41 protein-coding genes (2 of these 41 running past the window's edge) are annotated in these 57671 nt (G+C 56.1%); 28 read left to right on the forward strand and 13 right to left on the reverse strand.

Features of this window, described 5'->3' with window-relative positions:
• The 11 genes from ACN0VD_RS03915 to ACN0VD_RS03965 all read left to right on the forward strand — a co-directional run.
• Positions 1-443: the 3' portion of a hypothetical protein gene (locus ACN0VD_RS03915; RefSeq protein ID WP_417591818.1), read on the forward strand. Its footprint begins 187 nt before the window's first position; the window shows 443 of its 630 coding nt (coding positions 188-630); its start codon lies off the left edge, out of view; it ends in the stop codon at positions 441-443.
• On the forward strand, positions 440-1111 hold the full coding sequence (locus ACN0VD_RS03920; protein ID WP_417591820.1) for a nitroreductase: 672 nt from the start codon (positions 440-442) through the stop codon (positions 1109-1111). Before ACN0VD_RS03915 ends, ACN0VD_RS03920 begins: the two co-directional genes overlap by 4 nt.
• Positions 1112-1323: 212 nt before the next feature.
• Positions 1324-4443, forward strand: a complete 3120-nt coding sequence (locus tag ACN0VD_RS03925; RefSeq protein WP_417591822.1) for a CHAT domain-containing protein — start codon at positions 1324-1326, stop codon at positions 4441-4443.
• Positions 4443-6497, forward strand: coding sequence for a CHASE2 domain-containing protein (locus ACN0VD_RS03930; protein ID WP_417591824.1), 2055 nt, complete (start codon positions 4443-4445; stop codon positions 6495-6497). The genes ACN0VD_RS03925 and ACN0VD_RS03930 overlap by 1 nt, the downstream gene beginning before the upstream one ends.
• Positions 6484-7284, forward strand: a complete 801-nt coding sequence (locus ACN0VD_RS03935; protein ID WP_417591826.1) for a hypothetical protein — start codon at positions 6484-6486, stop codon at positions 7282-7284. Before ACN0VD_RS03930 ends, ACN0VD_RS03935 begins: the two co-directional genes overlap by 14 nt.
• A 137-nt stretch (positions 7285-7421) precedes the next feature.
• Positions 7422-9179 carry a ShlB/FhaC/HecB family hemolysin secretion/activation protein gene (locus ACN0VD_RS03940; RefSeq protein WP_417591828.1) on the forward strand — a complete coding sequence of 586 codons (1758 nt, stop codon included), beginning with the start codon at positions 7422-7424 and terminating at the stop codon, positions 9177-9179.
• A 46-nt stretch (positions 9180-9225) separates the two neighbouring features.
• Positions 9226-18147: a beta strand repeat-containing protein gene (locus ACN0VD_RS03945; protein WP_417591830.1), complete on the forward strand. Its 8922-nt coding sequence runs from the start codon at positions 9226-9228 to the stop codon at positions 18145-18147.
• A 58-nt stretch (positions 18148-18205) separates the two neighbouring features.
• Positions 18206-19657 (forward strand): cysteine--tRNA ligase, encoded by a 1452-nt coding sequence (gene cysS, locus ACN0VD_RS03950; protein ID WP_417591976.1) that lies wholly within the window; start codon positions 18206-18208, stop codon positions 19655-19657.
• A gap of 111 nt (positions 19658-19768) precedes the next feature.
• Positions 19769-20719, forward strand: coding sequence for a D-2-hydroxyacid dehydrogenase (locus ACN0VD_RS03955; protein WP_417591832.1), 951 nt, complete (start codon positions 19769-19771; stop codon positions 20717-20719).
• 145 nt (positions 20720-20864) lie between these two features.
• Complete coding sequence (locus ACN0VD_RS03960) at positions 20865-22511, forward strand: acetolactate synthase large subunit (protein ID WP_417591834.1); 1647 nt, start codon at positions 20865-20867, stop codon at positions 22509-22511.
• A gap of 11 nt (positions 22512-22522) precedes the next feature.
• Positions 22523-23962 carry an aldehyde dehydrogenase family protein gene (locus ACN0VD_RS03965; protein WP_417591836.1) on the forward strand — a complete coding sequence of 480 codons (1440 nt, stop codon included), beginning with the start codon at positions 22523-22525 and terminating at the stop codon, positions 23960-23962.
• Here ACN0VD_RS03965 and ACN0VD_RS03970 read toward each other — a convergent pair.
• Positions 23959-24657, reverse strand: coding sequence for a cyclic nucleotide-binding domain-containing protein (locus tag ACN0VD_RS03970; RefSeq protein WP_417591838.1), 699 nt, complete (start codon positions 24655-24657; stop codon positions 23959-23961). The two genes, ACN0VD_RS03965 and ACN0VD_RS03970, sit on opposite strands and share 4 nt — an antisense overlap.
• A gap of 381 nt (positions 24658-25038) precedes the next feature.
• On the opposite strand from ACN0VD_RS03970, the gene ACN0VD_RS03975 reads away from it, so the two are divergent.
• From ACN0VD_RS03975 to ACN0VD_RS03990, 4 genes are read left to right on the forward strand one after another with little or no spacing between them, the layout of a single operon-like run.
• Positions 25039-26418, forward strand: coding sequence for a multiheme c-type cytochrome (locus ACN0VD_RS03975; protein WP_417591840.1), 1380 nt, complete (start codon positions 25039-25041; stop codon positions 26416-26418).
• An 11-nt stretch (positions 26419-26429) separates the two neighbouring features.
• Positions 26430-28466 carry a heme-binding protein gene (locus ACN0VD_RS03980; RefSeq protein WP_417591842.1) on the forward strand — a complete coding sequence of 679 codons (2037 nt, stop codon included), beginning with the start codon at positions 26430-26432 and terminating at the stop codon, positions 28464-28466.
• A 5-nt stretch (positions 28467-28471) separates the two neighbouring features.
• A complete protein-coding gene (locus ACN0VD_RS03985; protein ID WP_417591844.1) occupies positions 28472-30577 on the forward strand; it encodes a hypothetical protein in 2106 nt (701 codons plus the stop codon).
• Positions 30577-34740 carry a hypothetical protein gene (locus ACN0VD_RS03990; protein WP_417591846.1) on the forward strand — a complete coding sequence of 1388 codons (4164 nt, stop codon included), beginning with the start codon at positions 30577-30579 and terminating at the stop codon, positions 34738-34740. The genes ACN0VD_RS03985 and ACN0VD_RS03990 overlap by 1 nt, the downstream gene beginning before the upstream one ends.
• A 127-nt stretch (positions 34741-34867) precedes the next feature.
• Here ACN0VD_RS03990 and ACN0VD_RS03995 read toward each other — a convergent pair whose 3' ends face one another.
• Positions 34868-35272, reverse strand: coding sequence for a glycine zipper 2TM domain-containing protein (locus tag ACN0VD_RS03995; RefSeq protein ID WP_417591848.1), 405 nt, complete (start codon positions 35270-35272; stop codon positions 34868-34870).
• Positions 35273-35504: 232 nt separating this feature from the next.
• Between ACN0VD_RS03995 and ACN0VD_RS04000 the strand changes: the two genes are divergently transcribed.
• Positions 35505-36293 carry an SDR family NAD(P)-dependent oxidoreductase gene (locus ACN0VD_RS04000; RefSeq protein ID WP_417591850.1) on the forward strand — a complete coding sequence of 263 codons (789 nt, stop codon included), beginning with the start codon at positions 35505-35507 and terminating at the stop codon, positions 36291-36293.
• 39 nt (positions 36294-36332) lie between these two features.
• Here ACN0VD_RS04000 and ACN0VD_RS04005 read toward each other — a convergent pair whose 3' ends face one another.
• Positions 36333-36551, reverse strand: a complete 219-nt coding sequence (locus tag ACN0VD_RS04005; RefSeq protein WP_417591852.1) for a hypothetical protein — start codon at positions 36549-36551, stop codon at positions 36333-36335.
• A gap of 239 nt (positions 36552-36790) precedes the next feature.
• Between ACN0VD_RS04005 and ACN0VD_RS04010 the strand changes: the two genes are divergently transcribed.
• Both ACN0VD_RS04010 and ACN0VD_RS04015 read left to right on the forward strand, forming a co-directional pair.
• The gene (locus ACN0VD_RS04010) at positions 36791-36913 is read left to right on the forward strand and encodes a hypothetical protein (protein ID WP_417591854.1); all 123 of its coding nucleotides are present in this window, start codon (positions 36791-36793) and stop codon (positions 36911-36913) included.
• Positions 36914-36937: 24 nt separating this feature from the next.
• Positions 36938-37060, forward strand: a complete 123-nt coding sequence (locus tag ACN0VD_RS04015; protein WP_417591856.1) for a hypothetical protein — start codon at positions 36938-36940, stop codon at positions 37058-37060.
• A gap of 15 nt (positions 37061-37075) precedes the next feature.
• Here ACN0VD_RS04015 and ACN0VD_RS04020 read toward each other — a convergent pair whose 3' ends face one another.
• Positions 37076-37639, reverse strand: a complete 564-nt coding sequence (locus ACN0VD_RS04020; protein WP_417591858.1) for a hypothetical protein — start codon at positions 37637-37639, stop codon at positions 37076-37078.
• A gap of 167 nt (positions 37640-37806) precedes the next feature.
• On the opposite strand from ACN0VD_RS04020, the gene ACN0VD_RS04025 reads away from it, so the two are divergent.
• Positions 37807-38277, forward strand: a complete 471-nt coding sequence (locus tag ACN0VD_RS04025) for a thermonuclease family protein (protein ID WP_417591860.1) — start codon at positions 37807-37809, stop codon at positions 38275-38277.
• Here the strand turns inward: ACN0VD_RS04025 and ACN0VD_RS04030 are convergent.
• Positions 38274-38630 carry a hypothetical protein gene (locus ACN0VD_RS04030; RefSeq protein ID WP_417591862.1) on the reverse strand — a complete coding sequence of 119 codons (357 nt, stop codon included), beginning with the start codon at positions 38628-38630 and terminating at the stop codon, positions 38274-38276. The genes ACN0VD_RS04025 and ACN0VD_RS04030 overlap by 4 nt on opposite strands.
• Before the next feature lie 223 nt (positions 38631-38853).
• Here ACN0VD_RS04030 and ACN0VD_RS04035 point away from each other — a divergent pair, with 223 nt between their 5' ends.
• Positions 38854-39216: a hypothetical protein gene (locus ACN0VD_RS04035; protein WP_417591864.1), complete on the forward strand. Its 363-nt coding sequence runs from the start codon at positions 38854-38856 to the stop codon at positions 39214-39216.
• A 188-nt stretch (positions 39217-39404) separates the two neighbouring features.
• On the opposite strand, the gene ACN0VD_RS04040 is transcribed toward ACN0VD_RS04035, so the two are convergent.
• Positions 39405-39884: a DUF1294 domain-containing protein gene (locus ACN0VD_RS04040; protein ID WP_417591866.1), complete on the reverse strand. Its 480-nt coding sequence runs from the start codon at positions 39882-39884 to the stop codon at positions 39405-39407.
• A 209-nt stretch (positions 39885-40093) separates the two neighbouring features.
• Complete coding sequence (locus ACN0VD_RS04045; RefSeq protein ID WP_417591868.1) at positions 40094-40453, reverse strand: glycine zipper 2TM domain-containing protein; 360 nt, start codon at positions 40451-40453, stop codon at positions 40094-40096.
• A 183-nt stretch (positions 40454-40636) separates the two neighbouring features.
• Between ACN0VD_RS04045 and ACN0VD_RS04050 the strand changes: the two genes are divergently transcribed.
• Positions 40637-40975 carry a hypothetical protein gene (locus ACN0VD_RS04050; RefSeq protein ID WP_417591870.1) on the forward strand — a complete coding sequence of 113 codons (339 nt, stop codon included), beginning with the start codon at positions 40637-40639 and terminating at the stop codon, positions 40973-40975.
• Positions 40976-41300: 325 nt separating this feature from the next.
• Here the strand turns inward: ACN0VD_RS04050 and ACN0VD_RS04055 are convergent, their stop codons facing one another.
• On the reverse strand, positions 41301-41561 hold the full coding sequence (locus tag ACN0VD_RS04055) for a DUF2442 domain-containing protein (protein ID WP_417591872.1): 261 nt from the start codon (positions 41559-41561) through the stop codon (positions 41301-41303).
• Positions 41562-41686: 125 nt separating this feature from the next.
• Here ACN0VD_RS04055 and ACN0VD_RS04060 point away from each other — a divergent pair, with 125 nt between their 5' ends.
• Complete coding sequence (locus ACN0VD_RS04060) at positions 41687-42280, forward strand: BglII/BstYI family type II restriction endonuclease (RefSeq protein WP_417591874.1); 594 nt, start codon at positions 41687-41689, stop codon at positions 42278-42280.
• A 2-nt stretch (positions 42281-42282) separates the two neighbouring features.
• On the opposite strand, the gene ACN0VD_RS04065 is transcribed toward ACN0VD_RS04060, so the two are convergent.
• The 3 genes from ACN0VD_RS04065 to ACN0VD_RS04075 form a co-directional block, all read right to left on the reverse strand.
• The gene (locus ACN0VD_RS04065) at positions 42283-42945 is read right to left on the reverse strand and encodes an MT-A70 family methyltransferase (protein ID WP_417591978.1); all 663 of its coding nucleotides are present in this window, start codon (positions 42943-42945) and stop codon (positions 42283-42285) included.
• Positions 42946-43000: 55 nt separating this feature from the next.
• Positions 43001-44050: a ribonucleotide-diphosphate reductase subunit beta gene (locus tag ACN0VD_RS04070; RefSeq protein WP_417591876.1), complete on the reverse strand. Its 1050-nt coding sequence runs from the start codon at positions 44048-44050 to the stop codon at positions 43001-43003.
• Between the two features lie 321 nt (positions 44051-44371).
• Positions 44372-46447, reverse strand: coding sequence for a ribonucleoside-diphosphate reductase subunit alpha (locus tag ACN0VD_RS04075; protein WP_417591878.1), 2076 nt, complete (start codon positions 46445-46447; stop codon positions 44372-44374).
• Positions 46448-47021: 574 nt separating this feature from the next.
• Here ACN0VD_RS04075 and ACN0VD_RS04080 point away from each other — a divergent pair.
• The gene (locus tag ACN0VD_RS04080; RefSeq protein ID WP_417591880.1) at positions 47022-47798 is read left to right on the forward strand and encodes an SDR family oxidoreductase; all 777 of its coding nucleotides are present in this window, start codon (positions 47022-47024) and stop codon (positions 47796-47798) included.
• A gap of 65 nt (positions 47799-47863) precedes the next feature.
• On the opposite strand, the gene ACN0VD_RS04085 is transcribed toward ACN0VD_RS04080, so the two are convergent.
• Positions 47864-48751: a DMT family transporter gene (locus tag ACN0VD_RS04085; RefSeq protein ID WP_417591882.1), complete on the reverse strand. Its 888-nt coding sequence runs from the start codon at positions 48749-48751 to the stop codon at positions 47864-47866.
• A 288-nt stretch (positions 48752-49039) separates the two neighbouring features.
• On the opposite strand from ACN0VD_RS04085, the gene ACN0VD_RS04090 reads away from it, so the two are divergent.
• A complete protein-coding gene (locus ACN0VD_RS04090) occupies positions 49040-50563 on the forward strand; it encodes a fumarate hydratase (protein ID WP_417591884.1) in 1524 nt (507 codons plus the stop codon).
• 93 nt (positions 50564-50656) lie between these two features.
• Here ACN0VD_RS04090 and ACN0VD_RS04095 read toward each other — a convergent pair whose 3' ends face one another.
• Positions 50657-52864: an EAL domain-containing protein gene (locus ACN0VD_RS04095; protein ID WP_417591886.1), complete on the reverse strand. Its 2208-nt coding sequence runs from the start codon at positions 52862-52864 to the stop codon at positions 50657-50659.
• A gap of 186 nt (positions 52865-53050) precedes the next feature.
• Between ACN0VD_RS04095 and ACN0VD_RS04100 the strand changes: the two genes are divergently transcribed.
• The 4 genes from ACN0VD_RS04100 to recQ form a co-directional block, all read left to right on the forward strand.
• Positions 53051-53320 carry a hypothetical protein gene (locus ACN0VD_RS04100; protein WP_417591888.1) on the forward strand — a complete coding sequence of 90 codons (270 nt, stop codon included), beginning with the start codon at positions 53051-53053 and terminating at the stop codon, positions 53318-53320.
• 138 nt (positions 53321-53458) lie between these two features.
• Positions 53459-55600, forward strand: coding sequence for a TonB-dependent receptor plug domain-containing protein (locus ACN0VD_RS04105; protein ID WP_417591890.1), 2142 nt, complete (start codon positions 53459-53461; stop codon positions 55598-55600).
• Between the two features lie 54 nt (positions 55601-55654).
• Positions 55655-57463: an ABCB family ABC transporter ATP-binding protein/permease gene (locus ACN0VD_RS04110; RefSeq protein ID WP_417591892.1), complete on the forward strand. Its 1809-nt coding sequence runs from the start codon at positions 55655-55657 to the stop codon at positions 57461-57463.
• Between the two features lie 97 nt (positions 57464-57560).
• A protein-coding gene (gene recQ, locus ACN0VD_RS04115) for a DNA helicase RecQ (protein ID WP_417591894.1) crosses the window boundary here: on the forward strand, positions 57561-57671 show its beginning. The gene runs 1680 nt beyond the window's last position; the window shows 111 of its 1791 coding nt (coding positions 1-111); its start codon is at positions 57561-57563; its stop codon lies off the right edge, out of view.

Below are 57671 nucleotides of genomic sequence, written 5' to 3' on the forward strand. Positions count from 1 at the left end.
TAAAATCTAGGCTTAACGAATGGTCCGAAAATCGGAACGTATTCGACCTTGCGCGACTTACCGTAGCGCAACCCTATATTGCAAAACTTACTGATCGAGCGCCATTGAATAGCGAGAGACTTATGGTCTCACTGATCGACCTCGGACTCCGATTGGAAGCCCTTTTGTTTACCGCCGGACTCGCCATAGGCTCTGAAAAAGAAACTTCAGACACTTCTCTTGATGACATTGCCAACTGCATTACCGAGTTAGATCAATCGATCGAGCTAGTTGATATAATTGTGACTGGAGAATTACCCATCATGACTGATGAAGAGTTATCTTCTTTTGAAAATTTCGAAACAAGTTCCAACCATCTTGATGTAGAACGAGTGCCACCAAAAGAATCTTCGAATACATCGCCAACAACAACCGTTCAACATTCATCTGGAGATCACGAATGAACGTAACCGAAGCCGTAACTTCGCGCCGCTCCATCCGCCAGTTTCTCGACAAACCGGTCGACAAGTCCATTCTCGAACGCGTTCTTGAAACAGCCCAGCGCGCCCCTTCCGGTGGCAATACCCAGCCGTGGAACGCGGTTGTCGTTGGTGGAGATGCGCTCAAGGATATCACCGCCAAGATCAAGGCCAAGGCCGCGACTGCGCCGATGGGCGAAAATACCGAATATGCAATCTATCCCAGGGAGCTGGATGGCCGCTATGAAGAGCAGCGCCGGGCAGTCGGCAAGGACATGTTCCAAGCCGTCGGTCTGGAGCGAGGCGACAAGGCCGGCCGTATCGCGCAAATGGCAAAAAACTGGGACAGCTTCGGCGCGCCGGTGCAATTGTTCACCTATACCAAAAAATATATGGGGCCACCGCAATGGTCCGACATGGGCATGTGGCTACAAACCGTGATGCTGTTGTTGCGCGAAGCGGGGCTCGACAGTTGCCCACAGGAAATCTGGGCGATGTACGGCACCTATATGCGGGAATTGCTCGGCATTGATGACGATCATATCTTCTTTTGCGGTATGGCGATTGGTTACAGGGATCCCGACGCTGCGATCAACAATTTTGATGTGCCCCGCGTGCCGATCAGGGACGCAATAGAGTTTCGCGGTTTTTAACCAGCAAACCTTTTGATTATTCAGAAAAATCCTGCAAAATGTCCCACAATGTGACGTCAATCACCTAATATGATTTTATAATCGATAAATTGCAATCGGGGACTCGGATTCAACGGCTATCTGTTGTAGAAGCATGAATATTCCGGGTCGCAATCATTGTTGTTCCAGTCTGAGGGGACCGGGCAACACATAATATTGTGGGGGAATCTATCGTGCGCCGCTTGAGGATTGGCACTATCACATTGGCATTGGCGCTGGCGTCAAGCCCGGCTGTAGCATTCGCTCAAGGCACTCCGGTCTCATTACGCGACAGTTTTCCAATCGGAAACAGCCAGGGCATATTATGCCAGGTGCAGGATCGCAGCATCGAGAACAAGGCGAAAGCCGATATGTTCGACCGCAGCTGGGCGGTCGTGTGTCGCGATTCCGCGAGACCGGTGGGTTTTATCTATTCGTCCCGGTCTTCGGAACAGGATTTGCTCAATCGGATCACACCCCATCGCAGCGAACCGATAACATGCACCGCTAATGCGGCCCAGGCGACGCTCGAAGGCTTTCGGCATACCGAATGCAAACTCTCGGCGGAACCGGTTGCCTATTCACAATTTAGTGGCCGACAAAATGACGTTTCCTATATCGCGGAAGGCCTTGCTGCCTATGACAGTGCGACGCTGCTGGCGCTCAAGTCGGTAGTGCATGACTCGATTGTCGAGGGCAAAATCGACGTCGCCTCGACGTCGGTCGAGGATCCATTTGCCTTTGCCCGGGTTCAGGCAGCAACACTCAAACCCGACCAGGCACTGGCAGAGGGCTACAGGCGAAATCTCAGCGGCGATTACGCGGAAGCCGCTGCCTTTTTTGAAACATTGCAACAACGCACATCCGGTATGGATGGCGAGAATATAAACCCCGAGGAATATCTGATTAACCGGGCCTTGCAAAAGTCCAATCTGGGTGAATTTGCCGAAGCCGATAATCTGTTTGAACAAGCCACGGAACTGAATGGGGCCGACCCGGTAACCGAGCGTCTGCGACGAAATTTCGAAGCCATGCATCTGCTCAATCAGGGCCGGTTTGACGATGCGGTGGCGCGGATAAACGTTCCGCTCAAGACATCGCTGGTAGAGCAGATCGCGCTAACGGATCGTCTCGAAATATCCGATCCGATTTCCAGTCGGATTAACGGCAGCGCAAGAAGTCGCAGTCTACTCAGTTTTGTCGACGAAACAAAATTGAGCAATCGTGAACGCGCCGAAATAATCGATGCCCAGGCATTGCAACTGTTGGGCACCGCCCAGCGAATCAATGGGGACCGCGAGACCGCACGAAATTCGCTGACGTCCGCCTATAATCGCGCCGTCACCGTTCGCGACGGCCGGGTCACTTCAATCACGCGTCTGAGGGTTCAAATTCTCTCCGAGCTGGCTCTTCTGGCAGAAGCGGAGGGTGATTTGAATGGTGCACAACAATTGCTCCGCGACGGGCTGGAATTATTGAACATTCAATATCCCGAAACGCGGGCCCTCAATGGTGCCAAAGCGCGACTTGCATCTTTTCTGCTGCGACACGGGCAAGAGACCGAGGCACGCCGATTATATGACGAAGTCATTGATAATTCGCTCGGCAAACGCAGCGCCATTACCGGCATGGCCAACCAGCTCTCCCCCTATTTCAGACTTCTTGCAGACGATGAAACTGCAACCGAACAATTTTTCAAAGCCTCTCAGATACTGGTCCGCCCGGGTGTTGCCGAAACCCAGGCCATCCTGTCACGGGAACTGAGCGGGGGCACAGATGATGCCGCGCGCCTGTTCCGACAGTCGATCAATCTGGCGCGCAACATCGAAAGATTGCGAATCCGTTTTTCGGCATTGAACAAGGCCGAGCAATCGCCGTCGGTCCGCCGACAAAGCAATGATCTCGCATCCGAAATCGAAGCGCTGGAAAGAAGCCAGCAGCTTACGCAGGTCAAACTTGCTGAATTCCCTCAATACCGTGCGGTTGCTGGCCGTTTTCTCGGTCTCGACAAGTTGCGTGCCACCTTGCAGCCTGACGAGACCTACATGCGGATGACGATCGTCAGCGACGACATTTTCATGTTTTACGCGGACCAAACCGAGGCAAAAACATACCGGATAGCGCTGAACGAGCGTGAACTCGACCAAATGGTCGACACAATTCGCGCGTCGATATCCACCTACGAAAATGGTCAATATGTCACCTATCCTTTCGATATCGAAACGGCCCGCTCGCTATATGCCGATCTTTTCGGACCGGTTTCCGACGACCTTGCGAGCAAGAAGCATCTGATATTCGAACCGGACGGAGCCATGCTGCGGTTGCCGATAAACCTGCTGGTTGCAGATGATGCTTCGGTTACGCAATATCTTGCGAAAATAGAGGCTCCCGATAGCGACCCTTTCGATTTTTCGGGCGTAAAATGGCTTGGCCGCGATATCGATATCAGCACGGCGGTATCGGCACGTTCATTCGCTGACGCCCGTCAGGCCCCCCAATCGAATGCCTCCCGGCAATATTTGGGAATGGGCAAGAACCTACCGATATTGGCAAGCACAAAAGTGGCCAGAATCCGCGGCAACTCCGAGGATATAAACGCCAATTGCGAATGGCCACTTAGCCAGTGGAACAGTCCGATATCGGATCGCGAACTGCTGGAAGCACAGTCTCTGGTTGGTGCAGGCATTTCCGATGTCCTTACCGGAGCCGCCTTTACCGATACCGCTATCTTGTCGAATGACGAAATCAGCGATTATCGCATCCTGCATTTTGCAACCCATGGGCTCGTCACCGCTCCCAATCCATCCTGCCCGGCGAAACCATCGCTGCTGACGTCCTTTGGAGACAATGATTCGGACGGTCTTCTGGCCTTTGACGAAATTTTTGACCTTAAACTGGATGCGGATATCGTTATTCTCTCCGCCTGCGATACGGCCGGCAAAGCCAGCATCGAAGCGACCCGCAACGCTGGCGTCAGCAGCGGGGGCGGGACGGCGCTTGATGGCTTGGTCCGGTCCTTTATCGGAGCGGGCGGGCGTTCGATACTGGCCAGCCACTGGCCTGCCCCGGATGATTTTCGCGCCACGGAGCGGTTGATAAACGGATTGTTCAGCGACGGTCGCGGGCAATCGATAACCGAGGCGCTGAGACAGTCTCAGCTGGAATTGATGGACGATCCGCTCACATCGCATCCCTATTACTGGTCTGGCTTCGCCCTGATCGGTGACGGTGCCCGTCAATTTTTGCCTACTCCCATGGACACAGCGGCCACTGCTGACGCAGTGCCATCCGCGACGAAAGCGGCATTAAAATAATGACCGCAACCGCCATGCCACCAGACGGGATTGAGAATAACCGCGATATGAAGGAGGGCGCCAGAGGCGTGCTGCAATCATTGCGGCGCCTGTTCGATCATCTCGGTCCGGTCCGGATCGCTTCGACCGTGCTGTTCATGATTCTGGCTCTGCTTGTCGCCCGGTACAGCTGGACGACCCCGCTGATTCAGGAAGCAGAGCGCGCCCTATATGATCTGCGCGCATCGGTATTCGCGCCGGAAGTCGAAAAAGACGAAAATATCGTCATGGTCGTCTATAATGAAGATACGCTGAAACTCACCGGCCAGCGATCACCGGTTGACCGAACGATTTTGGCGCAAGCACTTGAAAGCATCGACGCTGCCAAGCCTAAATCGATTGGCATAGATATTCTCTTCACCATGCCACAGGATGACGATGACCTGCTCATCTCGGCGTTCAAGAATATGGAAACGCCGACTTTTCTGGCTTATGCCGACCCTAAGGAAAATCCGGAAATCGCCTTTGCCGAACATGAGTTTCTGCAGCAATTTTTCAAAGATGCCCGCAGCGAGAATGTGAAGCCCACTGATATCAAGCTGGAAACAGATAGCGACGGCGTTCAGCGCCGCTGGACACCGCACAAGCCTGGAGCGCCGCCGTTCATGGCCATTGCGCTGACCGCACCCAACCCGAAATTTGCCAATAATGACGGCGCCATCCGTTATCATGTACCGAAGGCGACCGACGTCCCCGTATTCGACAAATTCCCGATTGAAAGTTTTGCTGATCCGGACATTGCGGAAATGCTGGGCTCTTTCATCGCCGGCAAACATGTTCTGATCGGGGGCGATTTCATTGATCGTGACCGATTTGAAACCCCGGTCGGCGGATTGACCGATGCCGGAAAGAATGACGGCAAGATGATCGGGCTTGAAGTGCATGCCCATATGCTCGCCCAGTTGCTCAACGATGACCTCCCTACTCCCATTGCGACATGGGCTTTGTGGGTCGGGGCCCTGATCGTTGCGATTTGCGGAGGCCTCTCTGCCCTGATCGTGGGCAATGCCATAAAAGTTGGACTGGTGCTCATCGGCCAGTTCGCATTTTTTCTCACTTTCCCGTTCGTGTTGCAGAATATTGGAATCGATACACTGAGCCTGCCTGCCTTTGGCTGGGGTGTCGGATGGCTGCTGGGCTATGCCTCAGTCGGATCGGCGGCCCGAACGATCAATTCCAAGCAGCGGGCCTTTGCACAAAGCGCGCTTGGCAAATATCTGCCAAAATCCATCGCCACCGAAATTCTGAAAGATCCCGAGAAACTGGCACTGCACGGCGAAAAACGGAAAATTTTCGCGGTGTTCACCGATCTCGAGGGTTTTACCAAATTGACCCATGCGATCGAACCGGAGATGGTCGCGACGTTGCTGAACGATTATCTCGACCGGCTGAGCGAGGTGGCGCTGGAATATGGCGGCACGATCGACAAATTCGTCGGTGACGCGCTGGTTACCTTCTGGGGGGCGCCGATCGCCTATCCGGATGATGGCGAACGGGCAGCGAAGGCCGCCTATGCGCTGTATCAGGCCGGTGAAGAATTCCGCAAAAACGTCCCCGAAAGCGTACCGCCAATTGGCAGAACCCGCGTCGGCATGCATTATGGCGATGCCATTGTCGGCAATTTCGGCGGCGAAGGCCGGATCCAGTATACCGCACTCGGTGACGCGATGAATACGGCGGCACGGCTGGAAGCAGCGAACAAGGCGTTGGATACAAAGGTATTGCTGAGCCGGGAGGCGATGGAACGGACCGGTCTCGACTGGTACCGGCCGATGGGACGGATCACGCTGCGCGGTCGATCCACGCCGGTCGACGTGTTCGAACCGGTTCCCGACTGGGAGGAAAAAGACCGCGCGACAGTGACCGCAGTCATAGCAGCCCATGAAATGGGTGATAGTGGTTCTGTTCAGGCACTGGGTGCCATGATCAAGCAATATAGTGAGGATATGGGCCTCGCCAATTTGCTCAAACGATTGAAAAAGACAAAAAATGGAGAAAGCTATGCACTTGGATAAAAACAATCTGGCACAGTCCGGACGAATTCTTCCCCGCTTGGCGAAAGCGGCTCTCGGCACAATTTTGCTTTTCGGTGCCGGCGGCATGGCCATTGCACAGAATATGGTCGTTCGCTCGACCGGACCTTCGGCCAGCAGCTATCCCGCGGGTAAGAAAATGGGGAATAATGCAAAAATTTCTCTCAAGGCGCAGGATCAGGTGACCATTTTGACCAAGTCGGGCACCCGCGTGCTCAAAGGTCCGGGAACCTTTTCACTGGCCCAACGCACAGGAACGACATCGACCGCATCGCGCCGGTTGTCGAGTTTCATCAGCAATCGCGGCAACAGCCGGGCAAGAACCGGAGCGGTCCGCGCTGCGGGCGGCGCAACGGTTGAAACACCGAACAATCCGAACATCTGGTTCCTGGATGTGACCAAGGGGGGAAAATTCTGTGTTGCCGATCCGGATGGACTAGTTGTCTGGCGGCCCGATTATACAGGATCGGCAACGGCATCGATTGTCGAACCAGCTGAAGGCAATGTCACTGAAATCGCCTGGCGAAAAGGCAATCCGTTGAAAGCCTGGCCGAAAGATACTCTGCCGGTCACCAACGGTGCAAGCTATCGTCTGCTCGGGTCAAACGTGCCGCAATCTGTAGAAGTAAGTTTTGTGGTGCTGCAGAATCAACCGGCAGACCTTAATGATGCAGCATCCATGCTGATCGAAAACGGATGTACCGGCCAATTGGATTTGCTGGTTGAAACACTCAAACTGAATGATGAAGACGCGGCAGACCAGGGTTAGCGTATGACAAGAACCTGCTGTCCGGCAGGAAAGCTGGACGGCAGGATGGAACATGATGGTTCGACCGCCTCATAGGGGATCATCACAAGACGGGGAATTATATGTCGCGCACGCGAACAACACTTGGATCAACTGCCATGGCAGCAGGCGTCGCCATGCTTGTAACAAGCCAGCCTGCTTGGGGGCAATCTTCTGTCGCAGCGCCGACCAGGGAAGAAATCCAGCGCGGTGTTCTGGACAACGGGCTTAAGGGCAAGGCTCAGACTCTGGCCGTTGATGGCCAAGTCGAGCGATCCGCCTGCCCACTTGCCGGACCGGAATTTTCCGATGTCCGGTTCACGCTGAAATCCGTCGATTTTACCGGGCTGATTTCGGTTGATCCGAATTCTCTGACCTCATCCTATGCAAATTATGTCGGTCAGGACGTTCCGGTTTCGGTCGTTTGCGATATCCGTGACCGGGCGGCAACCATATTGCGCAGCAATGGCTATCTGGCCGCTGTCCAGGTACCCCCGCAAACAATTGAACAGGGCACAGTCCGTTTTGACGTGCTGATGGCGCGGATGACTTCGGTGCAAGTTCGGGGGAATGCCGGCCCATCCGAACATCTGTTGCAAAAATATATAGAAAAGCTCGCCGCCCAACCGGTTTTCAACATCAATACCGCAGATCGCTACCTGCTGCTCGCGCGCGACATTCCGGGGCTGGATGTGCGGCTTTCGCTCCGCCCCGTGTCTGCAGAATCCGGAGGTCAGCCCGGGGAAGTGGTCGGCGAGTTTAATGTCATCCGCACGCCGGTCTACGCCGACGTCAATATCCAGAATTTCGGGTCCGAAGCGGTTGGCCGCTTTGGCGGACTTGGCCGGCTCCGCTTCAATGGTCTCACCGGGATGGGTGATGAAACCGTGATCAGCGGCTACACGACCTCCGATTTGAAGGAACAGCAGGTTCTACAAGCCAGCCACGAATTCCTGATTGGTGGCGAGGGTTTGAAATTCGGTGCCAGCTTCACATATGCGTGGACCCAGCCGGAACTGACCGGCGGGTTTACGATCCAGTCGGAAACACTGGTCGCCGGCGCCTATGCCAGCTATCCCTTTCTTCGCAAACAGTCGCGCAATATTTTCGGAACAATCGGGCTCGACTATATCGACCAGCGGACCGATATTCTCGGCACGCGCACCAACGAAGACCGGCTGAGCGTGGCTTATGCCCGTCTCGACTTCAGCCAGATCGAACCGGGCAGTATTTCGGGACGGGGCGGCTATTCCGCCTTTGAGCCGAAATGGGGCATCGGCGGCTCGCTGGAACTCCGCCAGGGCCTTGACATATTGGGTGCCAGCGAGGGCTGCGGCCCGGCATTTGTCAACTGTATCGGCCAGACCGTCTTGCCAACCCGTGCCGATGGCGACCCGACAGCATTTGTCGTCAGGGGGCAAGCAAAGATCGATTACCGCCCCACCCCGCTGCTGGCATTGACTCTGAAACCACGGCTGCAATATTCGCCGGACGCCTTGTTCTCCTATGAAGAGATATCCGGAGGCAACTATACAACCGGCCGTGGCTATGATCCCGGAACGATCATCGGCGACAGTGGATATGGCCTGCAGACAGAGATCAGCTACGGCTCCTTGCTGCCCGATTCACCCGAGGGGATCGCGGTGCAGCCGTATCTGTTTTTTGATCTGATGGGTGTGTGGAACAAGAACAGTCCGGGCGATCCGCAAAAACTTTATTCGGCCGGTGGCGGGTTCCGTACGACCATTGGCCAGCGGGCCAGTCTGGACCTGACCGCGGTCGTCCCGCTAAAACGCGCAGCCTTCCAGACCCGACGCGATAGCGCGCGCGCCCTCCTGACTTTGACCATCCAGCTCGCACCGTGGAGGCGCAGATAATGACCATATTTTTTGACCAGAAGATGTTTCAAGCGGGGATAACATCATGACCAGCAGAAAGCAGCAAGTGCACGATAAAGTCGGAGCGGAACGATCCAGAAAATTGCGCTGGTTATCGGGCAGTTCTGCAACCGCAGCGGCATTTTTGCTGGTCTCGGCTCCGCAACCTGTGCTGGCACAGTCGCATTTGCTTGCGCCCGATTTCAATCCACGGGATATCAGGATTTCGGCCCCGATGAATCCGCTCGCTGTCAATGATGTCCCAATAGCCGCACCCGCCGGCATGGTCGCCATCAATCAACCGCAGGCCACCGCTCCGCCCATATCTGCAACACAGGCATTTCAGGCAGATGTCATATCCTCGACGGAAATGGTTACGGTTGTAAAAGCGGCTGGATCAGATGTTGTAACCACCTTTACGGCCCAAAATATTATCAACTGGGACCCGCTCGACACAGCAAACAGCGATGATCTGATCAACATCCTGCCGACAGGCACGGCCCTGACATTTGTCGGGCCAAGTTCCGGCTTTACAGTCCTCAACCGGATATTGCCCACAGGCACTAATGCGTCCGGCGACCCGCGCGGTATTGCGTTTAACGGAAATGTTTCAAGTCGGTTAGACGCAATAGATGGATCCATAGGTGGCGATATCTGGTTCTACAGTCCCGGCGGGATCGTGATCGGCGCCGATTCCATATTTGACGTCGGCGGGCTGCTGCTCACCACCAACAATATAGATATGATCGACAGCACGATGAGTTTCAGCGGCAACGCCGGAAGCACATCTTCGATAATCATCGAAAATGGCGCCACGATCAACGCCCTGAACGACCGCAGCAGCTACGTCGCCATGGTTGCGCCGCGTATCGTCCAGGGCGGCGATGTGAATGTCGACGGTTCGGTTGCCTATGTCGCCGCCGAACAGGCCGACCTGACCATCAACAACGGACTTTTCGACATCTCGATCGGAGTGGGAACCAGTGATGCCAACGGTGTCGTCCATACCGGAACCACCACCGGACCAGCGTCCGCCCCGAGCGTTAACGGCGACGGCGAAGTGACCAACGCCGACGCACAGTCGATCTATCTGGTTGCTGTTCCCAAAAATGACGCCCTGACCATGTTGGTCGGTGGCAGCATAGGCTATGAACAAGCCGCTTCGGCATCTGTCGTTAATGGCAATATTGTACTCAGCGCCGGAGGCAATGTTACCGTTGGCGGCATAGCAACCGCACCGACAAACTCTATTGAAGAAAATATAACTTCAACCGCAGCCGCCAATATCCAGATTGGCGGCGCCGGTGGGGCCGTATTTGATTCAACGCTCGAACTATTTTCAACCGACGATATCACCCTTTCGGCGTTGTCCGATACCGATTCAATCGTAATTTCGAACCCCGTTGGCTCACAGGATTTGAACCTGACCGCAGGGAACGAGATCAATCTCAACACATCGGGCGGTGGCCAGATACTCGTCAATGGCGACGTGAACCTCACCGCCGGCTCCGGTGCTACCGGTGGTAATATCAACATTAATATTGATCGCACCGGCTTTGGCACCCCGGTCAATACCGGTCTGGTCGTCTCCGGCGATTTGACCATGGACGCCACCGCCACCGGACTCGATGATTTCTTTTCGGTCGTCAACAACGGCGGTACCGGGATCGGGCAGGATGCTGTTGGCGGCAATATTGCGATCAATATCACCGGCGGCGGCGTGCTGGATGTCGGTGGAAATACAAGATTTCTGACCAGCGCCCAGGGCGGGAAAGGCGAGATTCAAAATGGTTTCGGGCAGGCTGGCAATATCGTGTTCACGATGGACAGCGGCACAGTGCTATTTGGCGGTGATCTGGATTTCGACGCATCGGTTCTCAATACCGGCGACGGGAAAATCGCCGGGAATGGAGTCGGGCTGCTAGGCAGCAACAGCACCGCGGGCAATATCGACCTGATCCTGTCGGGCGGCGAGATGACGGTAATCGGCAATCTCGGCTTATCAACCTATGCGATAGCAACCAGCGGTTCGGACGAAACTACAAGCCAGAATAATGTCGCCGTGGCAGGCGCTGCTAATCTCGACATTTCAGGCGGGGTTCACAGCATTGGAAGTCTGGATATCTCCGCTTATGCGACCGGAGGAAGTTCGTTCGATGCAAATGGTAACGGCATTGCCGGTGATGTCAGTCGCGCATCGGTCGATCTTACTCTTAGCAATTCCGATACAAGTCTGACCGTTACGGACTTTATCGTTATCGACGCTACCACCACCGGCAATGTTGTAAACGATCCGGCGCTGGACGCAGTGGCCATCAATATTGTCAACACCGGCGGGGAATCAGGCCTGGCCGTCGCAAATGATATCGATGTCTACACCTCGGCATCCAATGGCGGACCCGGCGGTGCTCTGACCGCCGGATCGGTTTCCATAGTTGCTGATAATGGAGATGTCAGCTTTAGCAATTTATACGTGGATACCAGCATTGTGCTCTTTTCAGAAAACGAAATGAGCCCGCTGGCAACAGCAGGCAATATCAGCTTGATCGCGCAAAATGGTGGGGAAATTTCCGGTGACACTGCAAGCTTTTATGCCAATTCCGATACCGAGAGCACGGTCGGCATCGATGCGTTTGGGGGAGATGTCCTGCTTCACGCCAATGAGGGCTTCATTGTGCTTACCGGAGATCTTGATGTAAATACCAGCGCCCGGGGGGGTGTGAAAGACCCGGCAGATTTGGAAACGACAACCGCGCAGGGCGGAACGATCAGAATGTTGCTCGAGGGAACCTCGCCTGTCACCAGCCGCATCAGTGCTTCCAACATTGATTTCAATGCCGATGGGTCAATCGTTGCCGGTGTGGAAATAACACCAATCTTTGAAGGCAACGGTGGCAGCGGTTTTGGCGGCGACGTCATCTTTGATCTTCTCGGTGGTACATTCGTTGCGAACGATATTGAAGTCAGCGCCGGCGGCGCCGGTGGCGAAGGCGGAATCGAAACAGCATTGGCGCCGGCCATATTGCCGATGCCGGGCATTGCCGCTATGGCCGCTCCAATGGACCTTACCGTGGTTGATGCGCCGATGGCAGGCGGCATTTCTGCGGGTGATGGCGGCGACGGTCAGGGCGGTGATGTCACGTTCAATCTGAATGGTGGCAATGCAACGGTAACCAATTTGACAATCAGCGCGGATGGCTTTGGCGGCAATGGCGCTAGTGGTGATATTCTCAGCGGGACCGCGGGTGGCAACGGCGGTCGTGGCATCGGTGGCAATGCCACGTTCAACGCCATATCCGGCAACCTGACCATCACCAATACCCTCACCGTGTCGGCAGAGGCGAACAACCCCGCAACAGCTCCCTACGCAGCCAATGCCGGAGGCGGATACGGCCTTGGCTCCGACGGCGGCAACGGCGGTGCTGGACTGGGTGGCACTGCAACATTCAACATGATGGGCTCTGCAACCATTGATGCTGCAAACATCCAGGTTAGCACCTCGGCAACCGGCGGTTCTGGTGGAACGACCGCAGATAGATTCGATGGTGTCAACACTATCAACGGTGGCCCGGCTGGATCAGGCGGAGACGCGACCGGCGGCGATGCTGTTATAAATGATACTTCCGGCACTCTGACCTTTGGCTCTGCGACGGTACAGTCATCGGCTACAGGTGGCGACGGGGGCAGCAATTTGGACAATAACGGCGTAGGTTTTGGGAACAATACGGGCGGAAATGGCGGCGCCGCTCAAGGCGGAACTGCCACGATCAATCTTAATCAGGACAATCTCGACAACAGGAATTTCACAGTCGATGCCAGCGCGACCGGCGGGCAAGGCGAAGATGGGTTAACCGGCGGCGACGGAGGCGACGCCTTTGGCGGTGTTGCGGCAATCAACATCAATGGTGCGTCCGTTGATCTGGACGATCCGATAATATTGGCAAACGCGACCGGCGGTAACGGCGGCCAGGGCAAAACTGACGCACTGACCAACAATAACGGCAATAGCGGCAATGGCGGCAGTGCGACCGCTGGCACGGCACGATTACAGGTCACAGGCGCTGGCGGGAATATAGATCTCGACACTATCATTTTGGAAGCCAATGCTACCGGCGGCAACGGAGCCGCAGGCCTTTATCGCTTCGGCGGTGGCATAGAAGGTGGCGATGGCGGATCGGGCGGCAACGCGACAGGCGGCACGGTCGAACTGGTCGCACGAACAGGCGGCACGATTACCCTAATATCCGGCGACTTTACCATGACCAGCACCGGCACCGGAGGAACCGGCGGAGATGGCGGGAACTCCTATGACAGTGCTGCCGGTGATGCTGGCAACGGCGGCGATGCGACAGGCGGCACCGGTCGACTGCTCGCACAGGGCGGCACAATTTCAGGAAATAATCTGCAAATAACCGCAGCCGGTATCGCCGGTGATGGAGGAATTCGGGGTATTCATGACATTTTTGGCACCGATGGTGCAGATGGAACGGGGGGCAATGGCACGGGCGGAACTGGAATTATCGAGGTTCAGGAAGGCAGTCCCGGAATCGTGACCTTTGCCGACGTCACCGTGAATGCCAACGGCACAGGGGGCGGCGGACCGATTGCCGGTTTCGGCGCGGGCGGACGTATAGAGATTTCCGACAGCTCTATCGATCCTGCAGGACTGATAAGCTTCGACAGTCTGACAGCCAATGCCTTTGATACCGCGATCGGAACGGGGACCGGTTCCAGTTCAGCTCCTCTTGGCGGTTTCTTCGCAACGGGCAATAGCGGTGCGATGTCGATCCTTGGCAATCTGGTCGTCGACGTGGCGGGCCACATCGAATATGATTTCGACGGCAACGCGCAGATGACGGTTGGCGGCGATGCCACGCTGATCAGCGGTCAGAATATCCTGATCAATCATAGCAACAATTCGACGCTGGTGAACTCCCTCGACGTCACCGGAACTTTTGATGCGACGGCACAAGCCAATTTCATCAGCACCGACGGCTCGCGGATCAACGCGGGGGGAACCGCCTCGGTTCGCGCCGAACAGGATGCCACCGTTGCCGACATCGCCGGTGTCGGTCTGGTGGACATTTCCGCTCTGCAGAATGTCGCTGTCAACAATGCCGCGGTTACCGGCGTTCCCACAGTAATTGCCATCGGACTGATCTCCTATGTTACCGGGCCGGAATTGACGATCAACGCAGGATATGATCCGACCGGGACCCCTCTCCCCACCTTTGATTCGAGTTACAATGCGACCGTCACCGGCGATGTCACATCGACCGGACTCATCGCCATTGGCGCGGGCGGCAACGCCTATTTCCGCGCCGGAAGCAATGTCGTGTCGGACAATGGCCTGGCGGTCAGAACCGGCGATGACATCGTCATAGAAGCCGGCGCCAGCCTCACCGCGGCCAATAATCCGTCGACCGCCCCCGACGCTCTCTCCCCATTCAGCGATCCGGGAAATCTGATCTTGCAGGCCGGAGACTTTAGCGGCCTGTTCGGCTCTCCGATAGGAATGCCCTTAAGTGCGCCGCTGAGTCCGATCGCCTCAATCATCGCAACCGGCGATCTCAATGCCAATGGTTTCGCGGTCGTCATGACCGCCAATGCGGTCGACGGTCTTGGCGGCACGATCACCGCCGACTCGATCAGCGTCGACAGCAACAACGCGCCGTCGAATAGCGTGCCCCAGAGCGACGACAATGGGCTGCTGAGCGCACAATGCCTCGAAGGCAATGTCTGCCTCGGTACGCTCAACGCAGGCAATCTTGTCTATATCGGCCAGGCGAGCAACAATGACGTGATCCAGGCAGTCGTCGAAAGCGGGACCGTGTCGGCCAATGACATATTGGTCACCACCCGGCGTGATATTGTCATGGGAACGACGGGCATCGCAACCACGCTCAATGCCAGCAATCAGCTGGCGTTGGAGAGTACCGAAGGCGATATTGATCTCGCCGACGTTTCCGCGACCAGCAATGCCATAACCGTCAACGCAGCCGGCAGCTTGCTGGGAACGGCGAATCTCGACAGCACCAGCGATATCGGCATAACGGTTGGAGCGGATATCAACGCGGCTTCGATCACAACCGATGGCCAACTGACCACTGCGTCTCTCGTCGGCGGCGCTCCCGAAAGCCTCTATACGGTACCCGGCAGCATCGCTGTCGGTGTCCTGACACAAAATAGTGATTTCGATATCAACATCGTCGCTGGCGGCGATATCAGCTTTGACCAGATAAACCTGCCCGCAAACCGTTCCATCACGCTGACAGCCGCCACCGGCGATGCCTTTCTCGGCAGCAACAGCAGCGCGACATCGGTCTCGATTCTGGGCAACAATGTCGGCTTCAATGACTTGCTGTCATCTGGCGGCATCACGCTCAACGCCACGACCGGCGACCTGACCGGAACCGGTCCCGGCGACCTGACCGCAGGCGGCAGTATCAATCTCGACGCTGCCAATGCTATCGATATCGGCAACGCTGCCACAACGGGTCTTGGGCAAAGCATCAATCTCTTTGCCAATGATATCACCGCTGGCGCTCTCGCAACAGATAGCGGCGACATTCTGGTATCGGCAGCGCAGAATATCACGCTCGGCTCCGCGGCCACCAGTGCCGGCACACCGACGGCGGGTTCAATCGGCTTGCTCGCCGGCAATGACATTGCCTCGACCGGGACCCTGAACGCCGGCGAAGACGTGGCAATCCGGGCGCTGGGCGATGTCAGCCTTGCGACGGTATCCGCAGGCGATGACGTATCGGTTGACGCAGACGGCGCGATCAGTCTGGCCAGTGCAACGGCCAGCGGCACCGGAATCGACCTGTTCGCCTTGTCGTTCAACACCGCCAATGCCGGTCAGGCCGGATCGATCGCCTTTGCTGGCGAAACACTGACCGGCTCGAACATCCAGCTGGATAGCGGAAGCGATGTGACGGCCACCGGTGCGCTTGATGCATTGGATAATATCAATGTCACTGCAACCGGAACGCCGACCGTCGCCAATGCAATCAGCGGTGGTGACACCACTATTACCGGTGCCTCCGTTACCCTCAACAACGGCACGATCGGCGGCAATCTGACGCTGGCAGCTCTCGCGGGCGATATCGATGGCAACGGTAGCGTGATTGTGGGCGGCGACATCGACCTCGATGCAACCGGCAATGTCGGATTTGGCGACCTTGATGCGCAGGGAGGCACCTTTACCGTTGATGCCGGCGGCAATATAAACTTCGCCAGCGCAGCCAGCAGAAACGGAACAACCCTGAATGCCGGTGGCAATATCACCGGCGGCGACATGTCGTCCGCCGACGATATCACGATCATGGGTAGCGGTGACGCCAATCTGGGGCTGGTTAACAGCAGCACAAATGTCATCGCCCAATTACAGGGCGCCTTTGTTGCAAGTGAAGTTAATGCCGACAAGGCGGACGAGGGTGATGTTGACATCAGCGCCGATAACGGAATCGATATAGCCGATGTCTCGGGCAATGACATATATCTGACCGCCGCAACCGGCCTGGTCAATGTCACGAATAATGTCGATGTGACCAATAGCATTGTCGCATCGGGCGAAGCTGTCTCTATTATAACGCAACAAGATACGACCGTCAGCGCCGAAGCTACCAATGGTGATGTCGAGCTATTCTCGGCAGCCGGTTTGAGAATTCAAAGCGCGCAGGCCACAGGCGACATCAGCATGAACGCCGTCAACGATATCCTGATCGACGGATCGACGAGTGCGGGCAATCAACTGTTGATCACCGCCGACGGTTTGATAGACATTCAGGCCGAAGCAATCGGCAGTACTATAGAAACAGTCAGCGCCGATATGAATATCGGTTCGACCGGCAGCCTTGGTCTGGACGCTTTGACCAGCGATATCGAGATATCCAGCAATGGCAGCACACAGATGAGACTGGGCGACGGGACAGATTTTACCGGCACATTCTCTCTCTCCAATGACGAATTCAACCGGATTCGGTCAGGCGGCAACCTGACATTCTATGCCGCCGAGACCGGACTGGCCGGATATGACCTGACGATTCAGGACCTTTGGGCAAACGCGTTTTTTGACGGAAATTTCGGCACGGATGGAAACTTCAATCTCATTGCAGACCAATCGATAAACGTGATCGGCGATCTGTCTGTCCAGGGCAGCTTTGAAACAAACCTGAATCTCCAGGCTGGCAATGATCTGTTTGTAAACGCCGCAACCGGTTCTGTAGCGATAAGAAATGACAACAGCCTGTCGGGAAATCTTTCCCTCACCGCACGCAATATATACGCGATGACAGATCAGGCTTATGACGATATTCAAGGCATGAACACCGCCGAAAAGGATGCGCGACTTGCCCAGAATGACGGTAATGTCCGGGAAAACGGGTTTATCGTGGCGGGCGCTATCAGCGTTACTCTGCTTGCCAGCCAGTTCTACGTCCAGAATACGGGCAGCGGCACTGATTTTGATGCCCGGCGCGGCTTTGTTGCCGGCGACGGCGGACTGACAATCAACAGCGGCCCCAGTGGAATCACACCCATTGTCATTAATGGCATTATAAATGATGTAACAGGTATTGCGGTCATTCCAGCCACGGCAATATCGGGCGCCGGTTACGATCCTCAATCAACAATCAACGGCTGTTTAATCGCCAATCCTGCGAGTTGCGGGCCCACTCCGCCACCCACACCAACGCCAGACACGCCACAACTGAACGATCCGGTTCAGGATGTAATCGAAGAAGAGGTCACGCCGGAAAAATATGAAGCGGATCCGCTTGCGACCAATCTGATCGAGATCAAGGAAAATGAAGACTTGATCAACGATCCGTTGATCGACGAACCGGTGACCGGGGCCGGCAATGATGATCTTTGGGTGCGCGAATTTGATTGCGAGCTCAATAATAGCGGGCAATGCCAGACCGATGAAGATGAGGACGAAGAAGAGCTTGAACCGGCAGAATGATCGCGGCGAACAATTGATCGGTTGACCTTTTGCGCGGAAAGCCATTAGGCGATGGATGATGAATGACAATGCCGCACATCCGCTGAAACTGTTCAACAGCCTGACTCGCCAGATGGAAGAGTTCGCGCCCGTCCACCCCGGCGAAGCGCGCGTTTACACCTGCGGTCCGACGGTTTATAATTATCAGCATATCGGCAATATGCGCGCCTATATTTTTGCCGACCTTCTCGGTCGCACGCTCAGATGGAAGGGCTATAGGCTCACCCATATCATCAACATCACCGATGTCGGCCATCTGACCTCCGATGCCGACGCCGGCGATGACAAGATGGAAAAGGCCGCCGCGCAATCCGGAAAGTCCGCCTGGGACATCGCCAAATATTATACCGATGCCTATTGGCAGGATATCGACCGCCTCAACATCCGGCAGCCAGCAAAATGGGCAATCGCCACCGACCATGTCGAAGAAATGATCGCCTTCGCCAAAAGCATCGCCGACAAACATTGCTACGAGCTGGAAAGCGGACTTTACTTCGATACGTCCACTGTGCCGCATTATGGCCAATTGGCGCGCGCCAATACCGACGAAGGCGAAAGCCGGATCGACCCGGTTGCGGGCAAGCGCAACCAGACCGATTTTGCGATCTGGCGCAAGACACCAGCGGGCGAGACCCGGCAGATGGAATGGGATAGCCCCTGGGGCAAGGGCGCGCCGGGCTGGCATCTCGAATGTTCGCAGATGAGCAACAAATATCTCGGCGAACAATTTGATATTCACACCGGCGGGATCGACCATCGCGAGATTCATCATCCCAATGAAATTGCCCAGAACCAGGCACATAGCTGCACCGAGCACAGCGGCGCGAATATCTGGATGCACAATAATTTCCTGATCGACAGAGCGGGCAAGATGTCCAAGTCGAGCGGCGATTTCCTCCGCCTGCAGGTTTTGATAGACCGGGGCTTCCATCCCCTCGCCTATCGCCTGCTGTGCCTGCAGGCCCACTATCGCAGCGAGCTGGAATTCAGCTGGGACAATCTGGCTGCTGCGCTGACGCGGTTGAAGCGGATTGTTATCGGTGTGGAGCGACTGCGGGAGAAAGCCGACGGGCAGACGGCACCAATAGAACATCCCGCTCTCATGCAATTGCGGGACAAGTTTGATGCTGCATTGAGCGAGGATTTGAACAGTTCGAAAGGCCTGCCGCTGCTCGAGGAATTACTCACTCTGAAAAAACTGCCGGCCGATCAGAGGATGAATTTGCTGTCGGAAATGGACTCGGTTTTCGGACTGGAGCTTGATAGTCTGAAACGCGATCAGTTACGCGTTCAACCGGCAGACGCAAAAATTGATAAAAGCACCATCGAAGCAAAACTCGACCAGCGCCAGCAGGCCAAATCGGAAAAAGATTTCGCGACCGCCGATGCTATTCGTGACGAACTCATCGCTCACGGCGTCGAACTGATGGATGGCGACCCGCTGCGCTGGGACTGGAAAATAGAGATATAGTTTTTGGCTTTCTGCTATCCGCGCCCATATGGACGGGCTGGTTGCACAACGCTGGAATAGAAATGCGGATTTCCGTTTAAACGGGAACGGCAATTTTAGGAGGATGACGTTATGACCACGAAACCCAAAGCCGCCATGGCTTCGCTCGTTCGCCCACTGGTCGAACCGCATTGCGGGGATCTGGATGTCACATGGTTCACCAGCACCGAAGAAGCGATGGAAATCGCACCGCATGCCGAGATCGGCTGGTTCGACATGTATGACAAGGACAAGATGGCGGAGATCATCTCTGCTGCCACCAGCCTCAAGTGGCTCAACAGCATTTACGCGGGCGTCGAGCATTTTCCGCTAGAACAGCTCAAGGCGCAGGGCACGATGTTGACCAACGGTGCCGGCCTCAACAGCGCCCCGATTGCCGAATTTGCCGTGATGATGATGCTCGCCGCCGCCAAGCGCAGCGATATCCTTCTCGACAACCAGCGCCAGCACAACTGGCTCGAAACACCACCGGGTACCGCAGAGATTGACGACAGCAAGGCGCTGATCATCGGCTATGGCGGCATCGGCCAGCAGATCGCCAAAAAACTGTCCGGCTTTGACGTCGAGGTAACCGCTGTCCGGCGCACCGCGACCGGAGAAGCCAATGTCATCGGGCTGAACGACTGGCGCGACCGGCTCGGGGAATTTGACTGGGTCTTCGTTTCCGCGCCTGCAACCAGCGACACGAAACATATGTTCGGCGCGGAAGAATTTGCCGCGATGAAATCCTCCGCCTGGCTGGTCAATGTCGCGCGCGGATCGCTGGTCGATCAGGATGCCTTGCTTGCCGCGCTGAATGACAAGACCATCGGCGGAGCCGCACTTGACGTGACCGATCCCGAACCCCTGCCGGCCGACCACCCGCTGTGGGACGCGCCCAATTGCATGATCACCATGCACATGTCGGGGCAAGCGCAAACCCGCATGTTTCAGCGTGCCGCCGCCCGCTTCGTCGAGAATCTGAAACGCTACCGGAATGGCGAACAGATGATCGCCGTCGCCGACTTTGACCGCGGATATTGAGGGGGGTGACTTGCAGGCTATTTTGACTTATCAACCAAGAACATAGGGGTTGGATGAGTCTCCTTCTTGAGGGGGAAGAGGGTCATCAGGGTCGCAGCCATTTACTCGCACACAAACTGGTCATCACGATCAGGGAAGGACCCACATGACCAAAGCATCCGATCTTTTTGTAGAATGTCTCGAGAATGAAGGCGTTGAGTATCTGTTCGGCGTTCCCGGTGAGGAAAATCTCGACATGCTCGACAGCCTGTCGCGCTCCAAGAAAATCAAGCTCATTCTCACCCGTCACGAACAGGGCGCCGGCTTCATGGCCGCGACCTACGGGCGGCATACCGGCAAGACCGGCGTTTGCATGGCGACACTTGGCCCCGGCGCCACCAATCTGGTGACGGCAGCGGCCTATGCGCAGCTCGGCGGCATGCCGATCCTGATGGTCACCGGCCAGAAGCCGATCAAGAAATCCAAACAGGGCCGTTTCCAGATTCTCGACGTTGTCGACATGATGGGACCGATCACCAAATTCACGCATCAGCTGGCTTCTGCGGACAATATCCCGAGCCGCGTGCGCGAAGCGATCCGGCTCGCCGAGGAAGAAAAGCCCGGCGCCACCCATATCGAATTTCCGGAAGATATTGCCGACGAGGAAACGGACTCGACCCCGATCACGCCAAGCCTGGCCCGACGCCCTATCGCCGAAGCAAAAGCCGTACGCGCCGCGACCAAGAAAATCGAGGGTGCCAAATCCCCGATCATAGTCATCGGGGGCGGTGCCAACCGGACCACCACTGGTCGCATGCTCACGCAATTTATCGAGAAGACCGGCATACCCTTTGTCACCACACAGCTCGGCAAGGGCGTGGTCGACGAAACCCACAAGGAATTCATGGGTTGCGCGGCCCTATCGGCGAATGATTTTGTCCATCGCGCGATTGGCGCCGCCGACCTGATCATCAACGTCGGTCATGATGTGATCGAAAAGCCGCCCTTCTTCATGGCGACCGGCAGCACCGAAGTCATCCACGTGTCGATGAACAGCGCCGAGGTCGATCCGGTCTATTTCCCGCAGATCGAAGTGATCGGCGATATCGGTAACGCCATCTGGCAGATGAAGGAAGATATCGTTCCCTCCGGCAGCTGGAATTTCGACGCGATGTACAAGGCGCGCCAGGCCGAGGAAGAACATACGGACTCGATGGACGATGATCTGCGCTGCCCTATCTATCCGCCCCATCTCGTCAAGGTCGTGCGTCAAGCGATGCCGGCCGACGGCATTATCTGCCTCGACAATGGCGTCTACAAGATCTGGTTCGCCCGCAATTACAAGGCGCGCCAGGCCAATACGGTATTGCTCGACAATGCGCTGGCGACCATGGGCGCCGGCCTGCCCTCGGCCATGGCCTCGGCGATGGTCTATCCCGACCGCAAGGTCATGGCGATCTGCGGCGATGGCGGGTTCATGATGAACAGCCAGGAAATGGAAACCGCGGTCCGGCTGAAGCTCAACATCACCGTGCTGGTGCTGAACGACAACAGCTACGGCATGATCCGCTGGAAACAGGCGAACATGGGCTTCAAGGACTGGGGCCTGACTTATGGCAACCCCGGCTTTGTCAAATATGCCGAGGCTTATGGTGCCAATGGCTACCGGATCACCAGTGCCCAGGACCTGCAGGAAACGATCGACAAATGCCTCAACAGCGAAGGCGTGCATCTGATCGAGGTTCCGGTCGATTATTCCGACAATGATCGCATCCTGAATCACGAGATCAAGGAACTCAGCGCGAAGGTTTGAACGAGACACGTATGACACAGTTAAAAGACGTCTATCCGCTTTATCTGAACAACGAAGCGGTGCAGCCCAATACCGATCTGGAAGTCACCGACAAATATAGCAATGAAGTCGCTTTCCGGACAGCGTTGGCGACACCCGATGTCATCGAACAGGCAATCGCGGGAGCCGTGGAGGCTACGGCACCGATGGCGGCGATGGCCAGCTATGAACGGCAGGATGTTCTGCAGCATTGTGTGGATCGTTTCAAGGAACGCTATGACGAGCTTGCCTACGCGCTCTGTGTCGAAGCGGGAAAACCGATCAAGGATGCCGAGGGCGAAGTCGGACGGCTGATCGACACCTTCCGGATTGCTGCTGAAGAAGCGGTGCGCAATTATGGCGAAGTCCAGCCGCTCGACATTTCCGCACGCGCAAAAGGCTATATGGGCATGTGGAAACGTGTGCCTATCGGCCCGTGCAGCTTTATTTCCCCGTTCAATTTCCCGCTCAACCTGGCGGCGCATAAAGTTGCACCGGCCATTGCGGTGGGTTGTCCGTTCGTGATGAAACCGGCAAGCAAGACACCGCTCGGCGCGATCATCATGGGCGAGATACTGGCAGAGACCAACCTGCCAAAAGGCGCCTTCTCGATTCTACCCGCAAGTCGGGATGGCGCCGATTTGTTCACGGTCGACGAGCGTCTGAAGCTGCTGTCTTTTACAGGTTCGCCGGGCGTTGGCTGGGATTTGAAGGCCAAAGCAGGCAAGAAGCCGGTCATCCTGGAGCTGGGTGGCAACGCGGCCGTAGTGGTCGACCATGACGCCGATCTCGACGATGCGCTCGAACGGATTGTCTTTGGCGCTTTTTATCAGTCCGGCCAAAGCTGCATCGGCGTGCAGCGGATCATCATTCACGAAAGCATCTACGACCGGTTCAAGGACATGCTGGTCGCCCGGACCAAGACACTGGTCGCGGGCGATCCCAAGGATCGCAACACGTTCATCGGCCCGATGATTTCCGAAGGCGAAGCATCGCGCCTGCATGGCTGGATTGAAAGCGCGGTAGCAGGCGGAGCGAAGCTGCTGTGCGGCGGCAATCGGAAAGGCAATATGCTCGAAGCGACGCTGCTGGAAGATGTCGACACCAACGCCGATGCCTATCGCGAGGAAGCTTTTGGTCCCCTCGCCCTGCTCTCCAAATTCAGCGACTTTGGTGCGGCGATGGACGAGGTCAATGACAGCAAATTCGGCTTGCAGGCCGGTATTTTTACCCGCGATATATTCAAGTCACTGGATGCCTGGGATCATCTTGATGTGGGCGGCGTGGTGATCAATGACGTGCCGTCCTACCGCGTCGACAATATGCCTTATGGCGGCGTCAAGGACAGCGGTCTGGGCCGCGAGGGTATAAGATTTGCGATGGAAGACATGACCGAAATCCGCAATCTTGTGATCCGGCGGAAGCCGGGCTAGCCCTTCAGACCGCCAGCTTCGGACAATGCGACATTGCTTGCCCGCAATTTCGACTTGAGCGCATCACCGATACGCTGATCAACAATATTTCTTACCTCAGGATTTTTCTTGAGGTAGTTCCGCAATAGCGGAGCCGGGATGCACCACAGTCTGGAATCTTGCGATAGAGTGACCGTTCCCGTCGCTTTGTCAGAGGACAATATCGTACCCTCACCGATCAGCTGCCCCGCCTTGCAATGGCCGACAATTTTATCCCTGCTTCGCACTTCGGCCATGCCGGCGGCCAGATAATATAAATTGTCCACCGCGGTCCCTTCCCGGATCAATTCTATTCCCGCCTTACGCCCGATCCAGAACCCCTGGTCAATCAAACCTCGCGCCTCCAGTCCGCTCAGCCCCGCAAATGCAGTTCGCACCATATCGGCTTCTTCCCGGTTCAGGAAAACGGAGCGTTCCGCCAGGATCAGGCGGACCAGCTGGAACAGGTTGACGATCAGCAACGCCGTTTCCCAGAATACGGCAACGGGGTCGTTCAGAATGAATATCGAATAGGCGATGCCGGCAAGCGCAGAACCAATCACGCCGACGCGCAACCAGAACATTTTGCGGCTCAGCATCGATACTATCAGCAAGATATAGGAAAGATGGCCCAGCAGGCCGTTGGGCGAAAGCGCAGACTCTATAGTGAATTCCATAACCCCGTTCCTCTCCGAGTCTCAACATCCCTCCGCTTGCCGTCCGGAATCCGCACTAGACATTATTCCAGTAGCGCGTTTCTTCCCACAATCCAAATCACAGGCGATCGACATCCCTTAGAATCAAGGACATAGCAGCTTCATCCTCAGGCCATAACCGTTGCCGATACGTCACATAGGTTTTGCGATCCTTCGCTGTTTCACAGTCAAGACCCTAAAAAATAAAAGAAATCGGGTTATTTTCGTTTGCATTGGTCGGGGGTTGGCGGATAGGTATCTCCGTCGCTATGATAATCGGCAAGGGTCGCGTTGTGCTGAATTAGGGGACCGGTTGAAAAACCGGAATAGGCAACGATGCAGATGGGGATAAGAAAATCGTGGATGCCCGGCTGGTCTGTACTGGCCGCTGGCCTGTTCTGTTCGGCTCTCGTCGCAACGGCATTGTTCATCTCGACCATGGCCAGCCCCACTCCCGTTGAAGCAGCCACCGATATTGCCGACGGCACCTATCTGGGCGTGGCGTCCTGCGGCGCAACGACCTGTCACGGACGACAGGAAGCCGACGGCAAGATTGTCAGGCAGGACGAAATCATGCGCTGGCAGGAAGAATCCACACCCGGCGGCGCGCATAGCCGCGCGTTTCGTGTTCTTCGCGAACCACGCAGCATCGCGATAGCCAAGCGTCTCGGCCTCAAGGATGCCGCCTCTGCTTCAGAATGCCTGGGTTGTCATACGACAGACGCAGCGCGCAAAGGCCCCCGTTTCCAGATCAATGACGGCGTTGGTTGCGAATCCTGTCACGGCGCATCGTCCGGCTGGATTTCCAGCCATTATGCGGTCGGTGCCAGCCACGCCCGCAATGTTGCGCACGGTCTGATCCCGCTCGACAATCCCAAGGCCCGCGCCAGCGTCTGCCTCGACTGCCATTTCGGCAGCGCCAAGAAAGGCCAGTTTGTCGATCACCGGATCATGGCTGCCGGCCATCCGCGCATTTCTTTCGAGATGGACCTGTTCTCCACCCTGCAACAGCATCATGACGAGGATGTCGACTATGTCCGCCGCAAGGGCCGGACAAACAGCGTCCAGTTCTGGGCCGTGGGTCAGGCAATGGCGCTCGAACGCTCGCTGAACCTATTCACCAAGCCATCTCTGGGCACAGAGGGTATTTTCCCGGAATTTTATTTCTACGACTGCCACAGCTGTCACCGCCGGATTTATGACGATGCCTCCGCCCGTCCGACATCGATCGACAATCCCGGACGCCCCATTCCCGAAGGCATGCCGCCCTATAATGACGAGAATATGATCATGCTCAGCGCAGCGATCAAAATAGCGGCACCTGATATTGCGGCTGATTTCGACAGCCGGTCCAAAGCCTTCCATGCGGCGATGGCGCAAGGCCGGGAACCCGCCGTACAGGAAGCGGCCAGATTGCGGCAATATGCGGCCCAGCTGGCCGATCGTTTCTCCCGCGCCAGCTTTGGCCGGGACCAGACCTTCCAGATCATGGAAACCATTGCCGGTCAGGCAATATCGCCGCGCTTCACCGACTATGAAGGCAGCGTTCAGGCGGTCATGGCCGTCGACACTTTGCTCAACGGACTGGTCAACAGTGGCCAGGTCAGCGAATCTGCCGCATCCAGCCTGCGCGGACAGATCAATGTCGCTTATGCCGCCGTTGCCGAGCCCAATGATTATGAACCATTGAAATATCGCCGGGCACTTGGCAGCGCGGTCCGCACAATCCGGTCGCTCAGATAGAGGATTTGATAATGCGCAAGCCCTATTTGACCTCCGCCATTTCTGCCTTCGCGCTGGTGCTGGCCTCCTGCGGCGGCGGTGGTGATAGCAATGATTTTGGCGGGACACCTTCCCCCGCACCGGCTCCGACCCCGGCGCCAACACCGCCGCCAACCGGAACCGGCGGCGCGTTCACGGCACCGGCACAACGATCGCTGTCGGTCACCGATGTACAAACGATCATTGCACAGGCGGTCGGCGAAGCACAGGCGCGTAACCTTCCATCGGTGATCGCGGTGGTTGACCGGGTCGGCAACGTGCTCGCGGTGTTTGACATGAACGGTTCGAACGGCGGATCAACCGAGGTTACGATCAGCAACAGGCAGATCGGAGGCCTTGCCAGCCCGGCCAATCTTGTCGGGCTGCAGGGACAACAAGTTCCGGCGGCGGCAGCGGCTATCGCCAAGGCAGTGACCGGAGCCTATCTGTCGAGCGGCGGCAATGCCTTTTCTTCCCGCACCGCCAGCCAGATCGCGCAGGAACATTTTCCGCCGGCACCGACCACCGTCGGTCTGGAAAGCGGACCGCTATTCGGCGTGCAGTTCAGCCAGCTACCATGCTCCGATTTGACCCAGCGGTTCAACGCCATGGGCGGTGCCGGGGCGCTGATCGGGCCGAAAAGATCGCCGCTCGGGCTGGCCGCCGATCCCGGCGGACTGCCGCTCTATAAAGACGGCGTAGTCGTCGGCGGCATCGGCGGGATGGGCGATGGCGGCTATGCGTTTGGCCCCAATATTCTAGACGTCGATGTTGATGATGAAGAGGCGATAGCCCTCGCCGGCATTCAGGGCTATGCGCCCCCCGCGTCCATTACCGCCAACCGGATTTCGGTCGATGGCACATCCCTGCGATTCAGCGATATGGTGGTTTCTGACCTGTCACCGCTGAAAAGCAATTTCGCCGCTATCAACAACTCAGTTGGCAGTCTTATTCCTGTTACGGGTTATACGAACGGCCCAATCATCGCGGGCACCGCTTACGGAACGGAGGCGTCCGGTGTCCGGGCTGCAACGGCCACGGAATTCAGCAACAGCGATGCCTTCGTGCTGACCGACGGGAGCGGCACCAATCGCTATCCTATCCGCGGCGGTACCGATGCTGCGGCGGTAACCACTCCGCTAACGGCGGCGGAAGTCCGTGCCATACTGGAAGAAGCCTTCATCATCTTCAGCCGGGCAAGAGCGCAAATTCGTCAGCCGCTGGACAGCCGGATGCAGGCAACCGTGAGTGTCGTTGATACCCATGGCCAGATTCTGGGTATCGTGCGCACCCCGGACGGCCCGATTTTCGGTACCGACGTTTCTCTACAAAAAGCCAGAACGGCGGCCTTTGTCTCCAACGCAGTTGCGGCCCAGCAATTGCTGGGCACACCGGCATTTCCGCCCCTGGCCAACGTCTCGTCCTATGTGCAGCGTGTGCGGACTTTTCTGGGCGACCCCAATGCGCTGACCGGCACCGTCGCCTTTGCCGATCGCTCCGGCGGCAATCTTTCCAGACCCTATTTCCCCGATGGTGAAATAGGCCGCCCACCCGGCCCGCTGTCGGTCGCCCAATCGGGGCAATTTAGTCCTTTTGCGGTCGGACTACAGCTCGATCTTGTCGTACCCAATATAGTGACCCATGTCGGATATGTCCGGTCCAACGGCGGCAGTCCCGATACAGCGCAACAATGCACCCAACTGCCAGCAATACCGGCAACCGGCGGTCAGGTCCGCCTCGCCAATGGCATGCAGATTTTTCCGGGCAGCGTGCCGATCTATCGCGGTAACCAACTGATCGGCGGGATCGGTGTTTCCGGTGATGGCATCGACCAGGACGATATGGCGAGCTTCCTCGGGCTCTACAATGCCGGTCAGCGTGTCGGCACTATCGGACATGCGCCAAAGGCGATACGCGCCGACAATATCGTCGTTGATCTCGGCAATGCCAATGTCCGTCTGCGTTATGTGAACTGTCCCTTTGCGCCGTTCCTCGACAGCGATGAACAAAATGTCTGCGAGGGACTGTAGGACCGATGACGGGACTTTCAGCCTCCTTTGTACCGATAATGGCGGTGATGTCCGGTCAGGCGGAGCAGATGGAGGCTCAGCGCGCCTCGGTCGAGGATATGGAAGCGTCTTTGACCGCTCTGCTGGCAGGGGAAAAATTTGCCTGGATAAGTAACAAATATGCCGATTTTGGTCAGCAAACGGGCATGGGAGGACCGGATCCGGACGAAGAAGAGGCGGAAAAGGACGAAAAAGCAGCAGCCACCCCCCCTGCTCCGAATGATGCTTCCAAGTCTTCCAATTCCGAGCCATCCGAAAGCCCGGAACAACTGGAAATGGACTTTGACGGACTGGCCGCCGATGATGCCCTGATCGATGGCCGCCGCCGTCCCGGCGTTCAGAAAACACTGCCGGATCGGGTGACCCAGAACAATCCCGGTGCTATCAATGCCCCGCCACCGGAAGCCTTTCCGACCGACGAATTCCCGGTACCGGACCGCTGGCGGATCATGCAAAGCCTGTGTCCTGCCAAGGGCGGCGATGAATCCATCTATACTCTATTCGGTGCGTTGCGGAACAACTGCCACGGCACGCTCAACCCCTATAACCAGAATGTTCTGAAGGGTGACAAGCCGATCCCGGCCGACAAAAAACCGGGGTTTCTCAAGGGCGACGACTGGTTCTTCGTGGTCAACGCGATTTCCGACACCGTCGTCGAACCCCGCAGTTTTCCTATCCCCGTCGGCGTTCAAACCACCGAACGGTCAAACAGCATCGACGTATTCGGACGGTCCGGATCAGAAGTCTATGCCCAGACCTTCATCACCGGCGTTGCGCTGATCAAAGGATCGACCGCCTACAAGCCACCTGACGTGGAATATCGGCTGACTTTGGCTACACAGGTCAATCATGTTAACGTGCCGGAACGGCGGGTGCTGTTCGTCGAACCATCCAAATCCTCCCATCGCACCGACTGGTTTGTCGGCGTGCAGGAGGCGTTTTTCGATTATCATATCCGCAACACATCGGCGCGCTATGATTTTGATAGCTTCCGCATTGGCATTCAGCCGATGCAGGCGGATTTCCGCGGATTTCTGTTCCAGGACAACCAGCTCGGTTTCCGCCTCTTCGGAACCCGTGACAACAACAGGGTCCAGTATAATCTGGGGGCCTTTGTCCAACTGGAAAAAGACACCAATTCCGGTCTCAATGACATCACCCAGACCCCGCGCGAAAGCTATATTTTCTTCGCCAATCTCTACCGGCAGGATCTGCCCTTCGTCGGACTGACCAGCCAGTTCAGTGTCACCTATAATATGAATCGCGAAAAGTCCGATATCGAGATTGACGACAACGGCTTTCCTGTGCGTCCCGCTCTGATCGGCGACCTCAGAGGCCGGGCCTATGATGTCGTCTATCCCGGCTATGCCTTTGACGGACGGATCGGGCGGATCAATCTCACCGGACAAGTCTACGGAGCTTTTGGTGAAGACCGGAACAGCATCTTCACCAGCGAACCGGCGAAGATCGAAGCCTATTTCGGCGCGCTGGAAGCCAGCTATGATGTCGATTTCCTGCGCTTTCGCGCATCCGGCCTGTTCGCCAGTGGGGACGGAAATCCCTATAATAATACCGAAGCCGGCTTTGACGCTATATTCGAAAATCCAATTTTTGCCGGAGCCGACACCAGCTACTGGATCCGCCAGACGATCCCGTTTGCCGGCGGCGGGCGGGTAATTTCAATCAATGGTCGCAATGGTATCCTCAATTCGCTCCGTTCCTCCAAGGAACAGGGACAGAGCAATTTCAACAATCCCGGCACGATATTGGTGGGCGCTGGCGTCGATGCCGATCTGACGCCTGAATTCCGCCTTTCCGGTAACGCCAATCATCTGTGGTTCCATAAGACAGAGAGTCTCGAAGCCTTGCGCGTCGAAGGCTCAATTCCGAAGGACATCGGCTGGGACCTGTCGCTAGCTGCAATTTATCGCCCAAAAGCGACGCAAAATATGGTATTCCGATTGTCGGGTGCTGCATTGTTGCCGGGCAAAGGATTCAAGGATTTGTTCGACCAGACTGACAAACGCGACTTTCATTATTCAATTCTGCTCAACGCGATACTGGCTTTCTGATGCGCTGGCGGAACCTCTTGACCGGCAATAGCAAATTGATCCTCGCGGGACTGGGTGCCTTGGCCCTGACGGTCACCCCTGCCTCCCTGCTGCTCGCCGCAGGCAAGGAAAAGCCGCAAAAGGTCGATTACAGCTTCACGCCCCCTGCCCCGCAAAACCAGACCTGGGACGAGGCGCAAGCCAAGAGCAGTGGTTGCCAGTCCTGTCATACGGACAGCGACCAGAAGACCATGCACGAGACGCCGGCAGTGGTTCTAGGCTGTGTGGATTGTCATGGTGGTGATGCCTCGGTTGTTGGCGACAACAAATGGGGCAAGAACAGCCTTGCCTATATGGACGCGCTGACCAAGGCGCACGTCCTGCCCAAATATCCGGAAAGCTGGCACTGGCCCTCCTCCGCCAATCCCAAGCGCAGCTATGGATTGCTGAACAAGGAATCGCCGGAATTCGTCCGGTTCGTCAATCCGTCGGACTATCGGGTGGCGCGCGAATCCTGCGGTGCCTGTCATATGGAAATCATCGAGGCGTCGGAACGATCCCTGATGGCAACCGGCGCCATGCTCTGGGGCGGAGCCGCCTATAACAACGGCATTGTGCCGTTCAAAAATTACGTATTCGGCGAAGCCTACACCCGTGATGGCGAACCGGCGACGATCAAGTCGCCGGGCAATCCGCACGGCACGGTGACCGATGCCGAAAAGAAACGTGGCGCACTTCCAATTCTTTACCCCTTGCCGACATGGCACACGGTTCCCCCCGGAGATATTTTCCGTGTGTTCGAGCGCGGTGGCCGCAATATCAACACCCAGTTCCCCGAGATCGGCCTGCCTAATATCGGCGGCATCATCCAGCGGCTGGAAGAGCCCGGACGTCCCGATCTCAAGCAATCCAATCGCGGCCCCGGAACGGGCCTGCGGGTCGCTATTCCTGTGCTCAATATCCACAAGACCCGGCTCAACGATCCGTTCATGTGGTTCATGGGCACCAATGACCAGCCGGGCGACTATCGCCAGTCGGGCTGCGCTGGCTGCCACGTCGTCTACGCCAATGACCGCGAACCGCGGCACAGTTCGATCTGGGCTAAATATGGCCGCGACGGCCAGACGCAGACGGTGGACCCGACGATCCGCAATCTGAAAGAGGGCGAACATCGTTTCGGCAGCTTCGGCAGCTATGATGCATCACACGGCGCAAAAGACGGTCATGGGGGTGATACCGGCCATGGCGACGATCACGCCGCCGACATCGCTCCCGCGAAGCGCGAAAAAGGCCATCCGATCCAACATGCCTTCACCCGCGCCATTCCGACCGCCCAGTGCATGAACTGCCACATGCACCAGCCGAACATCTTTCTGAACAGCTATCTCGGCTACACGATGTGGGACTATGAATCCGACGCGCCTTACATGTGGCCCGGCCCGGACAACAAGACGCCCAAGCCCGACGGCATGAGCGACGAGGAGTATCAGAAGACCTACAAGCAGCAGAAATATCCCGATGCCGAGGAAGTCCGCAAGGTGCTCGACCGCAATCCGGAAGGCGCGTCACCCAAGGGACTTTGGGCCGATATTGATTTCCTGCGTAATGTTTATGATCTCAACAGCGAACTCAACGATACGCAATTTGCCGATTATCACGGCCATGGCTGGAACTTTCGCGCAGTCCTGAAACGCGACCGCGATGGTAATCTCCTGGATGCCGAAGGCAATCAGGCGACCTATGGCACTGATACCGATAATATCGTCGCCAATGATGATCCGGAAAAATTCCGCAAGGAAGGCGAAGGAAAATTCGTCGAACCCGGGACCAATCCTGGTAAATCAGTTCATATGATGAGCATCCATGCCGAAGTCGGCATGCAATGCGCCGATTGCCATTTTGCTCAGGATAGTCATGGCAACGGCCTGATCTACGGCGAAGTCGCCAATGCGGTCGAGATCAGTTGCAAGGATTGTCACGGCACCGCCGACGCCTATCCTACTCTGATGACCAGCAATCTGGCGGCGCGGCCAAAGGGCAAGAACCTGGGCCTGCTCCGCAACGCCAACGGAGAGCGCCGCTTCGAATGGTTCGAGGACTCCAATGGCAAGCGCGTGCTGGTCCAGCGGTCGATCATCGATCCCAAACTCAGCTGGCGGGTAAGCCTCGTCAAAAACAGCGTGGACCGTTCACACCCGGACTTCAATCTCAAGGCGGCGCGGGCGAAACTAATGTCCAAAAGCGGAGCAGAAACGGGTAAATTTTCGTTCGGTAGTGGCGTTGCCAAGGAGGATCGGGCGCATACAGACGACAATATGGTATGCTTCACCTGTCACCTTAGCTGGACAACAAGCTGCGGTGGATGCCACTTGCCGATCGAAGCCAACTGGCAGGCCGACAATCACAAATATGAAGGTGGCACTACCAGAAACTATGCGACCTATAATCCCCAGGTTGCCCGCGACCAGATGTTCCAGCTTGGCCGTCATCAAACCAGCAAGGGCAATATCATTGCTCCGGTTCGTTCGACTTCCGCGCTGATCCTGTCCTCGACCAACATCAACCGCGAAAGGATATACGTCCAGCAGCCACCGATTTCCGGCATCGGCTTCTCGTCGCAAGCTTTCGCGCCGCATTTCCCACATACCGTGCGCAAGACCGAAACCAAACAATGCTCGGATTGTCACGTCAGCGAAGCCAATGACAATAACGCTATTATGGCTCAGACGCTGCTGCAGGGTACGAATTTCGTTAACTTCATCGGCCTCCACGCCTGGGTAGGCCTTGAAAAAGGCTTTGAAGCAGTCAGGGTTACCGAATGGGATGAACCGCAAGCGGTTATCGGCTCTTACCTCCAGAAATATGCTTATCCCGATTATTGGCGGATGCATGTTGAAGACCATGACCGGGAGCTGATTGACTGGGTACGCGGAGAACGGCTCGACAAAAATTTGTCCGGCGAAACAAAGGCGCTCGAAGAGTTCAAGAATGTCATTCAGGGAACCAGTGATGCCGTTCGCTGCCTGCAACTGCGCGGTGAATATATGTTTGTTGCCGAGGGCAAAGGTGGTTTTCGCGCTTATGATGTCGCTTCCATCGGCAACAAGGGCTTTTCGGAACGTATCGTCAAAGCCCCCTTCTCGTCGCTTGGTCAGGATACGCACGTCGACACAAAAAACGCGACCTGTATGGCACTGGCGACCAACCAGCCGATCGCGCCGACGCGCAACACCAAGGAATTGCGTGAGATCAACGAGGAACAGGCTTTCCATCCAATCTATAATTATGCGGTAATTACCGATAGCGAAGAAGGCCTAATACTGGTCAATATCAACACTTTGGCGGACGGTGAATTCCGCAACAATTTCTTCAAACGCAGCCTGACCTGGAACGAAGATAGCGTGCTCGACGGAGCACGTCACATCACGCTTGCCGGGCACTATGCCTATATTACTACCGATGCAGGACTGACGGTGATTGATCTAGACAAGCCGCTGAAGCCCCGCCACGTCATAACCATTCCTTTGACCGACGCGCGGGCATCGGCGCTGCAGTTCCGCTATCTCTGGGTCACCGATGCCGATGGCGTAAAATTGTTCAACGTCACCGACATGGAACATCCGGTTGCGGTGCCGTCCGGAACAATCCCTCTGCGCAACGCCCGTCGACTCTATCTCGCGCGCACCTATGCCTATATCGCGGCCAAGGATGAAGGTCTGGTGATTGCCAATATAACCCGTCCCGAAACGCCGACGGTCTACCGGCGGGAAACATTTGGCGGCACAATGAACGATGCAGAGGATGTCATAGTCGGATCGACCAATGCAACCCTGTTTGCCTATGTCGCAGATGGACGCAACGGCCTGAAGGTAATCCAGTTGACCACGCCGGACAGTCAGAAGAACTTCTATGGTTTCTCACCGGCGCCTAAGCCGGAACTTATCGCCTTCGCGCGTACGCCCAAGCCGGCGCTCGCTTTGTCCAAGGGTCTCGATCGTGATCGGGCGGTAGATGAGACCGGTGGTCAGATGGCGGTCTTTGGCCGCCTCGGTTCTCGACCGTTTACCCGCAGCGAGATGCAGCGCTTCTACCTGAATAGCAAGGGTAAGCCGTATTTCGTCAAAGACGAGCCGGATATCGCAGACTGGATTGGTCCCGTTCCAGCGATGCTTGCCAAGCCTTAGAGATGAACGGGGGCCGGACTGTCCAAAGACGCCGACCCCCTGTCCCCCAATAAGCAACTAGGGGGAATTACAATTCCTGCGCGCTCGCGCGCAAGGCTTTGACTAGATTAGTGTATATGCAAAAAGGTCAGCAATTGCCGTCGATGGCACGACCTGCGAGAGCACCGACTGCTCCGCCGATAATCGTACCTTCGGTTTTATCACCGCGGCCAGCCACTTCGTTGCCCAACAATCCACCGGCTATCGCACCGATAATCGTTCCGCCAGTCCCGCGGTCGCATCCACGGTAACCCCGATCGCTATAAGATCGACGATCACGATAGCGGCGCTCATCCCGATAGTAACGGCGATCCCGATAGCGTTTGCCGCGATAAATGTCCCCGCGTCGATATTCGCGATATCCATCGTTACGGACTTGCTCATAGGTCGCGCCGTTATAATATCCGCCACGCGCTTCCGCTGGCGCAGCAAATGCCATTGTTGCAATAGCTGCGGTTGAAATCGCCAAACTTCCCAAAATCTTGTTGATCATATTCTTCACTCCAAAAGGGCTTATACGAACCCCGAATCAATTGCTGCCCTACATTTATCGTTCTAGGCGGTCATCGTTGACCAAAGACTGAATGACGGTTTTATCTCAGGTTCATTTTCAGTAAGATTTTTCTGAATAGATTGGTCGCAGACCGGCTGACTAGCTTTTTAACTGATTGCTGCATTCCCTCCTGTCCGATAGCCCGTAATAAAATGAGCGGAGAGAATGAACAATGCAGTCAAATGGGAAATTGAGCGGCAAGACAGCGGCTATCACAGGCGGCACGGCGGGTATCGGGCGCGGGATTGCCGAAGCGTTTCTGGCAGAGGGTGCCAATGTCGCCCTGATGGCCCGCAATCCGGACAAAGGTTGCGAAGTTGTCGCGCAACTTGATGTTGGCGACCGTGCCCTGTTCATTGCCGGCGACGTGATGGAGCAGGATCAGGTGGAAGGATTTATCGACCAGACCGTCGCCCATTTCGGCTCTATCGATATCCTCGTCAACAATGCCGGCGGCGCGGGCGATCTTGCACCACTGGTCGACCTGACCGACGAAGCCTTTGACCAGGCGATGAAGTGGAATATCTATTCTACCTTCTGGGCCACGCGCCGGGCGCTCAGGCCGATGATCGCCCAGCAATGGGGCCGGGTAATCAATATCAGCTCGACCGAAGGCAAGATGGGCAAGCCGACCTTTGCATCCTATACCACCGCCAAACATGGCATCAACGGCATGACCAAGGCGGTGGCGCAGGAAGTCGGCACTTCGGGCATCACAGTCAATTCAATCTGCCCCGGCCTGATCCTGACCGACCTGATCATGGAAAGCGGCCCCACTACTGCCGAAGGCATGGGCATGACCTTCGACGAGATGATCGCCATGTTCTCGCAGGAGAGCGCCCTCAAACGACCGGGCAAGGTCGAAGAGGTCGCCGCAATGGCGGTGCTCCTCGCTTCGGAAGCGGGCGCCGGGATTACCGGAGCCGCGCTGAGCGTTGACGGCGGCACCGCCCCCTATTGATCTGACGATCCCGACCGGAACGCGCCAAAACGCTCCGTTTCAGGGGAGCAGCTCTTTGCGCTTCCTGGCGACGTCCTTCATATCGGCCCAGGGATCGCCGGACTTTTTCCCAGCGTGAGCAACCGCTGCATCGGGCGCTGGCGCTACTTCAGCCGGCGGATCGGCGGCGACGCAATAGGCGGTGACCAGTACCATGGCTGACCACCAGAGCGCGTTGGAGCGACTGGCAAAGACTCGAGTGAGGCGCGGTCCGAACATGATTCTGGCGATAGCATTGCGATATTAACAACTCGTCGACCACCACCGCGAACACGAATGCCAAACATTAGTATATTTCCCCATTATTCAGTTTCAGTTCATGTGCTGCCACGGGGATAATATGGGTAACCCTTTGTTATTTATTGATTTTCCTAAACTGGCACGACCTGTGCAATGTTATTGGCATCTTCGCAAAACAGTTTGTGAAGCAGCCATTTAAACCAAAAAGGAACGCCAACATGACCAACACCAATATCCAGAACCAAATCGCCGCCGCTTTTGCCGCTGTTTTTGCAGCCGCTGTTTTTGTCAGCGCCAGCGTTGGTCCCGCCGTCAACAGTGCAGCCTCGCTGGTAGCATAGCCCAACCCCAAAGGATCCCTGACCATGCTCTCCCCCGAATTTCACAACCGCTTCGCCGCCGCCTTTGCCGCTTTCGTTTCGGCCACCATCCTGCTGGCCGCCTCGATCGGCCCTGGCGTCAACAACAGCGCAACTCTGGTGATCTGATCACCGGAGTTGCCGCTAGCGGCAGGCGCGCAGGAAAGTCACCAGCGCGTCGCCCGACCCCTTCAGATGAAGGGAGAATTTATTGCCGTTGAGATTGACGAAAGCGCGATTGCCCCGCGCCAGCGCCGGAAACAGCGAATGATTATTGGGCAAATAGAATTGCGGCATCACCAGATCCTGCCCCTCGATCTGCGTCGGCAACATCCGCGCCAACACGCCGATCGACGCGCCGTCGTCAACCCGGACGGTGAATCCGAACTGGTCTTCCGCGACCATCTCCCGCGGCGTCGCGATGATCATATTCGCGATCCGTACACTGCCATCATCAAGCTTTTCGCAACGCATGGTCCATAGCCGGTTATCGGTCTCCGGCACCATGAACGTCAGCATTGGTATTTTGCCGTCGCTTTCATTGTGCCAGACCATCCCAAAAACCTGGCCGGCATCCGGATAATCTTCGCGCGACGGGATCGTCGGCTTGGCCATTTCGCCGGCAGCAGCAGCGGATTGGGAAGCGTTGCCAGAAGATGCCACCAAAGCGAGCATGGCGGCGGCGGACAATGTGTATCTTTTCAACATGATACACGCTCTAACAGCAAGACGGGCCGACGGGTAGACAGAGATAGACTCATATTGGTTCTAATCTCCGCTCGCAGCGGTAGCCGCCGTGATGACCCCCGATGTTGCGCCTCAAAACAACCGCGCGCTTCAATCTCTTTTAACATTTCCTCCCTATTTTCCACCCGGTGAACACCATCCGCTGGCCCAGTTTCATCGCAATCACCGCGGCCCTGTGCGCCGCGCTGTTTCTGGCGATATTCCTCAGCGGCGGACCGAGGTCGACGACCGCTGCCGTCGGCATCGATCCAAACCGCGCCAGCTTCGGCATCTGCTTTGGCTCCGACCGCTATACTTGCGTCGTCGACGGCGACACGATCTGGTTCGAGGGTCGCAAGATCCGCGTCGCCGATATCAACACGCCGGAAATCTCCAGCCCCGGCTGCGCCTCCGAACGGCAGCTCGGCCAGAAAGCCAAGATGCGCCTGCAGGCTCTGCTCAATCAGGGCGCCTTCTCGCTCGAACCGATTGACCGCGACCAGGACCAATATGGCCGCGACCTGCGGATCATCACCCGTGATGGCAAAAGCCTCGGCGAGACATTGGTCGCCGAGGGCCTCGCCGAACGCTGGCAAGGCACGCGCCGCAACTGGTGCTAGGCCACCTGCCCCGCCTTGCGTGACAGCAACCAGGCAAGCGCGAACAACAGCATGAAAAGCCCGTCAACCATGGCGCCGACAAATACCGGCCCCGCCTCCACACGCCCCTGCGTATAGAGAATTGTCACCGGCAGAAAGAAGGACAGCTTTTCCAGTATCGAAATCGGAATCAGCGCGCGATAGCGGGCCGGGTCCGTCGCGATCAGGATGAAGATCAGCTGGAACACCAGCGCGATGCCGATAAAGCCGTAATAATATTCCGGTCGCGGGCCGGCTTCGCCGAATAGTCCGGGGACGAGCGCGAGAAAGCCCCAGGCGGCGGCGAGAGCGAAAATAATTCGGACAAATTTCATGGCGACTCCGGGTTGAACTTTACAAACTTTACAGTGTTAAAAGAAAAAATTCCCGCTCGCCCCAAAATCACGATTTTTCGCATTTTTTCAGAATGTTGAACAGATTTTGCAGCATCGTTTCTCATGGTCCGATCTGTAGCACAAGGCGGGCTTGTAGGACAGAGGCGCGGCCGAAAGATGCAGCCAGTATGGCAAATCCCGCGCGCCATGATATGGACCGGCCATGAAACAATATCGTCACATCGTCGGCTGGAGCGCGATCGTCGTCGCCGCGCTCAACTTTCTCCCCCTGCCCCTGCCCACGCTGCCGCCAATGTTGACTTCAGACATGGTTATGCAGCTGCCCGGCCTTGGCCCGGTGCTGATGATGCTGTCCCCAATGCTGCTGTTCGCCGCCGGTATCGGTCTGGTCAAGGGCTGGGACGGCGGGCGCAAGCTGTTTGTGGCCTGGGCGGTTGTTGGCGGATTGTCGGCGATCGCGGGGCTGGACTATGCGCCGGTCGAGGCGATGGTGGATTTGGCGGTGATCGGGGTGTCGCTGGCGGTGGTGCTGTGGGGGGATTGGCGGCGGCTGTTGCCGCGGTAAGGCAATTGCGTGCGTGCATATCATTTTTCCTCTCCCTTAGGGAGAGGCAACGAAGACTTAGCCGATAGGCTTAGTCGCAGTCGGTGAGGGGTTATGCGCTTGGCGAGGCTCAAACCCCTCACCGAGTTGCGCTAGTCAGACGAGCTGACAAGCTCCACTTGCCTCTCCCTAAGGGAGAGGAAAAAAACTCAACGCCTGCGATAGGGTTCGCAGGCGATGCCGTCATTGTCGCGATCCAGCGGCGACCGATAGCCGGGATCACCGCGATAGAGCGGCGCGGCGCCGGCGGCCCGGGCGGCAGAGCAATTGGGATAATAAGCGCGCGATGGCAGACTCTGGGCAAAGGCCTGCACCTGCTCCGCCTGCGCCGGTGTGGACAGGCTGCCCGGTTCGTAAAAATAGACCCCGCAGAATGTCAGCGCGACCAGCTGGATCATCGCGATATTCTGCAGCCGGCCGTTGAACGGCTGCTTGCGCGTCTTGTGCCGAAACAGCGCCCGCCCGGCATAGGCGCCCAAAGACCCGCCAAATAAAGCGAGCCTCAACAGAATCGCCTCCGAAACCCGCCACCGGAATTTTTCCGCCTGAATCTTGTCCCAGCCGAATAGCAGGAAGGTCCAGCCATTGATCAGGATGAAAGCCAGCAGGATGTTGGTCGCGGTCAACATGGCGCGAATTTACAGGATCATGCTTAAAGACCCGTAAAATGGGACTTTGACCGAAACGGCCAATCCTGCACCCGGAACCTCGTCATCCTGAACCTGTTCTAGGATCCCTCAAGATTCGCGCCCTGCCGGACCAGGTCCTGAGCCGAAGGCCAGCGAAGCTAAACGAGTTCAGGATGACGAAAGGGGATATATTATCCCCTTTCCCTAATTTACCGACACTTCAACCCGCCACGATCAATTTCGCGGCCCAAGAGCGCGCCGCCCGCGGCGCCTAATAATGTGCCGACGGTGCGGTCGCGGCCGCCGTCGAGTTCGCGGCCGACCAGAGCGCCGACAGCGCCGCCGATGATCAGACCGGTGGTGCCATTTTCGCGCCGGCAATGATAGCGCCCGTCCCTGCCCCGCCAGATCCGGTCATTGCGGCCGAGACGGCGCGGTTCATAATAGCGGCCATGTTTGTCATAGCGGTGCTTGTGCTTTTTCTTGGCATAGGCCGGCGCGGCGTCAAATACAGCGGCGGCGGGCACGACCAGCGAAGCGGCGGCAAGCGACATGAGGATATTACGCATGATGAAACTCCCTTTGTTTTGATTCTGAACCGGGTGTTACAATGGGCAAGATGAACCGTCTGTGATACGACGCACCCCCCGAAACGGGCCGTCGCACCGAAAACACGGCTTGCCCCCCGGTGTCCGGAACCCGGAACAAAGACGTCTCTGCTGCGTTGAAAGACCAACAGAAAGAGGAACATCATGACTGAAGAACGCAGCATCAACCAGTCCCAGCGCGATGACGCGCAAGCCCAGAAATTTGCCGAGAAGGCGCAGCAGCACACCAAGGCCAAGCGCGAGGATATCGCCGACAGCACGCACGGCGGCCACAGCGACCCGGCGCAGCTCATCCCCGACGATACGCAGGACACGGTCGATCATATGAAACAGATGGCCGAAAGCGGCCGCATCGAAGGCGGTGCCTTTGCCGGCGAGCGCAATGATGATGACGAGGAAAGCGACCTCGGCATTTTGGACAAGGCCGAGGATGACGCCCCGCTCAGCGAAAAGGGCGGCGCGGATTTTGGTAATAGTGGTTGAGGGTAATGAATTTCCTCTCCCACAGGGAGAGGCAAGTGGAACTTGCCAGCTTGCTGGCTAGTGGAACTCGGTGAGGGGTTTTGACCGCTGAAGGGCGAAACCCCTCACCGACTGCGACTAACCCCGGATTGCATCCGGGGAAGTCTTCGTTGCCTCTCCCTGTGGGAGAGGGTGAAAATGCATTCGTCATCCTGAATTTATTTCAGGATCCCTTCCGAGTGCGCGCGAACCTTGAGGCATCCTGAGCCGAAGGCCAGCGAAGCTAAACGAGTTCAGGATGACGAGGGAGGGGTTGGCACGCGCTCACCGAAACCCAAAGCCCCTCCTATTCTGCCGCGACATCCGTCGAACGGGTCATGTCGCCGCGACCGGCCAGAAGGCCGGCAACGGATATATCCTCGTCAATCTCTTCCCAGTGCAGGCCCGAGCGGCTGAGTTCGACCTGTTCGCGCTGCCGGGGTGTGGCATGCAACAGGCGCGGAAACCAGGTCAGCGGAATGCCCAGCGTGCGCCCGTCTTCCAGATCAACCCAGAAACTATTCTCGTCAAACCGGACCGCTAGCGGTTCAGGGGGAAAAGAAGTCATGCCATATTCTTTCAATTTCTTCGCCTCTCCCCTCTATAACCGCAATCAGCCGCGAAAGCACGTTTGAAGAGAAGCCCTGGTGGTTTTGCTTGCTAATAGGGCGGATTCAAGCTGTAATAGTAGGTATGTCCACTATTCATCTGGTTCCGCAAAATCTGCGTGACATGTATCATGTAAAAGAGTGGCGGAATGCCACTGGCATTCTACAAACGGCGTGCCCTGACGAATGGGCCGAGATCATAGATATTTTGACAAACTTTAGATTGCTTAAATCAGAAATACTTGCGCCCGGGGGCAGAAAATCGTTAATAGCAAGCAGAATTGATGAACAATTCTACGGCTTGGGATGGCAAGAAAAGAGCTTCGACACCGCGATAAGCGTAGATGATCATGAATACCAAACACCAACTCACAGCGTAGATTGCTTTAAGGGACGTGTTGGTGTTGAAGTAGAATGGAACAATAAAGATCCATTCTACGATAGGGATCTGAACAATTTTCGTTTGCTATTTGATTTGAGAGTAATCGATGTCGGAATAATAATCACTCGGTCAACCGAATTACAACAAATTTTCAAGGATCTCGGCAAAGGTTCGTCTTACGGATCATCGACAACACATCACGAGAAGCTTTGGCCGAGGCTAGAAGGCGGTGGAGGTGGAGGTTGTCCGATCTTAACTTTTGCAATCCGGCCCGCACTTTATGTCGATAACGCTTAATGTTATTCTGCGGCTTCTAATGTGCTATTATAGTTATATGTTTTCCAATCAGGTGCGTAATCATCATCGGCCTGATTACCCCAGACGGTCCAATCTTTACGCTTTCCTCGACTAAAAAGCTCAATCCTTGGCCCCCACGAGCAACCCTCAATAATATCATATTGTTCATCTGGTTTACGGCTGTGCTCACGTTTGCGTGATTGAATCATGTTAACTTGTGATCGGCCCGGGGCGAGTGTTCTAGCATTTTTTCCGCGAACGCCAAAAAGCAGAATTTCGGTTACATTCCGAAAATAAAAACCAACTCCGCGCCCGTCTGATCCACCATCCTTGCGGATTTTATGCCAAACAATATTGGATACATATCGAAAGCCCCACGCTTCCAAAACCTTAATTCCTTCTGGCAATAATGCGTTCGGTACCCATAAATATAGGTGAGATGGGTCCGCTGCTATATCTTCAACTGGAAGAGCACAAATTTCGTCCAAACTCATCGTTGGGTAGCGATTAAGTCGCTTGTGTTCTGGAGCAACTTTGCCAGTCCTGTTTTGAAATTGCCAAGGCGGATCAGCTAATATTGTACTATATTTTTGCCCTTTTGCGACACCGACTAGATCGATAGCTGCCTGAGAAATTCTGTCCTTCTGTGAAACTAGGTCTTTGATAGCACGACTCCAGAAATAAAATTCGTTCTTATTACGTTCTTATCAAAGAATCAACTCACTCCGCAGCAACCCCTGCTTCGGCAAACATATCCGGCCCGTCATCGACCGGCGCGTCTTCGTTCGCGACCTTGCCCTTGCGCTGGTCGAAGCTGGACCAGACGTCGTTCCATTCGCCCTTGGTTGCGCCCTTGGAATATTCCGTCGCACGGGCTTCGAAGAAATTGGCGTGTTCGACGCCGTTCAGGAGGGGCGCGAGCCAGGGCAGCGGGTGGTCTTCGATCATGTAGATCGGCTGGAAGCCGAGCTGTCCGAGGCGCCAGTCGGCGATATAGCGGATGTAGCGCTTGATTTCCTTGGCGGTCATGCCGGTGACCGGGCCATCGCTGAACGCGAGATCGATGAACGCATCTTCCAGGCGCACCGTCTTCTGGCAGCAGTCGATAATATCTTCCTTGACCGACTTGGTCAGGCAGTCGCGTTCCTTCACGAACGTGTGGAACATCTTGATGATGCCCTCGCAGTGCAGGCTTTCGTCGCGGACCGACCAGGAGACGATCTGGCCCATGCCCTTCATCTTGTTGAAGCGCGGGAAGTTCATCAGCATGGCGAAGCTGGCGAACAGCTGCAGACCCTCGGTGAAGCCGCCGAACATCGCCAGCGTCTTGGCGATATCCTCGTCATTGTCGACGCCGAATGTGCCCATATAGTCGTGCTTGTCCTTCATCGCTTCATATTCGAGGAACATCGAATATTCGCTTTCCGGCATGCCGATGGTGTCGAGCAGATGCGAGTAGGCGGCGATATGGACGGTTTCCATGTTGCTGAACGCGGTCAGCATCATCTTGATTTCGGTCGGCTTGAACACCCGGCCATATTTGTCGTGATAGCAATCCTGCACCTCGACATCGGCCTGGGTGAAGAAGCGGAAGATTTGCGTGAGCAGATTGCGTTCGTGATCGGTGAGCTTCTGTGCCCAGTCGCGGCAATCCTCGCCGAGCGGCACTTCCTCCGGCATCCAGTGGATCTGCTGCTGCCGCTTCCAGAATTCATAGGCCCAGGGATATTCAAAGGGCTTGTAGGTTTTGCGTGCTTCCAGAAGTGACATGGTAACTCATTCTCCGCTTTATACTCGTCGCCCCAACGTCGGCCGGGGCCTAAATCAATCTTGCTTCACAAATCGTCGACCGGGTTGGACCCCAGCCTTCGCTGGGGTGACGATTTGTGCTGCGCGCTCTTTTTCTTTTTAAAACGACCCCCTCCCAAAAAGGAGCAAAGGGAGGGGGCAGTGGGCAAACCAAATGTTAAACGCCTCCGGCGTTTGACGTGCAGCCCCGGACTTGATCCGGGGTCCAACTCCGATCATTGCGTTCAACCGCACGATCGGGAGATGGATCCCCGCCTTCGCAGGGACACAAGAAGTCCCGGCTTACTGACACGCGAGACATTCGTCATAATCGGTGGTGCCGGCGGTGGTCATCAGCTCGACCTTTTTCGGGTCGAGCGTATTGTCCGCCTCGACACCGCCCGAAATATTGGCGCCCGTTGCCGGTTCGCTCATCATCGTCTCGCCACCGGCAAAACCGGCGCGCTGGATCGATTTCGAGCGCAGATAATAGAGCGACTTGATGCCAAGCTCCCATGCACGGAAGTGGAGCATCAGCAGGTCCCACTTGTCGACATCGGCCGGGATGAACAGGTTGAGCGACTGCGCCTGATCAATATAGGGCGTGCGGTCGGCGGCGAGTTCGAGCAGCCAGCGCTGGTCGATCTCGAAGCTGGTCTTGTAGGCATCCTTTTCCTCGGCGCTGAGGAAATCGAGATGCTGGACGCTGCCGCCCTTCTCGAGGATCGAGTTCCAGACATTGGTGCTGTCCTTGCTCTTCTCCTGCAGCAATTTCTCGAGATGCGGGTTCTTCACCACGAAGCTGCCCGAGAGCGTCTTGTGGGTGTAGATATTCGCCGGGATCGGTTCGATGCAGGCCGAGGCGCCGCCGCAGATGATGCTGATCGACGCGGTCGGCGCGATCGCCATCTTGCAGGAGAAGCGCTCCATCACACCCTGATCGGCGGCATCGGGACAAGGGCCCCGTTCCTTGGCAAGCATCATGCTGGCTTCGGAAGCCTTGGCCGAAACATGCTTGAAGATCTTGAGATTCCAAGATTTTGCCAGCGCGCTTTCGAAGCCGAGACCGCGGGCCTGCAAGAAGCTGTGGAAGCCCATCACACCCAGGCCGACGCTGCGTTCGCGTTCTGCCGAATATTTGGCGCGTGCCATTTCGTCGGGCGCGCGGTCAATATAATCCTGCAGGACATTGTCGAGGAAGCGCATGACATCCTCGATAAAGCCCTTGTCGACCGACCACTCATCCCATTTTTCGAGATTGAGCGAGGACAGGCAACACACTGCAGTCCTGTCCTCGCCAAGGTGATCACGACCCGTTGGCAGTGTGATTTCTGAACAAAGATTGGAGGTGGAAACCTTGAGACCCAGATCGCGGTGATGTTTGGGCATCATCCGGTTCACCGTGTCGCTGAAGATGATATAGGGTTCACCCGTCGCCAACCGCGTTTCGACCAGTTTCTGAAACAGGCTGCGCGCGTCGACGGTGCTGCGAACCGAACCGTCTTTCGGCGATTTCAGCTCAAATTCGGTGCCGTCGCGGACCGCTTCCATGAATTCGTCGGTCAGCAAAACGCCGTGATGCAGGTTCAGGGCTTTTCGGTTAAAGTCACCGGAGGGCTTTCTGATTTCTAGAAATTCTTCGATTTCAGGATGATTGACGTCGAGATAGCAAGCCGCCGATCCACGACGCAAAGACCCTTGCGAAATTGCCAGAGTAAGGCTGTCCATGACGCGGACGAACGGTATGATGCCGGAGGTCTTGCCATTCAGGCCAACCGGTTCACCGATGCCGCGAACGCTACCCCAATAGGTGCCAATGCCGCCGCCGCGCGAGGCGAGCCAGACATTTTCGTTCCAGGTGTTGACGATGCCGCCGAGACTGTCGTCGACGCTGTTGAGATAGCAACTGATCGGCAGACCGCGACCGGTACCGCCGTTGGACAGCACGGGCGTCGCCGGCATGAACCAGAGTTTTGAAATCGCGTCATAAAGCCGCTGGGCATGATCCTGATCATCGGCATAGGCATCGGCAACGCGGGCAAACAGATCCTGATAGGATTCGCCGGGCAGCAGATAGCGGTCCCTCAGCGTTTCCTTGCCAAAATCTGTGAGCATATCGTCGCGGCTTTCGTCCTGCACGATTTTGAAGCGACGCTTCTCGACGCTGCGGCTGTCGCGCTCCGCCTTCAGTTCCTTTTCGTCATTGGCCTTGGCCGAGGCAGCTTCTGCCGCCGCCTTTTTGCTGACTTCGGGTTCACTCGTCGGCTTTACGCTTTCGGCTCTGCTTTTTGGCGTATCCAATACTTCCGCGCTCATTTCACTCTCACTCACATCTGTTCCAGTCACATTCTCATTGTCGCGGTTGTCTCTAAAATCCATCAAGGCCCCCTATAATCACACTAATAATTCAACGATCACAACGGCCTGTAGACCGTTCATCCAACGGGACTTCTTGCGGGCATTTGTTCCTGTCTTGTTCGACTCGAATCGAAGCTTTAATCCTAACAGTTTTGTCACCCGGGCGGGCATTTATTTTCCTGCCCAAAACCCCAAATATTCCGTTGCAATTGGCACAAAGGGAGCCGTCCACCGAGTCGGTGTTCATAGACAATGACACTATAAGTTGGTGTGACCCCTTGCCCTAACCACAACCTATAGTGGCTGAAACAAAATTTTATGCAAGGGGGTAAATGACATATTAACGACTCCGTTCGTCGCATAAATGAATCGCTTCGTCGAGCGCCGATTCATGCTGCATCGCAGCGACGCGTGGACCTTCTAGGTCTGCCGCAAAGCGCAAGAGTCGATAATAAATTTTACATGAAAACTATCCACAATCGATGCACAGGCGGTCATGACATATTTGTGACACCAGATATGGTAGTTCCTTAATTGCTTCCACAAATTATTGGAGCGGGCTAAGCTCATTCTCACAGACCGGGTCGACGATAATATGAAACTGAAACTAGAAAACAAATCCGTATTGGTGACGGCCGGCAGCAAGGGCATTGGCCTTGCCACCGCTCGCGGTTTTTATGAAGCAGGCGCACGTGTCGCTATTTGCAGCCGTTCCCAGGAAAATCTTGATGCCGCCGCAGCGTTCATGCCCGGTTGTGTCGCCATCGCCGGTGATGTTTCGAACGCCGATGACATCCAGCGGATAGTCACAGCAGCCTCTGACGATTTCGATGGCATCGATATATTGGTAAACAACGCAGGCGGCCCGCCGACCGGCCTGTTTGTTGATCTCGACGACTCAGATTGGGAGAAGGCCGTAGAACTTACCTTAATGTCGGTTGTCCGGACCACCCGTCTGGTACTGCCGCATATGCAGGCGCAAAAATGGGGTAGGATTATCAACATTTCATCAACCGGCGTGAAGCAGCCGGTACCCGGCCTGACCCTTTCCAACAGCATCCGCCTGGCAGTACTCGGCTGGGCCAAGACACTCGCCAATCAGGTCGGGCCGGACAATGTCCTGGTCAATACCGTTTGTCCTGGCTTCACCAATACTGATCGCATTACCCAGATCTTTGAATCGCAATCGGCCGCTTCCGGGAAAACTATTGATGAAATTTCAAAAGGTCTTGCGACACAAATCCCGCTTCGCCGGCTCGGACAACCTGAAGAAATTGCCAATCTTGCCGTCTTCCTCGGCTCCCAAGCCGCGAGCTATATCACAGGCACGGCCATACAGGTAGATGGCGGTTCGGTGCAAAGCCCCGGCTAGACCGGTAGCCGGTCGGTCGCAGATCATTCTGCAATGCCTGGAGGCGCCGAGGCCCTTCCGGACCACTAGCGCTGTTCGCGGTCGACCAGAAGTTCGGTCGCCGGCTTGCGCCGCAGCGCTACGATCAGCACGCCGCCAATCGCCAGCGCTGCCCCCACGCCCATTCGGAAATCAAAAGCATCATTGGTGATCAAGACCCCCAAGGCAATTGTAGCCAGCGGCGTTATCAAAGTGAGCGGAGCGAGAAGATTGGCCTCATAATTACGGATAAGGTGATAATAAGCAGAATGCGCCCCTACGGAAACGATCAGAGACGTAAACAGGACCGCAGCGACCAGTGGCCATCCAACGGCCGAAGCAGAAGCCCACTGCCCCTCCTCGAAAAGCAGCGAGGCAACGGGCAAGGAAATAACTGACACCAGACCAACCCATGCCTGAAAACGGAACGGGGAGACGTCCTGAACCCGCTTCATCAACACAGCCCCGGCAGAGCCGGCAAATGCAGCGGCTGCAACGAACCAGAGCCCCATTGAGAGCGTGATGCCTTCCGGGCGCCAGACCACAAACAAAACGCCGAGCAAAGTCATACCGATACCAATGCCGCGCCGCCAATGAACGCGCTCTCCCAGCATCAACACGGACAACAAGATCGTAAAGGGAACCCCCAGTTGCAATATGATGGCAGCCGACGATGGCGATGTAGTCTGCAGGCCGATGAACAGCAGCGCAAAATTTCCGCCACCCATCAGCAAGCCGATCAATATGATGCGCCACGCCGGACGGGGCATCGGCAGGAGCCAGGGCAGCATCACAAGCGCCACTACGAAAAAGCGGAGAGCCGCATAGAATATGGGCGGCACAGCCCAGTCATCGACGATGATCTTGCTCAGGACATTGTTGGAGGCCCAGATCAGACAAATCAGGACGAGCAGTAGAAAATCGCGCGCGCGCATAGAATCGGTTCCTTGGCAGGTCGTCGATACGCCCCGCTTGGTTACTCGTATCGCGTCATCATGTTGTTCGCAATCGCAGCATAGGATCGGCGGATGTTTATTTTATTTGATACCCAAATTACTATTTACGATATTTGGCGAAGCACGGACCGCCAAGCTGAGACAGCCGGACTGATCGATTTGGCCGGACATGTATCGGCCAGCAATGCGCCACAAAAACTTGCCCGGCCCGTTCATATCGGTCAAAAGGCGGCCAAATCACATATCGCAAGATTTTCCGGAGCCAATATGACCGTCACGATTAAGACCACCGACCTTGTTGAAAGCGTCGCCGACGCGCTGCAATTTATTTCTTATTATCATCCGATGGATTATATCCGGGCGCTCGGCAAAGCCTATGACGCGGAGAAATCACCGGCAGCAAAAGATGCGATTGCCCAGATCCTGACCAATTCGAAAATGTGCGCCGAGGGCCACCGCCCGATTTGCCAGGATACCGGCATCGTCAATGTCTTCGTCAAATGGGGCATGGATTGCCGGCTTGACGACACATCACAATCGATGCAGGAAATCGTCGATGAAGGCGTGCGCCGCGCCTATCTCCATCCGGAGAACAAGCTGCGCGCCTCGATCTTGGCCGATCCCGCCTTCACCCGGCGCAACACCAAGGACAACACCCCTTCTGTGCTGCATGTCGAGATGGTGCCCGGTGACAAGGTCTCCGTTGATGTCGCGGCCAAGGGGGGCGGATCGGAGAATAAATCCAAATTCAAGATGATGAACCCGAGCGACAATATCGTCGACTGGGTACTGGAAATGATCCCGCAGATGGGCGCCGGCTGGTGCCCGCCCGGCATGCTCGGCATCGGCATTGGCGGCACCGCGGAACGCGCCGTATTACTGGCCAAACAGAGCCTGATGGATCCTATTGATATGGGCCAGCTAAAAGAACGAGGGCCACGCAATGATATCGAGGAGCTCCGCATCGAAATATTCGACAAGGTCAACGCGCTCGGCATCGGTGCGCAGGGTCTGGGCGGACTCTCGACCATCCTCGACGTCAAGATCAACGACTGGCCCTGCCATGCAGCGGGCAAACCGGTCGCGATGATCCCCAATTGCGCCGCCACCCGCCACGCGCATTTCACCCTCGATGGCAGCGGCCCCGCCTATCTCGAAGCGCCGAAGCTCGACGAATGGCCGGACGTCAACTGGACGCCGTCATCGGAAGCGAAGCGCGTGCATCTCGACCAGCTGGATGCGGCAGAAGTCGCGACCTGGAAACATGGCGACCGGTTGCTGCTCAACGGCAAGATGCTGACCGGCCGCGATGCCGCGCACAAGAAGATCAAGGATATGCTGGAAGCCGGCGAAGAATTGCCGGTCGAGTTCCGGGGCCGCGTCATCTATTATGTCGGCCCCGTCGATCCGGTAGGCGAGGAAGTGGTTGGCCCCGCTGGGCCGACCACCGCGACGCGGATGGACAAGTTCACCGACATGATGCTCGAACAGGGTCTGCTCGCAATGGTTGGCAAGGCGGAACGCGGACTGGATACGGTGGCCTCGATCGAGAAGCACAAGAGCGCCTATCTGATGGCGGTCGGCGGCAGCGCCTATCTGGTGTCGCGCGCGATCAAGGACTCCAAAGTCGTTGGATTTGAAGATCTTGGCATGGAAGCGATCTACGAATTTGAAGTGCAGGACATGCCGGTGACCGTGGCCGTGGATGCGGAAGGACAAAGCGTCCATCATCTCGCTCCTCTGGTGTGGCAGGAGAAGATCAAGAAGGAAGGACTGCTGGAAAACGCTTAAGCGTTCACCCATCAGGGTCGTGTTCCGGCGGCGAGACGTTCATTTGCAGATTCCCTGTCCGGAACATATTCTGCCAATGGGCTTTGCCGCCTGTCAGGAACCGGTCGGATTGACTTGCATGAATTTCGGTTTGCTGCGCGGCTGGGATGCATCGTGGGTGATCGGATAATTGCCGGGCGGCAAAGCCGCAAGCGGCATACCCGCGACGCAAAGGTCATAAGGGGACACGCGATGACGCGTACACAAACCGCCCGCACCATCACTGACCAGCGGCGTTTCAAACTCGACCGCCAGCACGGCCTCATTTGACCGGATCACCGTGCAGACAACCAATTGGCCAGCGCCAAGGTCGAGCACGAGCTTGGTACCCAGCGGCACCCCCAGCATGCCTTCAAACCGCGCACCGGATTTCGAAAGATCGCGCATCACAACCTCATATCTGTGATCCTCGTGGATCGCTCCAATCCGGCGAAAAACGGTGCGCCGGTCCGGCCGGTATAATTCCGGTCCATCAGGCTCGATCCGAAACTCTCCACTCCCGAGCTTCTCTTCAATCTCTTCCAATTTGAGCGCCTTGGAATAGATCCACCCCTGAATATAGCGCGCACCTTTGGAGCAAACGACTTCGAACTGGTCAAAAGCTTCAACCCCCTCGACCGTCGTTTCCATTCCCAATGCTTCTGACAGACCGACAATCGCCGCGATAATCTTCGCGCTGTTCTTGTCCTTCTGGGTACAGGAATCGACAAAACTCTTGTCCACTTTGATCTTGTCAAACGGGGCCGAACGCAGATAGCTCAGCGACGAATAGCCGGTACCAAAATCATCCAGCGCCAGTCGCACCCCCAGCTCTTTCAAAATCCTGAACGTATTATCAATGGTCTCGCTGTCACCCATGAAGACGCTTTCGGTCAGCTCGAGTTCCAGCCGCTCGGGTTCCAGACCGCTCGCAGCCAGTGCGTTCATGACGATTTCGGGGAAGCCGCTATTGGCAAATTGCACCGCTGACACATTGACCGCGACCCGAACCGACTTCGGCCACTGCAGCGCATCCATGCAGGCCCGGCGCAGCGCCCACTCTCCCAGCTGGTTTATCAGATTCAATTCTTCTGCAATCGGAATGAACACTGCCGGGCTAACCCCTCCCCGTTCCGGATGGACCCAGCGCATCAGCGCCTCGAACCCGACGATCATGTGATCATCGGTGCGAACAACCGGCTGATAATGCAATTCTACCTGATCGTTGACGAGCGCATCACGGAGATCCTCGACCAGAACGCGGCGCTCCTCCTCTTCATTTTTCAAATTGGCAGAGAAAAAGCGGAACTGGCCACGACCTGAATTTTTGGCCGCATAGAGAGCGAGATCTGAGCTACGAACCAATTCATCTTTCTCGACACCATCATAGGGGGCGATGGCAATGCCGATCGATGTTCCAATGGTCGCGCTTTTGTCATCGATCGGATAGGGTTGAGAAACGGTCTTCACAATTTTCTCGGCCAGTTCACCCAGTTTGCCCCGGTCATCAAGATCGGGAATGATGACCTGAAACTCGTCGCCACCCAACCGGCCAATTTCGCCACTATCGCCAATAATGCCGCGCATCCTTTTGGCCACCTGCTTGAGCAATTCGTCACCGGCGGCATGCCCCATCGTGTCATTGACCTGCTTGAAACGATCGAGATCAAGCATCATGATCGCGCAACTGCGGTTGGCAGCCTTGAACGCTGCCAGCATCCCGTTGAGCCGACTATCCATACGATGACGGTTCGCAAGGCCGGTTAGCGAATCAAATTCCGCCATCCGCGATTCTTTCAGCTTGTGCTGATATTCGACGGTGACATCTTTTGCATTGCCCCGATAACCCTGAAAATTGCCGGAATCGTCGAATTTGGGATGCCCTGAAATCAGCCACCATGTCGGACGATCCTTGCTACCCAGCGTTTCCGGAACACGGCGGACAACCAGATCGTTAATCTTGCTACGCTTGCTCAGATGATATTTGAACGGGCGATCCGATTTTTCATCCGGATTGTCGGGATCATTTTCAAAGAGGCTAATCAGCGGTACGGAGAGAAGTTCCTTGATCGGTTTGTTCAAATTTTCCGCTGCTTTTTCGGATAGATATACCAAGCGGCCATCGGCATCCGTTGCCCATAGCCAGCTGATCCCTGCTTGTTCGAAATCATCCAGAATCTCAAGGCGCCGGTTATAATCGTCGGATGGTATGACAGACACGGCTTCCCGTTCCGCTCTTTTGGCGGATTCGCTGGAAAATGCGTGTAAGAAACTTTTTGCCACTTTAGACCCTAAAATTATCTGATTTTACATTCGTACAAATTGGTTAAATTCATCGTAACAAGCCACCGATAATTTCAATGTTCCGATAATAATATCTGGATACCAACTGCCGTTTCCTTGCCCTCAATTGACAAAATATCTTTCTGTCCAAATGACAAAGACACCGAATGCGTTTATATTGAAAACATGTATATTTTTGTCATCTTCCTTTGCGGCGTCGCCAACTTCGCGATGCACAGGGCCATGCTCGAGAGCAACCATCCGCTGATTGCCGAAGCGCGCGGCAATTTTCGCAAGATCCTTGGGCCCTATGGCAGCTATATGCTGGAGTTTTTCATGCTGGCCGCAGCCATGATTTTCGCCAGTATGGGCATGCTGACTGCCGTAATTTTCTATTTCGTCTACACGCTCGCCAATTGCGCGGCAGCCTGGATTCTTTTTTTCAACAAGCATTGAGATACAATGGGTTAGAGCCAAAACTGCCAAATGTAGTTCATCCGATTACAAATGTAGTTTGTCGAAAGCCGGTATCAACTGCAACCAATCGCGCATAGCAGCACTCCACCGGACGCAAACGGCTCGGAGGGGAAAATCTTGAACAGCAAGACACGGATTTGGAGCAGCATCGCCACAGGTGCCCTGATGGCATCCGCGATCATCTCCGGAGCCGCATTCGGGCAGACCGCCCCCCTGTCCTCCCTGCAGCCGCATATGGAAAATGGACGGCAGATATATGCAGCCGAGCAATTTTCCCGTTTTAATCCGCGCACCGCGCTGGACATGGTCCGCCAGGTACCCGGCTTCACCATCGACACGGGAGACGATAGCCAGCGCGGCCTCGGCCAGGCCGACGAGAATGTCCTGATCAATGGCGCCCGCATCCCGGGAAAAAACAGTGACGCCTTTACTTTTCTCGGCCGGATATCCGCCGCCAATGTCATCCGGATCGAGATTGTCGACGGAGCAACGCTCAGTATCTCCGGCCTTTCCGGTCAGGTACTCAATCTCGTCACCAAAGCGGATGAATCCACCGGCCTGGGCGGCAATTTCAAGTGGGATCCGCGATGGCGCCGGTCGGGTAGTAACTGGTTTGCCGGGGAAGCTTCGATCAATGGAAAACTCGGCAAAGGTGATTTTACCCTGTCGCTGGAAAATGACGCCGCGCGCAATGGCGTTGAAGGTCTCGAAAAAGTAACCGACCGTTACGGCAACTTGCTATTCGAACGCGATGAAATCGCCCGCTACCGGCAGGACCAGCCAAAGCTGAGCGCCTCGTATAGCCGCACCAGTGACGGCGGCGCAGTGTTCAACGCCAATGGCGCCTACCAGATCTATCGTGGCCGGGAGACCGTTGTCACGGATCGCACCCAAATCGGTCAGCCGGATATTTTCGAAGATTATTCCAGCCGCGAGAATGAATGGAACGCGGAATTCAGCACCGATTACGAATTTTCAGTTGGGGGCGGTCGCCTGAAACTGATTGGCCTGCAGCGTTTCGAACATAGCCCGGTCAGCGATTTTTTCGGACAGACATTTTTCGATGGCGTGACTCCGCCAAATGGCACGCGGTTTGATCGGGTAACCGATGAAGGCGAGTCCATATTGCGCGCCGAATATGGCTGGAAAACCATCGGCGGAACCGACTGGGGCATCAGTGTAGAAGGCGCCTATAATTTTCTCGACAATGAAGCCGAACTGGCGGTGCTCGACACGCAAGGAATATACCAGCCGGTTGCGCTGACCAACGCCAACAGCAAGGTCACCGAATATCGTGGCGAGATTATCGGCTCTTATGGACGTCCCTTGTCGGACAGGCTCAACCTGCAGGCAACATTGGGCGGTGAATATAGCAAGATCAGCCAGAGCGGTGTCGCCGGTCAAAGCCGGTCGTTTATACGCCCGAAAGGGTCGGTCTCAATGGCATGGAGGCCCCGGCCCAATCTGGATATCAGTCTGAAAATCGAACGATTGGTCGGCCAGCTCGACTTTTTTGATTTCGTGCAATCGGTCGACGTCTCCCAGAATAGTGGTAACGCCGGAAATCCGGGTCTGGTGCCACCCCAAAGTTGGCGGGCGGAACTGGAAACCACAAGAAAACTGGGTCCATGGGGATCCATGACGGTCAGTATCTACGGCGAGCAATTCAGCGATATAGTTGATTCCATCCCGATCACCGCGACCACCGAAGCCCGGGGCAATCTGGACAGCGCGACCAGCTATGGTGTCGAACTGGTCACAAGCATCCTGCTTGATCCGATTGGCTGGACCGGTGCCAAGCTGGATATTGAGGGTGAAGTCCGCAAAAGTGCGCTACGCGATCCTTTAACCGGCATATATCGCCGGATCAGTGACGATACAATCTTCACCTATGAAGTGAACTTCCGCCACGATATCCCAAACAGCAACTGGGCATGGGGGGCAGGAGCAGAGGATTTTCGCAACTCGAAATTCCTCCGTCTTGATCAGGCAAACAATTTCCGGACCGGCGGACCCTATACATGGATCTTTGTCGAACATAAGAATGTCTTCGGACTGACGGTAAAAGCCGATCTCGGCAACCTTCTGGGACGCAGCGAAAATTTTACCCGCACGGCTTATGGTAATCTCTTGGGCCAGCCAGGCGATCTCGACCGCCCGTTCATGAGGGGGCGTCGTAACGGCCCAATTGCATTCATCGAAGACCGCAGCCGCGAATTTGGACTGATTTACCGGCTAACCATCAGTGGCAGTTTTTAAAGCCGGACTCCGCTGCGCATAGACAATTGGACAAGACGTCCTTACATCCGGCCCATGCCACCAGACTTTAGCACCCAGGGTCAGATCGATCCGCCGATGATCCCTACGCTGAAGCGCTTCCTGCCCTATCTCTGGCCCGAGGGCGAGCCAGGCTTGCGGCTACGGATCATTGTGGCTGGTCTCATGGTACTATGTGCCAAGGCTGCGGTCCTTACCATGCCGTTCATTTACAAAGCGGTTATCGACGGCATGTCCGGCGACAGCCTCAATACCGAACTGGCTGTATTGCTCGCCCTGGTGGCCGCATATGGCCTAGCCCGGTTCGGACAGGTTGTGTTCGACAACCTCCGGAACATCGTGTTTGAAAAGGTCGGCCAGCAAGCCGCAAGGCGCCTTGCGACCAATGTTTTTATTCATCTCCACAATCTGTCTCTCCGTTTTCATCTCGGCCGCCGCACCGGCGAAGTCACCAAGATCATCGAGCGCGGCACCAAGAGCATCGATACCATGCTCTATTTTCTCCTGTTCAACATTGCCCCGACGGTCGTCGAACTGACCGCGGTGCTGATTATCTTCCAGATCAAGTTCGGTTTCGGACTGGTCGCGGCAACCGTGGCTATGGTCGCGATCTATATCACCTTCACCCGCAAGGTGACCGACTGGCGCAATGCCTTGCGAGCCAGAATGAACGACATGGACACGCGGGTGATCGGCCGCTCGGTCGATGCATTGCTGAATTATGAGACGGTCAAATATTTCACTGCCGAACGGCGCGAGGCTGAACGCTACGACCAGGCGATGCGGGACTGGGCTGCCGCTGCGGTCAAATCGGAAAACTCGCTCGGCCTGCTCAATATCGGTCAGTCGATCATCACCAACCTGACGATGGTCGGCGCAATGGCGTTTAGCGTCTACGGCTGGAAACAGGGCGACCTGACGGTCGGCGATCTGGTGCTGGTCAACGCGCTGCTGATGCAGCTGTTCCGACCACTTGACATGCTCGGCATGGTCTATCGCACAATCCGGCAGGGACTGGTCGACATGGATGCAATGTTCAAGCTGATCGATACGGAACAGGAAGTGGTCGACAAACCGGGGGCCAAGCCGTTGCAGGTATCGGATGGAAGCGTGTGTTTTGAAAATGTGGTGTTCGGCTATGATGAAGACCGCGAAATATTGCACGGTCTTGATTTTGAAGTGCCGCCCGATGGCACTCTGGCGATAGTCGGACCGTCCGGTGCTGGCAAATCGACGATCGCGCGCTTGCTGTTCCGTTTCTATGATCCGCAAGCCGGCCGCATATTGATCGACGGACAGGACATATCCGAAGTCACCCAGCACAGCCTGCGCGGCGCAATCGGCATTGTCCCGCAGGATAGCGTGTTGTTCAACGACAGCATCGGCTATAATATCGGCTATGGCCGCGAAGGCGCTACCCAGGCCGAGATCGAGGAAGCAGCGCGCGGAGCAGCACTGGACAGTTTTATCGCCAAACTACCCGACGGCTATGATACGCAGGTTGGCGAACGCGGGCTCAAATTGTCTGGTGGCGAAAAGCAGCGGGTGGCAATCGCCCGCACATTGCTCAAAAATCCGCCGATCCTGATTTTGGACGAAGCCACCTCGGCACTCGACAGCCGCACCGAGGATGAAATTCAAGCGACCCTCGCCAAAATTTCGGAGCGGCGAACCACCTTGATCATCGCGCACCGGCTGTCGACGATTACCCATGCCGACGAGATTATCGTGCTCAACGAAGGACGGATCGCCGAACGCGGCAACCATCGGCAATTGCTGGTCAAGCGTGGTCTTTACGCAGATATGTGGAAGCGGCAGGCTGAGGATCAGCGGGAACCGGCTTAACCACCCCATCCTGCCGCAGGAGGATAGATCACACAATTTCGGTCATTCTCCGCTTTTGCGGTTCCGTATTGATCCCGGTCTGGCTAGGGAATGGCATATGACCGAAGCCCTCCTACCCCTACTCAAATCGACCTTTGGATACAGCAGCTTTCGCGGTGTGCAGGATCAGGTTCTGGACCGCGTAATGGCGCGGCAGAATACACTTGCT

It is taken from the genome of Parasphingorhabdus sp. (assembly GCF_048267785.1).
Classification (GTDB): domain Bacteria; phylum Pseudomonadota; class Alphaproteobacteria; order Sphingomonadales; family Sphingomonadaceae; genus Parasphingorhabdus.

What these genes read in the sequence shown, in the direction of transcription:
- ACN0VD_RS03920 (WP_417591820.1), top strand. Translation starts at nt 440, where the DNA reads ATGAACGTAACCGAAGCCGTAACTTCGCGCCGCTCCATCCGCCAGTTT.
- ACN0VD_RS03930 (WP_417591824.1), top strand. Translation starts at nt 4,443, where the DNA reads ATGACCGCAACCGCCATGCCACCAGACGGGATTGAGAATAACCGCGAT.
- ACN0VD_RS03935 (WP_417591826.1), top strand. Translation starts at nt 6,484, where the DNA reads ATGCACTTGGATAAAAACAATCTGGCACAGTCCGGACGAATTCTTCCC.
- ACN0VD_RS03940 (WP_417591828.1), top strand. Translation starts at nt 7,422, where the DNA reads ATGGCAGCAGGCGTCGCCATGCTTGTAACAAGCCAGCCTGCTTGGGGG.
- ACN0VD_RS03945 (WP_417591830.1), top strand. Translation starts at nt 9,226, where the DNA reads ATGACCAGCAGAAAGCAGCAAGTGCACGATAAAGTCGGAGCGGAACGA.
- cysS (WP_417591976.1), top strand. Translation starts at nt 18,206, where the DNA reads ATGAATGACAATGCCGCACATCCGCTGAAACTGTTCAACAGCCTGACT.
- ACN0VD_RS03955 (WP_417591832.1), top strand. Translation starts at nt 19,769, where the DNA reads ATGACCACGAAACCCAAAGCCGCCATGGCTTCGCTCGTTCGCCCACTG.
- ACN0VD_RS03960 (WP_417591834.1), top strand. Translation starts at nt 20,865, where the DNA reads ATGACCAAAGCATCCGATCTTTTTGTAGAATGTCTCGAGAATGAAGGC.
- ACN0VD_RS03965 (WP_417591836.1), top strand. Translation starts at nt 22,523, where the DNA reads ATGACACAGTTAAAAGACGTCTATCCGCTTTATCTGAACAACGAAGCG.
- ACN0VD_RS03970 (WP_417591838.1), bottom strand. Translation starts at nt 24,657, where the DNA reads ATGGAATTCACTATAGAGTCTGCGCTTTCGCCCAACGGCCTGCTGGGC.
- ACN0VD_RS03975 (WP_417591840.1), top strand. Translation starts at nt 25,039, where the DNA reads ATGCCCGGCTGGTCTGTACTGGCCGCTGGCCTGTTCTGTTCGGCTCTC.
- ACN0VD_RS03980 (WP_417591842.1), top strand. Translation starts at nt 26,430, where the DNA reads ATGCGCAAGCCCTATTTGACCTCCGCCATTTCTGCCTTCGCGCTGGTG.
- ACN0VD_RS03985 (WP_417591844.1), top strand. Translation starts at nt 28,472, where the DNA reads ATGACGGGACTTTCAGCCTCCTTTGTACCGATAATGGCGGTGATGTCC.
- ACN0VD_RS03990 (WP_417591846.1), top strand. Translation starts at nt 30,577, where the DNA reads ATGCGCTGGCGGAACCTCTTGACCGGCAATAGCAAATTGATCCTCGCG.
- ACN0VD_RS03995 (WP_417591848.1), bottom strand. Translation starts at nt 35,272, where the DNA reads ATGATCAACAAGATTTTGGGAAGTTTGGCGATTTCAACCGCAGCTATT.
- ACN0VD_RS04000 (WP_417591850.1), top strand. Translation starts at nt 35,505, where the DNA reads ATGCAGTCAAATGGGAAATTGAGCGGCAAGACAGCGGCTATCACAGGC.
- ACN0VD_RS04005 (WP_417591852.1), bottom strand. Translation starts at nt 36,551, where the DNA reads ATGTTCGGACCGCGCCTCACTCGAGTCTTTGCCAGTCGCTCCAACGCG.
- ACN0VD_RS04010 (WP_417591854.1), top strand. Translation starts at nt 36,791, where the DNA reads ATGACCAACACCAATATCCAGAACCAAATCGCCGCCGCTTTTGCCGCT.
- ACN0VD_RS04015 (WP_417591856.1), top strand. Translation starts at nt 36,938, where the DNA reads ATGCTCTCCCCCGAATTTCACAACCGCTTCGCCGCCGCCTTTGCCGCT.
- ACN0VD_RS04020 (WP_417591858.1), bottom strand. Translation starts at nt 37,639, where the DNA reads ATGTTGAAAAGATACACATTGTCCGCCGCCGCCATGCTCGCTTTGGTG.
- ACN0VD_RS04030 (WP_417591862.1), bottom strand. Translation starts at nt 38,630, where the DNA reads ATGAAATTTGTCCGAATTATTTTCGCTCTCGCCGCCGCCTGGGGCTTT.
- ACN0VD_RS04035 (WP_417591864.1), top strand. Translation starts at nt 38,854, where the DNA reads ATGAAACAATATCGTCACATCGTCGGCTGGAGCGCGATCGTCGTCGCC.
- ACN0VD_RS04040 (WP_417591866.1), bottom strand. Translation starts at nt 39,884, where the DNA reads ATGTTGACCGCGACCAACATCCTGCTGGCTTTCATCCTGATCAATGGC.
- ACN0VD_RS04045 (WP_417591868.1), bottom strand. Translation starts at nt 40,453, where the DNA reads ATGCGTAATATCCTCATGTCGCTTGCCGCCGCTTCGCTGGTCGTGCCC.
- ACN0VD_RS04050 (WP_417591870.1), top strand. Translation starts at nt 40,637, where the DNA reads ATGACTGAAGAACGCAGCATCAACCAGTCCCAGCGCGATGACGCGCAA.
- ACN0VD_RS04055 (WP_417591872.1), bottom strand. Translation starts at nt 41,561, where the DNA reads ATGACTTCTTTTCCCCCTGAACCGCTAGCGGTCCGGTTTGACGAGAAT.
- ACN0VD_RS04060 (WP_417591874.1), top strand. Translation starts at nt 41,687, where the DNA reads ATGTCCACTATTCATCTGGTTCCGCAAAATCTGCGTGACATGTATCAT.
- ACN0VD_RS04070 (WP_417591876.1), bottom strand. Translation starts at nt 44,050, where the DNA reads ATGTCACTTCTGGAAGCACGCAAAACCTACAAGCCCTTTGAATATCCC.
- ACN0VD_RS04075 (WP_417591878.1), bottom strand. Translation starts at nt 46,447, where the DNA reads ATGGATTTTAGAGACAACCGCGACAATGAGAATGTGACTGGAACAGAT.
- ACN0VD_RS04080 (WP_417591880.1), top strand. Translation starts at nt 47,022, where the DNA reads ATGAAACTGAAACTAGAAAACAAATCCGTATTGGTGACGGCCGGCAGC.
- ACN0VD_RS04085 (WP_417591882.1), bottom strand. Translation starts at nt 48,751, where the DNA reads ATGCGCGCGCGCGATTTTCTACTGCTCGTCCTGATTTGTCTGATCTGG.
- ACN0VD_RS04090 (WP_417591884.1), top strand. Translation starts at nt 49,040, where the DNA reads ATGACCGTCACGATTAAGACCACCGACCTTGTTGAAAGCGTCGCCGAC.
- ACN0VD_RS04100 (WP_417591888.1), top strand. Translation starts at nt 53,051, where the DNA reads ATGTATATTTTTGTCATCTTCCTTTGCGGCGTCGCCAACTTCGCGATG.
- ACN0VD_RS04110 (WP_417591892.1), top strand. Translation starts at nt 55,655, where the DNA reads ATGCCACCAGACTTTAGCACCCAGGGTCAGATCGATCCGCCGATGATC.